Origin of the sequence: Streptomyces sp. NPDC015171 (genome assembly GCF_043079545.1) — a bacterium.
Classification (GTDB): Bacteria; Actinomycetota; Actinomycetes; order Streptomycetales; family Streptomycetaceae; genus Streptomyces.
Genome location: NZ_JBIBUO010000003.1, coordinates 385,855 through 443,525 on the forward strand (window position 1 = coordinate 385,855; position 57,671 = coordinate 443,525).

Annotated in this window: 49 protein-coding genes (1 of these 49 running past the window's edge); 25 read left to right on the plus strand and 24 right to left on the minus strand. The window is 73.2% G+C overall.

The features are described 5' to 3' along the window. Positions 1-304: 304 nt before the first annotated feature. On the minus strand, positions 305-721 hold the full coding sequence (locus ACF073_RS09935) for a Zn-ribbon domain-containing OB-fold protein (RefSeq protein WP_392068911.1): 417 nt from the start codon (positions 719-721) through the stop codon (positions 305-307). A 236-nt stretch (positions 722-957) separates the two neighbouring features. After that, complete coding sequence (locus ACF073_RS09940; protein ID WP_392068142.1) at positions 958-1,764, minus strand: TetR family transcriptional regulator; 807 nt, start codon at positions 1,762-1,764, stop codon at positions 958-960. 198 nt (positions 1,765-1,962) lie between these two features. On the opposite strand from ACF073_RS09940, the gene ACF073_RS09945 reads away from it, so the two are divergent. The 6 genes from ACF073_RS09945 (at position 1,963) to ACF073_RS09970 (ending at position 9,627) form a co-directional block, all read left to right on the plus strand. Continuing rightward, positions 1,963-3,078, plus strand: a complete 1,116-nt coding sequence (locus tag ACF073_RS09945; protein ID WP_392068145.1) for a substrate-binding domain-containing protein — start codon at positions 1,963-1,965, stop codon at positions 3,076-3,078. Positions 3,079-3,224: 146 nt separating this feature from the next. Continuing rightward, entirely contained in the window at positions 3,225-4,532 is a 1,308-nt protein-coding gene (locus tag ACF073_RS09950; RefSeq protein ID WP_392068147.1) for an ABC transporter substrate-binding protein, read from the plus strand. Positions 4,533-5,231: 699 nt separating this feature from the next. Then, positions 5,232-6,053, plus strand: a complete 822-nt coding sequence (locus ACF073_RS09955) for a carbohydrate ABC transporter permease (RefSeq protein WP_392068913.1) — start codon at positions 5,232-5,234, stop codon at positions 6,051-6,053. Further along, entirely contained in the window at positions 6,050-7,000 is a 951-nt protein-coding gene (locus tag ACF073_RS09960; RefSeq protein ID WP_392068148.1) for a carbohydrate ABC transporter permease, read from the plus strand. The genes ACF073_RS09955 and ACF073_RS09960 overlap by 4 nt, the downstream gene beginning before the upstream one ends. 107 nt (positions 7,001-7,107) lie before the next feature. Next, the gene (locus ACF073_RS09965; protein ID WP_392068915.1) at positions 7,108-8,193 is read left to right on the plus strand and encodes a hydroxyacid dehydrogenase; all 1,086 of its coding nucleotides are present in this window, start codon (positions 7,108-7,110) and stop codon (positions 8,191-8,193) included. Between the two features lie 591 nt (positions 8,194-8,784). Beyond that, complete coding sequence (locus ACF073_RS09970; RefSeq protein ID WP_392068151.1) at positions 8,785-9,627, plus strand: hypothetical protein; 843 nt, start codon at positions 8,785-8,787, stop codon at positions 9,625-9,627. On the opposite strand, the gene ACF073_RS09975 is transcribed toward ACF073_RS09970, so the two are convergent. Beyond that, positions 9,614-12,046: a polysaccharide lyase 8 family protein gene (locus ACF073_RS09975; RefSeq protein ID WP_392068153.1), complete on the minus strand. Its 2,433-nt coding sequence runs from the start codon at positions 12,044-12,046 to the stop codon at positions 9,614-9,616. The genes ACF073_RS09970 and ACF073_RS09975 overlap by 14 nt on opposite strands. A 225-nt stretch (positions 12,047-12,271) precedes the next feature. Between ACF073_RS09975 and ACF073_RS09980 the strand changes: the two genes are divergently transcribed. Then, a complete protein-coding gene (locus tag ACF073_RS09980; protein ID WP_392068155.1) occupies positions 12,272-13,033 on the plus strand; it encodes a peptidoglycan-binding protein in 762 nt (253 codons plus the stop codon). A gap of 117 nt (positions 13,034-13,150) precedes the next feature. Then, complete coding sequence (locus ACF073_RS09985) at positions 13,151-13,651, plus strand: flavin reductase family protein (protein WP_392068156.1); 501 nt, start codon at positions 13,151-13,153, stop codon at positions 13,649-13,651. Positions 13,652-13,786: 135 nt separating this feature from the next. Here the strand turns inward: ACF073_RS09985 and ACF073_RS09990 are convergent, their stop codons facing one another. The 5 genes from ACF073_RS09990 to ACF073_RS10010 form a co-directional block, all read right to left on the minus strand. Further along, positions 13,787-16,255, minus strand: a complete 2,469-nt coding sequence (locus ACF073_RS09990; protein ID WP_392068160.1) for a SpoIIE family protein phosphatase — start codon at positions 16,253-16,255, stop codon at positions 13,787-13,789. A 258-nt stretch (positions 16,256-16,513) separates the two neighbouring features. After that, positions 16,514-16,897 (minus strand): hypothetical protein, encoded by a 384-nt coding sequence (locus ACF073_RS09995; protein WP_392068161.1) that lies wholly within the window; start codon positions 16,895-16,897, stop codon positions 16,514-16,516. 532 nt (positions 16,898-17,429) lie between these two features. After that, positions 17,430-18,347: a MurR/RpiR family transcriptional regulator gene (locus tag ACF073_RS10000; protein ID WP_392068164.1), complete on the minus strand. Its 918-nt coding sequence runs from the start codon at positions 18,345-18,347 to the stop codon at positions 17,430-17,432. Positions 18,348-18,424: 77 nt separating this feature from the next. After that, a complete protein-coding gene (locus ACF073_RS10005) occupies positions 18,425-20,191 on the minus strand; it encodes an ArnT family glycosyltransferase (RefSeq protein WP_392068917.1) in 1,767 nt (588 codons plus the stop codon). Positions 20,192-20,522: 331 nt separating this feature from the next. After that, positions 20,523-21,185 (minus strand): nucleoside/nucleotide kinase family protein, encoded by a 663-nt coding sequence (locus ACF073_RS10010; protein ID WP_392068166.1) that lies wholly within the window; start codon positions 21,183-21,185, stop codon positions 20,523-20,525. Positions 21,186-21,270: 85 nt separating this feature from the next. Between ACF073_RS10010 and ACF073_RS10015 the strand changes: the two genes are divergently transcribed. Together ACF073_RS10015 and ACF073_RS10020 are read left to right on the plus strand one after the other, a co-directional pair. Next, on the plus strand, positions 21,271-22,011 hold the full coding sequence (locus ACF073_RS10015; protein WP_392068167.1) for a beta-phosphoglucomutase family hydrolase: 741 nt from the start codon (positions 21,271-21,273) through the stop codon (positions 22,009-22,011). Further along, entirely contained in the window at positions 22,008-24,362 is a 2,355-nt protein-coding gene (locus ACF073_RS10020; protein WP_392068170.1) for a glycoside hydrolase family 65 protein, read from the plus strand. The genes ACF073_RS10015 and ACF073_RS10020 overlap by 4 nt, the downstream gene beginning before the upstream one ends. Before the next feature lie 108 nt (positions 24,363-24,470). Here ACF073_RS10020 and ACF073_RS10025 read toward each other — a convergent pair whose 3' ends face one another. Continuing rightward, positions 24,471-24,854, minus strand: a complete 384-nt coding sequence (locus ACF073_RS10025) for a BlaI/MecI/CopY family transcriptional regulator (protein ID WP_392068171.1) — start codon at positions 24,852-24,854, stop codon at positions 24,471-24,473. A gap of 614 nt (positions 24,855-25,468) precedes the next feature. Between ACF073_RS10025 and ACF073_RS10030 the strand changes: the two genes are divergently transcribed. The 3 genes from ACF073_RS10030 to coaD all read left to right on the plus strand — a co-directional run bounded on the left by ACF073_RS10030 (position 25,469) and on the right by coaD (position 28,208). After that, positions 25,469-26,416: a lysylphosphatidylglycerol synthase domain-containing protein gene (locus tag ACF073_RS10030; protein WP_392068173.1), complete on the plus strand. Its 948-nt coding sequence runs from the start codon at positions 25,469-25,471 to the stop codon at positions 26,414-26,416. Between the two features lie 421 nt (positions 26,417-26,837). Further along, positions 26,838-27,683: an alpha/beta fold hydrolase gene (locus ACF073_RS10035; protein WP_392068176.1), complete on the plus strand. Its 846-nt coding sequence runs from the start codon at positions 26,838-26,840 to the stop codon at positions 27,681-27,683. 48 nt (positions 27,684-27,731) lie between these two features. Beyond that, a complete protein-coding gene (gene coaD / locus ACF073_RS10040; protein ID WP_392068178.1) occupies positions 27,732-28,208 on the plus strand; it encodes a pantetheine-phosphate adenylyltransferase in 477 nt (158 codons plus the stop codon). Positions 28,209-28,484: 276 nt separating this feature from the next. On the opposite strand, the gene ACF073_RS10045 is transcribed toward coaD, so the two are convergent. Then, on the minus strand, positions 28,485-28,937 hold the full coding sequence (locus ACF073_RS10045) for a phospholipase (RefSeq protein WP_392068180.1): 453 nt from the start codon (positions 28,935-28,937) through the stop codon (positions 28,485-28,487). A 422-nt stretch (positions 28,938-29,359) separates the two neighbouring features. On the opposite strand from ACF073_RS10045, the gene ACF073_RS10050 reads away from it, so the two are divergent. Further along, on the plus strand, positions 29,360-29,602 hold the full coding sequence (locus ACF073_RS10050) for a hypothetical protein (protein WP_392068182.1): 243 nt from the start codon (positions 29,360-29,362) through the stop codon (positions 29,600-29,602). Continuing rightward, the gene (locus ACF073_RS10055; RefSeq protein ID WP_392068919.1) at positions 29,595-30,689 is read left to right on the plus strand and encodes a response regulator; all 1,095 of its coding nucleotides are present in this window, start codon (positions 29,595-29,597) and stop codon (positions 30,687-30,689) included. Before ACF073_RS10050 ends, ACF073_RS10055 begins: the two co-directional genes overlap by 8 nt. 25 nt (positions 30,690-30,714) lie before the next feature. Here ACF073_RS10055 and ACF073_RS10060 read toward each other — a convergent pair whose 3' ends face one another. Next, the gene (locus tag ACF073_RS10060) at positions 30,715-31,101 is read right to left on the minus strand and encodes a barstar family protein (RefSeq protein ID WP_392068184.1); all 387 of its coding nucleotides are present in this window, start codon (positions 31,099-31,101) and stop codon (positions 30,715-30,717) included. Between the two features lie 255 nt (positions 31,102-31,356). Between ACF073_RS10060 and ACF073_RS10065 the strand changes: the two genes are divergently transcribed. Together ACF073_RS10065 and ACF073_RS10070 are read left to right on the plus strand one after the other, a co-directional pair. Continuing rightward, complete coding sequence (locus ACF073_RS10065) at positions 31,357-32,142, plus strand: VOC family protein (RefSeq protein ID WP_392068185.1); 786 nt, start codon at positions 31,357-31,359, stop codon at positions 32,140-32,142. Positions 32,143-32,303: 161 nt separating this feature from the next. After that, positions 32,304-32,753 (plus strand): hypothetical protein, encoded by a 450-nt coding sequence (locus tag ACF073_RS10070; RefSeq protein ID WP_392068187.1) that lies wholly within the window; start codon positions 32,304-32,306, stop codon positions 32,751-32,753. Between the two features lie 42 nt (positions 32,754-32,795). On the opposite strand, the gene sigJ is transcribed toward ACF073_RS10070, so the two are convergent. Continuing rightward, complete coding sequence (gene sigJ / locus ACF073_RS10075) at positions 32,796-33,725, minus strand: RNA polymerase sigma factor SigJ (protein WP_392068189.1); 930 nt, start codon at positions 33,723-33,725, stop codon at positions 32,796-32,798. 172 nt (positions 33,726-33,897) lie between these two features. Between sigJ and ACF073_RS10080 the strand changes: the two genes are divergently transcribed. Further along, positions 33,898-34,302, plus strand: a complete 405-nt coding sequence (locus ACF073_RS10080) for a hypothetical protein (protein ID WP_392068191.1) — start codon at positions 33,898-33,900, stop codon at positions 34,300-34,302. A 16-nt stretch (positions 34,303-34,318) separates the two neighbouring features. Here the strand turns inward: ACF073_RS10080 and ACF073_RS10085 are convergent, their stop codons facing one another. Further along, positions 34,319-36,076, minus strand: coding sequence for an MOSC domain-containing protein (locus ACF073_RS10085; RefSeq protein ID WP_392068193.1), 1,758 nt, complete (start codon positions 36,074-36,076; stop codon positions 34,319-34,321). 288 nt (positions 36,077-36,364) lie between these two features. On the opposite strand from ACF073_RS10085, the gene ACF073_RS10090 reads away from it, so the two are divergent. Continuing rightward, entirely contained in the window at positions 36,365-37,234 is an 870-nt protein-coding gene (locus ACF073_RS10090; protein ID WP_392068195.1) for an alpha/beta fold hydrolase, read from the plus strand. Between the two features lie 126 nt (positions 37,235-37,360). Here ACF073_RS10090 and ACF073_RS10095 read toward each other — a convergent pair whose 3' ends face one another. The 7 genes from ACF073_RS10095 to ACF073_RS10125 all read right to left on the minus strand — a co-directional run bounded on the left by ACF073_RS10095 (position 37,361) and on the right by ACF073_RS10125 (position 42,514). Continuing rightward, positions 37,361-37,933 carry a dihydrofolate reductase family protein gene (locus tag ACF073_RS10095; protein ID WP_392068196.1) on the minus strand — a complete coding sequence of 191 codons (573 nt, stop codon included), beginning with the start codon at positions 37,931-37,933 and terminating at the stop codon, positions 37,361-37,363. Between the two features lie 69 nt (positions 37,934-38,002). Next, positions 38,003-38,746 (minus strand): SRPBCC domain-containing protein, encoded by a 744-nt coding sequence (locus ACF073_RS10100; protein WP_392068198.1) that lies wholly within the window; start codon positions 38,744-38,746, stop codon positions 38,003-38,005. Next, entirely contained in the window at positions 38,743-39,459 is a 717-nt protein-coding gene (locus ACF073_RS10105; protein WP_392068200.1) for an ArsR/SmtB family transcription factor, read from the minus strand. The genes ACF073_RS10100 and ACF073_RS10105 overlap by 4 nt, the downstream gene beginning before the upstream one ends. 133 nt (positions 39,460-39,592) lie before the next feature. Next, on the minus strand, positions 39,593-40,465 hold the full coding sequence (locus tag ACF073_RS10110; RefSeq protein ID WP_392068202.1) for a GyrI-like domain-containing protein: 873 nt from the start codon (positions 40,463-40,465) through the stop codon (positions 39,593-39,595). A gap of 154 nt (positions 40,466-40,619) precedes the next feature. Continuing rightward, the gene (locus tag ACF073_RS10115) at positions 40,620-41,156 is read right to left on the minus strand and encodes a nuclear transport factor 2 family protein (protein WP_392068203.1); all 537 of its coding nucleotides are present in this window, start codon (positions 41,154-41,156) and stop codon (positions 40,620-40,622) included. A 274-nt stretch (positions 41,157-41,430) separates the two neighbouring features. Next, positions 41,431-41,925, minus strand: a complete 495-nt coding sequence (locus tag ACF073_RS10120) for a DUF6233 domain-containing protein (RefSeq protein WP_392068205.1) — start codon at positions 41,923-41,925, stop codon at positions 41,431-41,433. 145 nt (positions 41,926-42,070) lie between these two features. Further along, positions 42,071-42,514, minus strand: a complete 444-nt coding sequence (locus ACF073_RS10125) for a MarR family winged helix-turn-helix transcriptional regulator (protein ID WP_392068207.1) — start codon at positions 42,512-42,514, stop codon at positions 42,071-42,073. Positions 42,515-42,814: 300 nt separating this feature from the next. Between ACF073_RS10125 and ACF073_RS10130 the strand changes: the two genes are divergently transcribed. The 3 genes from ACF073_RS10130 (at position 42,815) to ACF073_RS10140 (ending at position 46,176) form a co-directional block, all read left to right on the plus strand. Then, entirely contained in the window at positions 42,815-43,549 is a 735-nt protein-coding gene (locus tag ACF073_RS10130) for an acetoacetate decarboxylase (RefSeq protein WP_392068209.1), read from the plus strand. Between the two features lie 55 nt (positions 43,550-43,604). Continuing rightward, positions 43,605-44,558, plus strand: coding sequence for a 3-hydroxyacyl-CoA dehydrogenase family protein (locus ACF073_RS10135; protein ID WP_392068211.1), 954 nt, complete (start codon positions 43,605-43,607; stop codon positions 44,556-44,558). A gap of 88 nt (positions 44,559-44,646) precedes the next feature. Next, the gene (locus ACF073_RS10140; protein WP_392068213.1) at positions 44,647-46,176 is read left to right on the plus strand and encodes a CoA transferase; all 1,530 of its coding nucleotides are present in this window, start codon (positions 44,647-44,649) and stop codon (positions 46,174-46,176) included. 118 nt (positions 46,177-46,294) lie between these two features. On the opposite strand, the gene ACF073_RS10145 is transcribed toward ACF073_RS10140, so the two are convergent. Beyond that, positions 46,295-46,501, minus strand: coding sequence for a hypothetical protein (locus ACF073_RS10145; protein ID WP_392068215.1), 207 nt, complete (start codon positions 46,499-46,501; stop codon positions 46,295-46,297). Positions 46,502-46,749: 248 nt separating this feature from the next. On the opposite strand from ACF073_RS10145, the gene ACF073_RS10150 reads away from it, so the two are divergent. Beyond that, positions 46,750-48,588: a glycoside hydrolase family 15 protein gene (locus tag ACF073_RS10150; protein WP_392068217.1), complete on the plus strand. Its 1,839-nt coding sequence runs from the start codon at positions 46,750-46,752 to the stop codon at positions 48,586-48,588. A gap of 154 nt (positions 48,589-48,742) precedes the next feature. Further along, complete coding sequence (locus ACF073_RS10155) at positions 48,743-50,248, plus strand: FG-GAP repeat protein (RefSeq protein ID WP_392068219.1); 1,506 nt, start codon at positions 48,743-48,745, stop codon at positions 50,246-50,248. 54 nt (positions 50,249-50,302) lie between these two features. Here the strand turns inward: ACF073_RS10155 and ACF073_RS10160 are convergent, their stop codons facing one another. The 3 genes from ACF073_RS10160 to ACF073_RS10170 form a co-directional block, all read right to left on the minus strand. Next, positions 50,303-51,640: a tetratricopeptide repeat protein gene (locus tag ACF073_RS10160; RefSeq protein ID WP_392068221.1), complete on the minus strand. Its 1,338-nt coding sequence runs from the start codon at positions 51,638-51,640 to the stop codon at positions 50,303-50,305. Positions 51,641-51,697: 57 nt separating this feature from the next. Further along, complete coding sequence (locus tag ACF073_RS10165; RefSeq protein ID WP_392068223.1) at positions 51,698-54,436, minus strand: SpoIIE family protein phosphatase; 2,739 nt, start codon at positions 54,434-54,436, stop codon at positions 51,698-51,700. Between the two features lie 113 nt (positions 54,437-54,549). Beyond that, on the minus strand, positions 54,550-57,099 hold the full coding sequence (locus tag ACF073_RS10170; protein WP_392068224.1) for a SpoIIE family protein phosphatase: 2,550 nt from the start codon (positions 57,097-57,099) through the stop codon (positions 54,550-54,552). Between the two features lie 309 nt (positions 57,100-57,408). Here ACF073_RS10170 and ACF073_RS10175 point away from each other — a divergent pair, with 309 nt between their 5' ends. Then, positions 57,409-57,671: the beginning of a hypothetical protein gene (locus ACF073_RS10175; RefSeq protein WP_392068225.1), read on the plus strand. 1,117 nt of this gene lie beyond the right edge of the window; 263 of the gene's 1,380 nt are visible here — the first part of the coding sequence; the start codon lies at positions 57,409-57,411; its stop codon lies beyond the right edge, outside the window.

Genomic DNA, 57,671 nt, shown 5'->3' on the forward strand with positions numbered 1-57,671 from the left:
GATGGATCACATCGGGGAGGAGGGGGAGAGGGGAGGGGAAGCGAGTGGGGAGGAGGTGGCAGAGGCTGGGGTGAAGGGAGGGAGGGAGGAGAGGTGGCTGAGGAGAAGGAGGGGACGAAGGAGGGGGCGGCTGGCGGAGGCTCTGTGCGGTGGGGTTCGCCCATGTCCGCTCAGGACAGGGGGAGTTGAGCCCTGGCGGGCTCGGGGCGAGGGAACCGAGGCGCCTCCGTGTCCCGCAGTGTCCTGCTGTGTCCCGCCGCGTCCCTCCGTCTCCGTGTCCCGCCGTCTCCGTGGCCCACCGCAGTCAGGTCCAGGCGCCGTACGACTCCTCCACCAGCTGGAAGACCGGTTCGCTGCGCACCGGATCCTTGGCGGTGGACAGCCGGACCCGGTCACCGCTGTGGATCCCGACCGGCGGGCCCATGACCCGACCCCGGACGACGAACCCCTCGGCCATCTCGATCAGCGACACGTTCCTCGCCGCGGGGGTGTTGCGGTGCACCACGGAGGAGTGGCGGACCGTGCCGATGCCCTCGCTGCGCTCGGTGCTCAGCTCGCTGCCCTGGCACACCGGACACAGCAGCCGGTGGTACGTCGCGGTGCCGCACCAGGTGCAGCGCTGGAAGTGGATGGCGTCCTTGGAGTCCGCGACGACGGGATCGAGGACACCCGTCGCGGAACCGGCCGCCGAATGCGAGGTGCTTGCTGAGTGGTGGTACACGCTGGTCAACTCCCTGCGCTCGGCCGGAATCCCGCGTGCCCGGCGCAGACCGCGCACGCGTGCGCACGGTCGCGGTGCCACCGTGCACGCCGACAGGCTATGGCACTCAGTGTCACTCGTAAAGGCACTCCGTACCCGATATTGGTGCCGATCTGGTGTCTGCCGGGTCAGGCGGCGGTGTCACAGGTGCGGCGGTGCCGGGTGCGGTGGTGTGCGGGGTGCGGGGTGCGGCGGTGTCATGTGCGACCGAGCGTGGTCTCCAGTTCCTGCACCACCCGCCACAGCGGGGCGTCCCGGTGGGCCACCAGCACCACCACGTCCTCGGGCCGCCCCGGCCCCGACCCGCTGCCGGCCGTGCCCGCCCACGCGGACGCCGCAGACATCGCGGACACCGTGGACACGGCGGACGCCACCGGGACATCCGCCGACCGGCCGTACGTCGTCTGCACATATCCCAGCGCATGGTCGACGGCCGTGCCCGCGTCGCCGTCGCCGTCCGACCGCAGCCAGGAGCGCAGGGCGTTGTTGTGCGCGGCGACGACCGCCGCCGCGATCACATCGGCACGCAGCGTGCCGTCCGGCCGCCCCGCGTACCGCCCGCGCAGATACTCGGCGAGCGCGCGCTCGTAGCGCCACACCACCGACAGCTCATAGGCGCGCAGCCCCGGCACCTGCCGGGTGAGCCGATAGCGCTGCACGGAGAAGGTCGGGTTCTCGGCGTACATCCGCAGCACCAGCCGGGCCGCGTCGCACACCCGCCGCACCGGCTCGTGCTCCGGCCCGTCCTCCGTCTCGTGCTCCGCGCCGCCCGCGGCGAGAAAGGCGGTCATGTCGGCCAGGCAGCGCTCGTGGTCGGGGAAGACCACGTCCTCCTTGGAGGGGAAGTAGCGGAAGAACGAACGCCGGCCGACCCCGGCCAGGGCCACGATGTCGTCGACGGTGGTCTGCTCGTATCCGCGGTCCAGGAAGAGCCGGAAGGCCGCCGCCACCAGGGCGTCGCGGATCGGCGGCTTCGCGGCCGGTACCGCGCTGCTGGAGCTCATGGACGGGAACGTAGCATCCGGACCGAATTCCTGACACTCAGTGCAGCGAGAGCGCACTTCTGGGGGAACTGAGTGCTGTCGAGATCGCCATCCGAACATCGGAGCGATCGAATTGATTGGAACCGATCGATACGATGGTGCGCGTAGAGTAAGCGACTCGGGACCACCGTGCCCGGACCACTGCGCCAGGGGAGCCCCATGCGTCTGCACGTCGACCAGCGCCACGAGCGGGTGCTCGAACTCGTCCGGGAGCGCGGCAGCCTCCGCGTGGCCGAACTCGCGGCCGAACTCGGCGTCTCCGCAGTCACCCTGCGACGCGACGTGGAGACCCTCGCGGCCCAGGGCCGGGTACGGCGGCTGCACGGAGCGGTGGTCTGGCCGGGCGACCACACCCGGGCCACCGTCCCGGGCGCCGCCGGCCACGAGCGCACCGGGACCGCCGAAGGCGCCGTGATCGGCATGATCGTGCCGAGCACCGTGTCCATCTTCGCCGACATCGTGCGCGGCGCCCGCGAGGCCGTCGCCGCGCACGGCGGACGCCTCGTCCTCGGTGTCTCCGGCTATGTCGACACCGAGGACTCCGTGCAGGCGGAACACCTGATCGCGGGCGGTGCGCAGGGCCTGCTCGCGGCGCCCAGCTGGTTCGGCGGCGTGCCGGCCGACGGGCAGGAGAAGTGGCTCGTGGAGTGCGGTGTGCCCAGCGTCCTGGTCGAACGCTCGGCCCCGCCCGGCAACCCCGCGGCCGAGCTCGACCGGGTCCGCACCGACCGCGCGCACGGTGCCGCCGCGGCCGTCGGCCACTTCGCCGCCCTCGGCCACCGCCGCATCACCGCCGTCCTCCAGGAAGGCCCGCACGCCGCCCGGATCAGCGCCGGGTTCGAGGCCGCCGTCGGCGCCCGCGGCATCGACGTCGACCGCGGCGCCCCGAGCGTCCGCGAGCACGGCGACTACGAGGCGTCCGTCGACTACCTGGTCGAGGCCGTCCGCGAACGCGGCGTCACAGCCGCCCTCGTGCACAGCGACGAGGACGCCATCGTGCTCGTGCCCCGCCTCCAGGCGCGCGGCGTCCGAGTCCCCGACGACCTCGCCCTCATCGCCTACGACGACCAGGTCGCCGGACTCGCCGACGTCCCCCTCACCGCCGTCGCCCCGCCGACGCACGCGGTCGGCGAACTCGCAGCCAGACTGCTGCTGCGCCGCCTCGCCGAGCAGAGCGGTGACCGGCCCGCCGTGCCCCGCCAACACCTCGACCTCCTCCCGGAGTTGCGCATCCGCTCCTCCTGCGGCGGACGCGCCCCCGCCGGCCACTCCTGAACCAGTCCGCACGAACCGCTCATGAGGCGACCATAGAAGCGATCGTATTGATTATGTTGGTCGAACGCTCTTGACGCTGATCGGCTGCGCCCAAAAGATGTCCTCCGACCGCCTCTTCCCGTACGAGGTATCAGAGGAGCCGTGCCATGACGCGTTCGTCACGATCGTTCCGCACAGTCACCGCCGTCACCGTCGCCGCCCTGGGTCTGCTCGCCACCTCCTGCGGCAGCGGTGACGGTTCGACAGACACCGCGTCCGACGGCAAGCCGGTGACCATCGACTACTGGACCTGGACTCTCGGTGCCAAGTCGACCGTCGACGCGTTCAACAAGACCCACCGGGACATCAAGGTCAGATTCACCGAGATCCCCAGCGGCACCGAGGGCTACAGCAAACTGGCCAACGCGGTCAGGGCGGGCAACGCGCCCGACGTCGCCACGATCGAGTACCAGATGGTCCCCGAGTTCGCCAGCCAGGGCAATCTGATCGATCTGACCAAGTACGCCGGTGACACAGTCGAGACGAAATTCCCGAAGCCCGTGCAGTCCCTGGTGATCTTCGGCGGCCGCACCTGGACCGTCCCCTACGACGTCGCCCCCCAGCTCCTCTACTACCGCACCGACCTGTTCAAGAAGTACGGCATCACCGTCCCCAAGACCTGGGCCGAGTTCCGGCGGGCCGCCGAGAAGGTCGAGCAGCGGGACACGAGCGTCCGCCTCGCCTCCATCCCGAAGAACGACCCCGCCCTGCTGGCCGCTCTCGCCTGGCAGGCGGGCGGCAAGTGGTTCGGCACCCAGGGCGACGCCTGGCGGACCGGCGTGGACGACGCCGCCACCCGCAAGGTGACCGCGTACTGGGACGGTCTCGTCGAGGACGGCCTCGTGCAGACCTTCACCGGCTACAGCCCCGAGGAGACCAAGGCCCGTGCCCAGGGCAAGACGCTGGCCTTCCTCGGCGCCTCCTGGTCGGCCGGCGGCATGAAGACCGCCCTGCCCGACCTCAAGGGCAAGTGGGCCGCCGCCCCCATGCCGGACTGGGGCACCCCCGCCGCCGGCAACTACGGCGGCACCTCCTACGGCGTCCTCAAGGGCAGCGACCACGCCGAGGCCGCCACCGAGTTCATCACCTGGCTCACCACGGACAAGGCCGGCGTCGAAGCCCGGCTCGCCGACCTCCGGTCCCCGAGCAGCGCCCTGCCCGCCGCCCCCGGGATGCGCGCGGTCGCGGCGGCGAAGTTCGACACCGCCTACTTCAACGGCCAGGACCTCTACGCCCTCGCCTCACGACAGGCCGACACCATCCTCCCCGGCTGGACCTGGGGCCCCGACCAGATGGACGTCTACACCGCCATCCAGGACACCACCGCCAAGTCGGGTTTCACCGCAGGCGTCGAAGCCGGCCAGGACAAGGCACGGAGCGGCATCACCGACCGGGGCCTGAAGCTCGCACAGTGACTCCGGGCCGCGGGACGCCCCGGAGATCCCGGACCGCGTAGCCCGGCCTTGCTCGGAAGATCCCGCCCGTCACACCACGGGCCCAACCCCCGTCACCGGCCTCGGCATCCCACCACCTGCCGAGCGAATCCGCGACGGCTCCGTCCCGGTGCCCGTGCCCAACGCCATCACCTCACCCCGGGCAAGCGAACGGCCCGATCGGCCGGCATGGTCAGAACGGCCGGCATGGCCGGAACGGCCTGCATTGGCCGAACGATCCGCATGGGCGGAGCGATCCGCACGGTCCGCACGGACACACGTCACTTCCGGCCCGCCCCGCCTCTCGCCCTGCCCCACACCACAGGCCCCCACAGCACCCCGCCCTGCCGTCGCCCCGCCCCCGACCCCCGAGGAGCCGCCGTGTCAGCCCCCTCGGCCAGCCCCGCCGGCCCGCCGACCGGCCGTCACACCCCACGCCCCACCCCGGACCAGCCGGCCCCGGACCGCCCCGCACCGACCACCCCATCGACCTCGCCCGAACCGCCCCCGGACCAAGCTCCAAGCCCCCCAAGGCTCACCCGCATCCTCACCCACAAGCACAACCGTTCCCGTAGCCGTGCCCGTAGCCGTGGCCGCATCCGCGCCGGTAGCCGCAGTCGCAGCCAGGGCGGAGCCGTAGTTGTCCTCATCGCCCCGTTCTTCGTGCTGTTCGCCGTCGTCATGGTCGCGCCGATCGGATACGCGCTGTGGATGAGCCTGTTCCGGGAACGGTCCTCCGGGCTCGGCTTCGGCGGCACCCAGCGGGTGTTCGCCGGACTCGCCAACTACACCACCGCTCTCTCCGACGCCGGATTCCGCGCTTCCTTCGCGCACATCGCGCTCTACTGCGCCCTCTACATCCCGGTGATGATCGGCGGTTCGCTCGCGCTAGCACTGCTCGTCGATTCCGCACTCGCCCGAGCGCAACGGTTCTTCCAGCTGGCGCTCTTCCTGCCGCACGCGGTCCCCGGCCTGATCGCCTCGATCCTCTGGATCTACCTCTATACCCCGGGCCTGAGCCCCGTGCTCGACTCCCTCCAAACGGTCGGCCTCAGCTGGGACTTCTACGCGAACGATCACGTCCTGCTCTCGATGGTCAACCTGTCCGCCTGGCAGTGGACCGGCTACAACATGGTCATCTTCTACGCCGCCCTCCAGGCCGTACCGCGTGAAGTGATCGAAGCGGCCGTCATGGACGGCGCCGGTGCCCTGCGCACGGCCCTGCGCATCAAGATCCCCATGATCGCCTCGGCGATCGTCATGACCGTGCTGTTCACCTGCGTCGGCGCGATCCAGATCTTCACCGAGCCGAAGCTGCTCAACCAGCGCGGCGCCCCCTCGATCGACACCGCGTGGTCGCCGACCCTGTTCATCTGGAAAGCCGGCTTCGTCCAGCACGACTACGGCGTCGCCGCGGCCGGCTCCCTCCTGCTCGCCGCGCTCGGCATCGTCCTCTCCCTCATCGTGACCCGCCTCGGAAACCGCTGGAAGGCGGCGGCATGACCACCTTCACCCACCCCAGCCCCCACCCCGACCCCGCCCTCACTCCCGCCCCTGCGCGGAAGCCGTCCGCCGGCCGCCGCGCCCAGCCCGGCGCGCGCCGCCGCACCCCCGTGCCCACCCTGCTGTCCAAGGGCGTCGTCAACGGCCTGCTGGTCCTCGCCGCCTGCTACACCCTCATGCCGGTCAGCTGGCTGCTGATCGCCGCCACCAAGAACCACCGCGACCTCTTCGCCACCTCCGGCTTCGCGTTCGGCGACCTGAACCTGCTCGCCAACCTGCGGCACCTGGTCACTTTCGACGACGGCATCTACCTGCGCTGGTTCGGCAACAGCGTCCTCTACTCCGTCGTCGGCTCCGCCGCGTCCAGCCTCATCTGCGTCGCCACCGGATACGCCTTCGACAAATACGACTTCCTGGGCAAGGAGAAGCTGTTCGGGCTGGTCCTGGGAGGCGTCCTCGTCCCCGGCACCGTCATCCAGCTGCCCATGTACCTGCTCGCCACCAAGGCCGGCATCGTCAACACCTACGCGGCCCTGCTGCTGCCCGCCTTGGTCAACCCGTTCGGCGTCTACCTCGCCCGGGTCTTCTCCGAGGGCTACGTGCCGGACGAGGTGCTGGAGGCCGCCCGGGTCGACGGAGCCGGTGAACTGCGCACCTTCGCCCGGATAGGACTGCCCATGCTGGCCCCCGGCTTCATGACGATCTTCCTGTTCTCCTTCACCGCCAGCTGGAACAACTTCTTCGGCGCGCTCGTCATGCTCAACGACGATCACCTCTACCCGGTCAACCTGGGCCTGTTCATGTGGAACAGCGTCACCCAGCAGCAGCCGGAGTACTACGCGCTCGTGATCACCGGCTCGCTCGTGGCCGTCCTCCCCCTGCTCGCCGCGTTCGTCTGCCTCCAGCGCTTCTGGCGCTCCGGACTGACCGCCGGCGCGGTGAAGTGAAGGTGACCGACTCTGTGACCCCCACCGGCCCCCACTATCACTCCCACCCCCACCCCGGCTCTCACTCCCACCCCAACTCCCACTCCCGCCCCCGCACCGTCCTCGCCATGGGCACCGACATCCACCGCACCCTGCTCACCGACGGCCACCTCGATCGGCTCCACACCGTCGCCCAGGTCGACACGACCACGACGATCAGCACGATCACCCCGCTCACCCACTCCGCCCCGACGCTCACCGGCACCGATACCGCCGCGACGCTCACCGATACCGCCCTGACGCTCACCGGCACCGCCCCGTCCCTCACCGACTCCGACCCGGCGCTCACCGTCCGCCTCGCCCATGCCGAAGTGCTCTTCACCCACTGGGGAGCGCCCCCGCTCACCGAGGACGTTCTGCACCGCATGCCCCGGCTGCGCGCAGTCGTCCACGCGGCCGGCTCCGTCAAGCACCATGTCACCGAAGCCGTCTGGAAGCGCGGCATCACCGTGTCCTCGGCGGCCGAGGCCAACGCCGTGCCGGTCGCCGAATTCACCCTCGCCGCCATCCTGTTCGCGGGCAAACGGGTCGTCGACGTCGCCCGCGCCTACGGCCGCACCCGCACCCCGCCCGCCCTCCTGCCGTACTACCGCGGACACGGCAACTACCGGCGCACCATCGGCGTCGTCGGCGCCTCCCGGGTCGGCCGCCGCGTCCTCGGCCTGCTCCGCCCGTTCGACCTGCACGTCCTGCTGCACGACCCCTACGTCGACCCCGCCGAGGCCCGCGCCCTGGGAGCCGAACCCGCCGGCCTGGACGAACTCGCCGCCCGCAGTGACGTGGTGACCATCCACGCGCCCCAACTCCCCGAGACCCGGCACATGTTCGACGCCCGCCGCCTGGCCCTCCTCAAGGACGGCGCGACCCTCGTCAACACCGCCCGCGGCTCCCTGGTCGACACCGACGCCCTCACCCCGCACCTGATCACCGGCCGCCTCGGCGCCGTACTCGATGTCACCGAACCCGACACACCACCCCCCGGCTCCCCCCTCTACACACTCCCCAACGTCCTGCTCACCCCCCACATCGCCGGCTCGCTCGGCAACGAACTGGGCCGCATGACCGACTGGGCCATCGACGAGGTCGCCCGCTACGCCCACGGACTGCCCTTCGCCCACGGCGTCGGCCCCGAGGAACTGACCCGATCTGCATAGGACGCCCCGCGAGCCCCTCCTCGCACGGTGTGCGTCACCCCGCGTGCCGACACACCCTAAGCCTGTGAGGAGTGCGACGCACACGTCACCGGGGCCGCCGCGCGCGTCCTCGCCGAGGACGACGCGGACGCCTCCTGCGTCGACCCCGGCGCACCCGACAAGACCGCGCACGTCCACGGCCGCGCCGACGCCTACGAGACATCCGTGCGCCGCGCGGACACCCGCCTCGGCCGGCCGCTCCGCCGCGCCGACACCCGCCTCGGCCGGCCGCTCGCCGCCGTACGCTCCCGGCCCGCCCGCGCCGAGGGGGAGCGGACGTTCCTGGTCGTCACCGACCACGGGCATGCAGCGGCTGGCGGCGGGGCCGCCGGGCGGCCCCGGCGGCCGGTCCGCCGCCCAGCGCACCGCCTGGCTGGCCGCCGGGGAGCGGACGGGGCGTTGCCGGGGGTGGCCGAAGGCCCCCGTACCCTGCGGCGTAACCTTTCTGCACCGCCGCCGACGCCGGCTCCGCACCGCCGCCGACGCCGGCCCCGCACCACCGCCGACATCGGCCCCGCACCGCCGCCGCGCCGTACCCCGAGGAGACCCTCCATGGCCGCCGCCCGCCCCCGCCTGCTCTACGTCACCGACCTGGCGTACCAGGCCCGCGGGCGCCGCTACTGCGACGAGGACATCCACCTCACCTCCCGGCTGCGCGCCCACTTCGACCTGGCCCTGTGCCATCCGCTGGACGCGGCGGCCCTGATGGACGGCTTCGACGCCGTCGTCGTCCGCAACAGCGGCCCCGTCCTCGGCTACCAGCGCGCCTACGACGACTTCCGCGCCCACGCGCTCGCCACCGGAGCCCGGGTGTACAACCCGCTCACCGGGAAGGCGGACATGGCCGGCAAGCAGTACCTGCTCGATCTGACCGCCGCCGGCTTCCCGGTGATCGAGACGGTGGACCGTGTCGAGGACCTGCACCTGCTGCCGGCCGCCGAGCGGTACGTGGTCAAGCCGAAGCTGGGCGCCGACTCCCTCGGCCTGCGGATCGTCCCCGGCGCCCGGCTCGCCGGACTCACCGGCGGCGACGTCCTGATCCAGCCCTGCGTCGACTTCGCCTACGAGGTGTCCTTCTACTTCGTCGACGACGACTTCCAGTACGCCCTGTACGCCCCCGACCCCGAGCGCCGCTGGGAGCTGAGCCCCTACCGGGCCACCGCCGCCGACCTGGAGTTCGCCCGCCGCTTCATCGACTGGAACGACCTCGGTTGCGGCATCCAGCGCGTCGACGCCTGCCGCGTCCCCGACGGCGGCCTGCTGCTGGTCGAACTGGAGGACCTCAACCCCTACCTGTCCCTGCACGCGCTGCCCGAGGACGCCCGGGACGCCTTCGTCACCGCGTTCACCGCCTCCCTGAACCGCTTCGCGCAGGGAGCGCTCAGCCCAGCCTGACCATGATCCGCTGGGTGGCCCCCGCCGTACCCGTCAGATCGCCGAACACCAGGGTCAGCGCGGCACCGGTGGCGGCCGAGGCGACGGTGGCCGGGGCGGACACCACGGCCGTGACCGCCCGGCGCCAGATCAGGGTCAGACTCGTGCGCATACGCGTAGGATCGCTCACCGCGATCACAGCGGTCCCGTCGCCCTTCTCGCTGATCATCACGGAGCATGGACCACTCGAGGTGAGCGTTCCGACCGTTCCGCCGGACCAGAAGTTCACCCCGGTGAAGCCGAGCGATGTGACCGTCACCCCTTGCTGGTCGTCCGTGTTGGCGAGCACGGTCACCCACCCGGTGTCGTCGGCGCGCGCCCGGGTGCGGTCGGCCGTCGCTCCCGGCAGCAGCAGATAGGCATAGGCCGCGCCCACGGGGTCGGTGCCGTGATCGACGTACAGGGTCAGGTACTTGCGGGTCAGTACGGTGCTCGCCCCGCCCTTGTTGACGGCGCTCCAGCTGCCGTCGCGGGCCTCGCGCAGCGCCCGCACGGTCGCTCCGCCCGGGAAGACATAGCCGCCGTGGCCGCCGAGGTGCGCCCAGCGGGCTCCGGCGAGCGTCCGTGACCAGGGGGAGGCGGTGGGCTCGGCCGTGCCGTCCACCGTGAACGGAGCGCCACCGGTGGGACCGAGGTTGCGGTTCTCCACCGTCGTCTCCACGGCCGTGCCGTCCGCGCAGGAGATGCCCGCGCCGAGGCAGGCGACGGTGTCGTCCAGGAAGAACCACGACTTCTTCGCGAGGAGCGTCGACCGCAGGCCCTTCAGATACTGCCCGACGGCGGCCCGCTGCCCGTCGCTCGCCCCGCCCACCCAGTTCACGTCCGGCCTCGCCGCCCCCCAGTCACCGCCCGCCGCGTCCGCGAGGACCAGGCGGGAGACGGTCGTGCCCGGCAGCCGGTACGGGTCGACGGTGGGCCAGAACGCGTCGCTGTACTGGCCGTTGGCGAACGTGTCGCCCCACCAGTAGAGCATCCCCGCACCCGTGTGCCAGCCGCGCAGGTTCTCGCCGTTGCCCGTCTCGTAGTAGGTGATCCGGCGGTCCGCCATGCTCAGCGCGGCCGACCAGCCGGGCCCGCGGTGGGTGGCCCGCGCCATGCACGGGAACAGCCGGTGCCCGGCCGGCTCGGCGAGCGCCGGCACCGACCCGTCGCCCCGCACGCCCATGAGCCGGGCCAGATGCGGCAGGCCCAGCACCGGGTCGGCTAGCGGCGGGCTGTAGTAGTCACGCAGCATCCAGCCCTTCACCAGGCCTCGCCAGCGCGCGTTCTCCGCCGCGCTCGCGCCCTGCCCGAGCAGCACGATCGACGCGAGGATCGGATGGCCGCGCAGATGGTCGTCCTGCTGGACCTGCTGCGGATCGGCGGCGGCGAGCCCCCGGCTGACCGCCCGGCCCGCCACCCCGTCCATGACCAGCCCGTTGTAGAGGAACGGCGCCCAGGCGCGCTCCACCGCGTCGAACACGAGCTGCCGCCGCGGATCCGTCACCTCCCACCCGGAGCCCGCCAGCAGCGCGAACAGCAGACCCAGCCCGCCGAGCAGCACCGACCCGTACGAACCGGTGTACGGCACCGACGTGTGCTGCACGAAGGAACCGTCGGCGTACAGGCCGTCCCCGGACGTGACGTACGGGAAGACGGGCGAGAGGGCGTCACGGGCCAGCGCCACCTTGGCCGCGCTCGCCCCGACGACCCCGCGCAGCGCCAGCACCCGGCACAGGTCCACCCGGTTCGCACCCGTACTGGTCCCGCTGTAGCTCGACACCGCCGAGTCGGGGACGAAGTGGTCCACCGCGGCGAGGTATCCCGCCAGCTGCCCGGCCGACAGCGCGTCGTAGAGCAGTACGCACACGTCGAGCAGCGCCTGCGGCGCACCGATCTGCCAGCTGTACCAGTTGCCGTACCGGGCCTGGCCCGCGTGGTAGACGTCGTCGTGCAGATGGTCGAGCCCGGCCACGATCGCGTCCCGCAGGCCCGGATCGCCGGTCAGGCCGGTACCGGGCTGGCAGTAGGCCTGCGCGAGCGTGCTCAGCCGGGTGTAACTGGTGTTCATGTTGCCCGAGTAGCCGTACGACTCCTGGTCCGTGTCCGGCTCCGGGTCGGCGTACACCAGGTCCGGCCACAGGGAGCCCGGCGCCGGGGCCATGGCGGCGAGGTACCCGCTCGCCGTGCCGCCCAGGTCGGCCAGCCGGGACCGGAACGGCTCGACGGCGGGAACGAAGCCCTCGCCGAGGATCAGGGTGCGCCACTTCGCCCGGAGCGAGGCGAACGCGTCCGGCACGGCGGACGCCTGGGAAGTGCCGAGTCCCAGGGCGACGGCGCCGCCGGAACCGGCGGCCAGAAACGCACGACGTGACCAAGTACGTGACCGGGGAGTCGTCATGACGGCGGTTTCTAGCATGCACTCGCTCAAACGCTCAATAGTTCCTGCCGAGTTGAGCGTATCGATCGTTCGGTGGGGTGGATGGGGGCGTGGGGTGGTGGTCCGTTGGCGGTCGGGGTGGTGGTCCGGGTGATGGTGAGGTGCCTGAACGGGGGTGTGGCGGGCGCCGTATCTCAGCGCGGGGCCGCCCAGGCCCCCGTATCCGCGGCACGGAAGGAGAGCCCGGTGCCGATACCGCCCGACCCAGAACAGCCGCCGCCAGAACCGGACCTGGAGCCGATCCGGGTCCAGCGCCCCCGCCGCTTCGACGCCCTGGCGGAGCTGATGCGCGAGATCCGGCCGGACCCGGTGACCTATCAGCCCCTCAACACGTCACCCGGCACACCACCCGGCACAGTGCCTGGTACGCCGTCCGGTTCGCGGCCCGGTTCGCAGCCCGGCACGGGCCACGCCGCGCCGGGTGCCGCCGAGGAGGACACCCAGGAGCTCTGGCCCGTACGCCCCGCCCGGGGCCCGGACGCCCGTCCCGCGTCTCCGTCCCCCCGCGCCGCGGGCCGCATCCGTCCCCGTCCCGGACCGCGTCGGGCCGCCGTCGCCCTGACCGTCCTGGGGGCGGCACTCGTCGGCTTCGGCTGCGCCCTGCTGCTCCCCGGCCGCCAGCAGGCCGCCGCGACCGACCGGCCCTCCCCGCCCGCCGCCACGAAACCCTCCGCTCCCACACCCTCCGCCGCCACCGACCCCGACGGCCCCGGCACCCTCCGCCAGGGCGACACCGGCCCCTACGTCGTCGACCTGCAGCAACGCCTGCTGCACATCCCGGACGTCTACCACGGCGGCTCCACCACCGGCGCCTACGACGCCACGCTCACCGCGGCTGTGGCCCGTTTCCAGCTCTGGTACGGCATCAGCGGCGACGAGAGGGGTGTCTACGGCGACGACACGCGCCGCGCGCTGGAGTCCCGCACCCGCGTCGGCGACGATGCGTGACCGGTGAGGATTCACGAACGGCACACCGGGGAAGCCGGGGCAGCGGACGGCCCGCGGCGGGACCGCCCGGGCGGACCGCCACGGTGGACGGGTGGCGGAGGACAGGAGCGGAGCGGCATGGCGGACGGGAACGGTACGCAGCGGATGGCCGGGTTCTTCGAGCGGCTCGACCCCGACATGTGCGTGGTCACGGCGGTGGCGGGCGGCGAGCGCGCCGGCTGTCTGGTCGGCTTCGCCTCCCAGTGCTCCATTGAGCCGCCCCGGTTCGCCGTGTGGCTCTCCAAGGCCAACCGCACCTACCGCGTCGCCCGGGCCGCGCGCTACCTGGCCGTCCATCTGCTCACCCGTGAACAGCGGGACCTGGCGGAACTGTTCGGCGGCGAGACCGGCGACCAGGTCGACAAGTTCGCGCGGGCCGACTGGCGGGAGGGACCCGGCGGCACCGCCGTCCTCGCGGGCACGGCGGCCTGGTTCGTCGGCACCGTCCTGCACCGCATCGACGGAGGCGATCACGTCGGCCACGTCCTCGACCCCGTCCACTGGGGCGAGGGCCCGGACGGGCCGCTGCTGCGGCTCTCCGACGCCACCACCATCGAGGCCGGCCACCCCGCTGACTGACCCGGCCGGCAGGAACGACCGCGACCGTCCCCGGACCGCGACCGTCCCCGGACCGCGACCATCCCCGGACCGCGACCGTCCCCGGAGCGCGACCGTCCCCGGACCGGACCGGACCGGGCGGGGCAGGCGCAGGCGCTAGGCGTCCGCCGCCGCCCCGTCGTCCCCCGCGTCCGCGCCAGCGTCCGCATCCGCGCCAGCGTCCGCGTACGCATCGGCGTCCGCGTCGCCGAGCGGCATACGGATGTCCACCACGCACACATCGTCGCGCCGCTCGTCCGACAGCAGCGTGGCGAGCAGTGCGTCCAGGGACCCCGACTCGCCGCGGCCGTGCGTGCGGGCCGCGTCCGCGAGCCGGGTGAGGCCCGTGTCGACGTCCTCACCCAGGCGTTCGACCAGGCCGTCGGTGTAGAGCAGCAGCCGGTCGCCGGGTTCCAGTAGCAGCTCCATCTCCTCGTACACGGGCGTGTGCGTCGCGCCGAGCAGGATGCCGGCGGGACGGTCGAGGAAGCGCGCCCGGCCCCGGCGCACCAGCAGCGGAGGCAGGTGCCCGGCCTGTGCCCAGGACAGGACGTGCCGGCCGGGGTCGTAGCGGGCCAGGACCATGGTGGCGGTGGTCTGGCCGTCGCGGGGGTGCAGCAGCAGCCGGTTCAGCCGTGCCAGCGCACCGGTGAGCGAGGAACCGGTGCTGACCATGCCCTTCGCGGTGAATCTGAGCTGGGCCATGGTCGCCACGGCGTCGATGCCGTGGCCCGCCACGTCGCCGACCACGAACAGTGCCTCGCTGTCGGGCAGTTCGATGGCGCTGAACCAGTCGCCGCCGACATGGATGCCGGACTGCGCGGGCAGATAGGCGACCTCGACCCGCAGCCCCGCGAGCAGCACCGGCTTGCTGGGCAGCGGCAGCAGGGCGTGCTGCAGACGGGCCGCCAGGGCCCGTTCCGCCTGGAGGATGCCGCGCTGGAGCAGCATCGCGCGCTCGCTCTCCACCAGCGCGAGCTCGGCGCTCCGCTGCGCGGTGAGGTCCTGGACGAAGCCGTGCACCTCGACGGTGGTGCCGTCGGACGCCTTGACGGCCTCCGCGACCATCCGCAGATGCCGGACACCCTCGGGCGTCCCGATCCGGAAGGGCACGTCGAACGGGCGGCCCTCGCCGACCAGTTCGGCGATCGCGTGGGCCAGCGGCCCCGAGTCCTCGGGCAGCGCGAGGTCGGGCAGCCGTTCGAGGCTGTCCGGTCCCTCGCCGGGGTGCCGGCCCAGCACGGCGTACGTCTGCTCGGCCCAGGAGATCTCCTGGGTGAGCAGGTTCCAGTTCGCCCAGCCCAGGTTGCCGAGGCGCTGCACATCCGCCAGCCGCTGCTCCTGCCGGTCCACCGAGTCGTGCCGCAGCCAGGACACCAGCAGCCCCTCGCCCAGCGGGGCCGCCCGGACCGTGTAGGTGCCGGTCACGGGCAGGTCGCCGATCACGTCCCGATAGGCGAAGGGCTCGCCCTCGAACGGCACTCCGGTGTCGAGCGCCCGCAGATAGCCCTGCCACAGCGGCTCGCCCGCCACCGACGGGTAGCTCTCCAGGATGTGCTTGCCGACCATGTCCCGGCCGGTCCGGCCGAACACGTCCACCGCCTCCGGGGTCGCGGCGTCGATGCGGTAGTCCGTCACCTCGCCGGAGGCGGCCCGCAGCGGGGTGAGCAGGGTCACCGCACCCGGCAGCGCGTCGAACACCGCCTGCACGGTCCGGGCGACGTCACCGGGATCGCCGTTCTGCGGGGTGTCGAAGGCCTGCAGCCGGCCCGCGCACAGCCGGGCCACGGCCCGCAGCAGCTCGCGCTCACGCGGCTCGAACGGTCCGGCGCACCGGCGCAGCACCCCGAGGGCGACCCGCGCGGTCTCGCCGGCCGGCACCGGCAGCCAGGCCCGGGAGGACCACCGCTCCGGCGGGTTCCCGATGAGCAGGTAGCGGTCGCGGTCCTTGGCGACGTCCTCCAGCCAGCGCGGCTCCCCGGACGTCACGGTCTCGAGCGCGGGGACGCCGGTCACCGGCGGTACCTGGCGCCACTGGGCGGCGAGGGTCGGGTCCACACCGGCGTAACCGATCAGGCCGAGCCCGCCCTCGGGCAGCTGCTCGTACAGCATCACCGCGTCGGCGCCGGCCTCGGGCGCCAGCTCGTCCAGCAGGCATCCGGCCAGCTCGTGCGGCGAGCCGACCCGGACCAGGGCGCGGCCGATGTGCCCCAGTGTGTCCGCCAGGTCCCCGGCGCCGGTGGGGGCGCTCGCCCAGGGGCCGGCGGGGCCGTCCGCCGCCGTGGGCGGTGCCGCCGCGGCGGCGGGCTGCTCCTTGGGGGGCAGGGCGCCCAGGGTGAGCCAGCACTGTTCGAGGAGGGTGCGGTTGCCGTCCTCGGCGCGCTGGACCAGCTCGTCCTGCGCGGCGTCCGGCGCACAGCCGGTCACGGCCATGAGTACACCCTTGGCCCGCTCCAGGACCACGGAGGTCGCGGCCAGGTCTCGCAGGCGTTCGATCTCGGCCCGCTGTCGGGCCACGACCTGGGCCAGGGCCGCCAGATCCGCGCCGGTGCCGCGGACAGGCGGAGGCAGAGGATCGCTTGTCACGCGACGAGCATGGCACAGCCGGACCCGTTCGATCACTGGTCCGCCGGATACGCATACATACGACCTTCATACGTCCCCCCTGAAAGTGCAGGCGAAGTGGTACGAGAAGGGCGATCGGGGCCGGACGGAGGGGCAGGAGGGGAGGGGAAGGGAGGGGAGGCGAGCCGGGCGAACGGAGCGGGTGCCGGGGGCGGCGGGGGAGCGGCCGGGGGCAGGGTGATGCCGTCGTGGCGGCCGGGACGGGGAGAGGGGGAGGGGTCAGCGGGGCGTCGTGGTTCGGCCCGCCAGGGCCTCGCTGACCGCGCGGACGCTGCGCGCGATGTGCTGCAGCTGCATGACCTCGGCGGCGTAGAGCTTGATCGTGTGCTCGATCACCGACTCGGGCAGTCCCAGGACCGGCAGTTCGGCCCGCGCGGTCTGCAGGGCGGTACGGGCGACCCGGATCTCCTGGTGGACCTGGATCTGCGCGTGCCGGGCGAGCAGGACCGGGTGCCGGATGAGTGCCGGATAGCTGGCGTACCGCGCGGGGATCAGCTCGCGCAACCACTTGGCGGCCGAGCGCTCCCAGTCGTAACTGCCCGGCGTCTTGACCTGGCAGGGCCAGTCGGGGCTGATGCGCGTGCTGGTCAGGGGCATGATCATCGCTTCCGGTGTGCGGCGTCGGGAGGGTGCCGACGGGTTCGGGGCGGCCCCGGCCTAGGGGAGGGCCGGGGCCGCCACGGGCGCGTCGCGCAGACGACGCGCCCCGGTACACCCCGGATGCCGTCGTGGGTAGGGGACGGCGGACCGGGGTGTCCGTGCGGGTGCCCCGGGTGCGGGGAGCCGGCGCGGTGAGCGGTGGTGCGTGCGCATGGGCGGTCCGTCGGCTTTCTCGGGGCGGTGTGCGCGGGGGTCCGCGGGGTGCGGGCCGGTGCCCGGGGTGAGCCGGTCGCCGAGCCGTGAGCAGAGTATTTATATATACCGACTGGTTTGCAAGACGTATGAAAACATTCATGCGCGATATGCGGTGAATGATCCCCGTCCAGGGGGTGGGGGACCGCAAGATCTTCACGAACGCCCGGTGCGGGCGGAAGGATCGGCACCGCGATCGGGCCCGGGGAACGCCCGGTGCGAGCCGGGCCGGCCGGCACCGGCTCCGCCCGGTCCGAGCGGGGCCGCCCGGCACCGGGGCCGGTCAGTCGCGGAGGAAGAACTGGTGCTGCTCGGAGAGCTGCTCGTACTTCTCCAGCCGGGCCTGGGTGCGCTCCGGATCCGCGTCGGTCATCGCCTGCAGCAGCGCGGCGGCCAGCACACCGGGCGCGGCGTAGGAGTCGAACACCAGCCGCGAACCGGTGCCGGTGGCGAAGACGACGTCCGCCTCGTCGGCCAGCGGCCCGAGCGCCAGGTCGGTCACCAGGGCGACCTTCAGACCCGCGCCGCGCGCCACCCGGACGGCCTGCAGCGTCTCCTGGGAGTGCCGGGGCATGGCGAAGGCCAGCACCCAGCTGCCCCCGGCCTCACGGGACTGCAGCAGCGCGTCGTAGGCCACGCTGCCGCCCCGCGTGACCAGCCGTACGTCCGGGTGGATACGGCGGGCGGCATAGCCGAAGTACTCGGCGAGCGACACCGAGATACGCAGCCCCAGCACGGTCAGCGGGGTGGAGTGGGACAGCTCCCGGCCGATCTGGATGACCCGGTTCGGGTCGGCGAAGTCACGCCGCAGGTTCTCCAGGTTCTGGATCTCGCCGTCGATGGCCGCCTGCAGCTCGTTGGCCAGGTTCTCCTCGCCGGGCCCGCCGGCGAGGGTGCTCAGCGCGATCGACTGGAGCGTCTCGCGCAGCGCCGGATAGCCGCTGAAGCCGACGGCGGCGGCGAAGCGGGTCACGGAGGGCTGGCTGACCCCGACCCGGTCGGCCAGCTCGGTGATCGACAGGAACGCGGCCTCGGTGATGTGCTCGATCAGGTACTGGGCGATCCGCCGCTGACCGGGCGAAAGACGAGGGCCGTCGAAGAGTTCCCGCAGCCGGGAGGTCGGGGCGGCCTCGGCCGCTGGCACCGTCTTTCCCGACCTGATCGCTGATGCCTGTGCGCGTGCCTGCTGCGGCGAGGGCACCGGTCGGCCTCCTTTGTCTGCCACGAGCACTCAACATAGCTCACGGACCGCCGTGACCAGGGGGTTGAGGCGCCCGCTCACCGGCGGTACAGGCTGATCGAACGCCCCACGTCGCCGGCCGGCCGACTGCTCGCGATCAGCTCCGCGAGCCGCCCGCGCGCCTTGGCGACGGCGGAGTCCGACACCACCAGCAGCCCGTGCACCCGGTCCGGCGGCACCGTACGCGGATCGGCGGCCCGGATCCCGTAGTACGACGGCACCCCGCTGCCCTTGTACACCAGCCACACCCGCTCACCGGGGTGGCGCTCGCGGAGCAGGTCGGCGAGCCGGCCCAGGTCCTGCCCCCAGTCCACGTTCGAGTCGTGCAGCAGCCGGTGCGTGCGCGCGGGACCGCCGAACGCCTCGTTCGCGTACGGCAGGTAGTACGGGAACGTACGCAGCGAACTCACCGCCACGAACAGCACGAGCGCGGCGGCCGGCAGCCCGCACCACCTGCGGCGGAGCGGGCCCGCACAGGCCGCCGCCACCGCGAGGAACACCGGCACGAACAGCGCGTACCGGGTGCCGAAGTCCCGCGACCCGGCCATCGCCGCCGCCAGCAGCACCGCGGGGAGCAGCAGCAGATACGGCGCCGCGGACCGCCGGCGCCGCCGCGCGAGCACCGCCGCGGCGCCGGCGGCGCCCAGCACCGACAGGCCGAGCGGGAGTTTCACCAGCAGGGCGGCCGGCAGGTAGTACCAGCGTGAACCGGTGTACAGACGGCCGAACAGATAGCCCTGCCACCGGTAGTGCTCCAGGCCGAACTGCACCCGCATCCCGGCCCCGTACGCCGGGGGCAGCGGCAGCAGCTCCGTCAGCCGCCCGCGCAGGCCGGCCGGTCCGGGCACCGCCTCCGCGGGCGCGAACCGCAGCCGCGGGTCGACGGCCAGATAGGCGGCCCACACGACGGCTACCGCCACCACCGCCACCACGGCCGCGCCCCCCAGCGCCGCCAGCACCCGCCGCCCCCGGCCGCCCAAGAGCCGGCCGGCGCGGCCGGACCCCCAGGGGACGGACCCCCAGGGGACGGACCACGAGGGGCCGGGCCCCGACCGCCGCGCCGCCAGGACCGACAGCGCCGCCAGAGCCATCAGTACCGGCACCGCGGGCAGCGCGCTCATCCTGGTCGCCACGGCCGCCCCCAGAGCCGCGCCGGCCGCCGGCAGGTACGGCACGGGCCGGCGCCGGGCCCGCCACACCAGCCAGGCCGAGGTCAGCACGAACCCGGTCGCCGGCATGTCCAGCGTGGCCAGCGAACCGTGCGCGATCACATCCGGCGAGAACGTGTACAGGGCGAGCGCGACGAGACCGCCCGCCGTACCCGCCAGGTCCCGGGCGAACGCGAACACGACGAGCCCGCACAGCAGCGTCAGCGCGATCACCGGCAGCCGCGCCCACAGCATCAGCCGCCAGGGGTCGTTGCCCGACTCGTACAGCAGATGCCGGCCCACCTCCCCCTGGGTGCCGGTGTACGCCGGGTCGTAGTGCGGGTCCGCCACCGCCACCCCGGCCGCGATCAGCAGCTTCCCGAGCGGCGGATGCTCGGGGTTGTAGCGCAGCCGGTGCTCGCGCAGAGAGTCGGTGGCCGTCGCGACGTACACCGGCTCGTCGATGGTGGGGGTCTGCTGGACGGCCGTGGTGACCATCACCGCCGCCATCTGCGCCAGCAGCAGGGCGACCAGGAGCGGCGGCAGCCACCGCCGGTGCCGGCGCGGCCGGGTGTACCGGCCGCCTGCCGCCTGCCGTTCCGGCATCGCGACGGGAGCCTCGGGGGTGAGTACCGGGTGCGGTTCGCGCGCCATCATCCGCCCTGCGGCGACACCGGAAGGGCGGTGGCGGGAGGGCGCGTCGGCCGGATCATGGCCCCACTGTCGCACCGCCCCGCCACCGCGGGTGTCACCGCCGCACGAGTCGTACCGGCAGACCTTCTGCCGTGTCCACGGGTACGGCCGGCGGCCGGCCGGAGTTCACCTCGGTCCACGCGAACCGCCCGGCACACCGGAGGTGTCCGGCGGCGCCGAGCAGGACCCGGCCGTGCGCGCGGAGACGTTCACCGCCGTCCCGGGGGGCACGGCGGGCGACGCGCACCGCGGATCCGGGCGGGCGCCGAGCGTCGGGACGCCGAGCGTCGGGACGTCAGCCCTCGGGAAGGGGCACGGCGGGCAGCGCGGTGGCCGGCACGACCAGGTCCGCCCGCTGCCGCGTCGCCGCGACCAGGTCGGCGTTGCGCTGGTCCGGGCCCAGCACCCAGGCCACGGCCGCCGGCCGCTCCTTGCCGAACTCCTCGTGCCGGGCGACCAGTCGGCGGACCCGCTCGTCCTCGGCGACCTCGCAGAACCACACCTCGTCAAGGCACGGCCGCACCCGCGCCCAGGGGCCGTCCGCCAGCAGCAGGTAGTTCCCCTCGGTCACCACGAGCCGGGCCTCCGGCGGCACCGGGACCGCCCCGGCCAGCGGCTGCTCCAGCACCCGCTCGAACCCCGGCGCGTACACCACCTCGCCGGTCTCCTCGCGCAGCCGCCGCAGCAGCGCCGCGTACCCGGCCGCGTCGAAGGTGTCCGGCGCCCCCTTGCGGGACCGGCGGCCCAGCCGGTCCAGTTCGGCGTCGGCGAGATGGAAGCCGTCCATGGGCACGTGCGCCGCCCACGCCGGGGCGCCGGCGTTCAGGGCCCGCACCAGGTGTCCGGCCAGCGTCGTCTTGCCCGCACCCGGGCTGCCCGCGATGCCGAGCAGAGCGCGCCGGCCGTCCCGGGGCAGGGCGCGGGCACGGATGAGGAGGTCGTCGAAGGTCAGCGGCACACAGCAGAGTGTCGCACCACCCGCCCGCCCGGGGTGTGGCGTGCGCCACCCACTTGACGGCCGTCCGGCGGGGAACAGTCCGGGTATGACACAGCTCGGACTGCCCGACACCATCCAGGCCTGCCTGTTCGACCTCGACGGGGTCGTCACCAAGACGGCCGTCGTGCACGCGGCGGCCTGGAAGGAGACGTTCGACGCGTTCCTGCGCGACTACCAGGGGGAACAGGGACGGCCGTTCGACGCCGTCGCCGACTACGACGAGTACGTCGACGGCCGCCCCCGCGCCGACGGCGTCCGGGCCTTCCTCGACTCACGGGGCATCCGGCTCCCCGAGGGCGAACCGGGCGACCCGCCGGACGCCCGCACCGTGCACGGCCTCGGCAACCGCAAGAACGACCTGCTGCTGGAGAAGATCCGCACCGGCGGGGTCGAGGCGTACGAGGGCACCCTGCGCTATCTGGAGGCGGTCCGCGCCAAGGGGCTGCGCACCGCGATCGTCTCCTCCAGCGCCAACTGCCGTGACGTACTGCGCGCCGTCCAGGCCGAGGACTTCTTCGACGTCCGCATCGACGGCGTGGTCGCCGCCGAGCGGAAGCTGCCGGGCAAGCCGCACCCCGACACCTTCCTGGCCGCCGCCCGCGACCTGGGCGTCGAGGCGTCCCGGGCGGCCGTCTTCGAGGACGCGCTGGCCGGCATGGACGCGGGCCGCGCGGGCGGCTTCGGCTACGTCGTCGGCGTGGACCGGGTCGGCCAGGCCGACGCCCTGTACGCACACGGCGCCGACACCGTCGTCCGGGACCTCGCCGAACTGGGAGCCGAGCAGTGATCACCGACCGCGCCTACGCCGTCGAGCCGTGGGCCGTCCGCGAGACCGCACTCGACCTCGACGTCCTCGCCCAGAGCGAGTCCGTGTTCGCCCTGTCCAACGGGCACGTCGGCTGGCGCGGCAACCTGGACGAGGGCGAACCGCACGGGCTGCCCGGCAGCTATCTCAACGGCGTCCACGAGGTGCACCCGCTGCCGTACGCGGAGGCCGGCTACGGCTATCCGGAGTCCGGGCAGACCGTCATCAACGTCACCAACGGCAAGGTCCTCCGGCTGCTGGTGGACGACGAGCCGTTCGACCTGCGCTACGGCCGCCTCGTCGCCCATGAGCGCGTCCTCGACCTGCGTCGCGGGGTGCTGGAGCGGACCTGCGAGTGGACCTCCCCGGCCGGCTCCACGGTCCGGGTGCGCAGCACCCGGCTGGTGTCGCTGACCCAGCGCGCGGTGGCCGCGGTGGCCTACGAGGTGGAGGCCGTCGACAGCCGCAGCCGGGTGGTGATCCAGTCGGAGCTGGTCGCCAACGAGAGCCTGCCGGACTCCGACGGCGACCCCCGGGCGGCGAAGGCGCTGACATCGCCCCTGGAGCAGGAGGACGGCTTCGCCACCGGCAACCGGCTGCGGCTGGTGCACCGCACCCGGCGCAGCGGCCTGCGGGTCGCCGTGGCCGCCGACCATGTGATCACCGGCCCCGAACGCACCACCAGCCGCAGCGAGAGCGACATCGACGTGGCCCGGCTGACGGTCACCTCCGTGCTGGAGCCCGGACAGACCCTGCGGGTGGAGAAGCTGGTCGCCCACGGCTGGTCCGGCGTCCGCTCGCTGCCCGCGATGGCCGACCAGGTCGACGCCGCGCTCGCCGCCGCCGGGCACGACGGCTGGCAGGGCCTGCTCGCCGACCAGCGGGCCTGCCTGGACGACTTCTGGGCCCGCGCCGACGTCGAGGTGGAGGGCGACGAGGAGATCCAGCAGGCCGTCAGGTTCGCCCTGTTCCACGTCCTGCAGGCCGGGACCCGGGCCGAGCGGCGTGCCATCCCCGCGAAGGGCCTGACCGGCTCCGGCTACGACGGGCACGCCTTCTGGGACACCGAGATGTTCGTGCTGCCCGTGCTCACCCACACCGCGCCCCAGGCCGTCGCCGAAGCGCTGCGCTGGCGGTACAGCACCCTGGACGAGGCCCGCGAACGCGCCGCCCAGCTGGGGCTCGCCGGAGCCGCGTTCCCCTGGCGGACCATCGCGGGCCCCGAGGGCTCGGCCTACTGGCCGGCCGGCACCGCCGCCTTCCATGTGAACGCCGGCATAGCCGACGCCGTCGTCCGGTACGTCGAGGCCACCGGCGACACCGACTTCGACCGCGACACCGGTGTGGAACTGCTGGTGGAGACGGCCCGGCTGTGGCGGTCGCTGGGCCACCACGACTCCCACGGCGTCTTCCACCTCGACGGCGTCACCGGACCCGACGAGTACAGCGCGGTCGCCGACGACAACACCTACACCAATCTCATGGCCCGCCAGAACCTGCGCGCGGCGGCCGACGCCGTCGAACGCCACCCGCGCGAGGCGCGGCGGCTCGCGGTGGACGAGGAGGAGAGCGCCGCCTGGCGGGACGCCGCCGACGCCATGCACATCCCCTACAACACCGAACTCGGCGTCCACGAACAGCATGCCGGGTTCACCCGCTACCAGCGCTGGGACTTCGCCGGCACCCGAGCCGACCAGTACCCGCTGCTGCTCCACTTCCCCTACTTCGACCTCTACCGCAAACAGGTCGTCAAACAGGCCGACCTGGTGCTCGCCATGTACACCTGCGGCGACTACTTCGAGCAGGAGCACGACGAGGAACAGCTCGCCCGGAACTTCGCCTACTACGAGCCGCTGACCGTCCGCGACTCCTCCCTGTCCGCCTGCGTCCAGGCCGTCATGGCGGCCCGCACCGGCCATCTGGACCTCGCCTACGCCTACACCTGCGAGGCCGCGCTGATGGACCTCCACGACCTGGAGCACAACACCCGCGACGGACTGCACATCGCCTCGCTCGCGGGCACCTGGATGGCGCTGGTCGCCGGGTTCGGCGGCATGCGCCGCGAAGGCGAGCGGCTGCGGTTCGCGCCCCGCCTGCCCGAGCGGCTGAGCCGCCTCGCCTTCAACGTTCAGTTCCGCGGACGCCGGCTGCGCGTGGACATCGGCGCGGACAAGGTGACGTACGCGCTGCTGGACGGGGAGCCGCTGGCGCTGCGCCACCACGGGGAGCCGCTGACGGTCAGTACCGACGGGCCGGCCGTCCGGGCCGTACCGCCGGCTGCCCCCCGTTCCGCCCCCGGACAGCCGCCGCACCGCGCGCCGAACGGCGGCTGAGCCCCGCCGGCCCGGCCGTTCACCCCGGCCGGGCCGGCGGCCGGCAGGGCGGCGGATGTGCCGGGGCCGGCACGCGCGCGGCCAGCCGTCGGACCGGACGCGCCGCACTCACCGGCCGCCCGCGTCGAGCAGCTCGCGCAGCGCCCGCTCCTCCTCGGCGCTCAGCCCGGTCACGAACTGCCGGAGCGCGGCGATCGGGTCCGGCCCCCGGTCCAGGGCCTCGTGCATCGCCTGGGCGGTCAGCTCGGCCGCGTCCTTGGCCGGGCGGTACGCGCCGCGCCGCCCGTCGGCGTCCCGCAGCACCAGCCCTTTGTCGTACAGGCGTTTGAGGATCGTGTGGACCGTGTTGTAGGCGAGCCCGCCACCCAGACCCTGCTGGATCTCCGCCGGAGTCAGTGGCCGCTCGGTGGCCCAGAGGGCGGCCAGTACCTCGGTCTCCAGCTCCCCGGCGCTGCGTCGCTCCGCCCTGCCGCGGGACCCTGTGCCAGCCATGCCCCAACCTTACAGCGCGTAGGGCCATCGGCCGGATGGCCCTGCCTGCCCGCTCGGAGGGTCGATTCGCGGTACTTTTGCCGTGTTTTTCCCTGCTCTGGCCATACCCCTACAGCTCGTAGGGTGACAGTGGACCCTACGAGCTGTAGGGACGGAGGGGTGGCCATGGCCGACGGTGCGCACGCGACACTCGACCCGGTGAGCCGCGGGAGCGCGCACCGCGCGCCCGCCGCCACCGCGACCGTCGCACGGGCCCGACCACGCCCCGTCCGGTCCCGCACTGCCCTCGGCGGGGAGCGGACGGAGTGCGCCGGCCGTCCCGGCCCACCCACTCGCGCGGCCGTCTTCGGCGCCGGCACCACCGGGGACGGCGTCGGGGTCTTGGCGTCCGCCGGGGCCAGTGGCGGGGCCTTGGCGTCGGCCGGGGCTGGAGTCCGGGTATCGGCGCCCTCATGGGGTGGAGTCCGGGTCTCGACGCCCACCGAGGGCGGCGGCGGGGTCTTCGTGCCCGCCAGGGGCAGCGGCGGGGCCTTGGTGTCCGCCGAGGACTGGATCCGGGCCCTGGCACCCGCCTCCCCAGGCCGCCCGCCCCACCGCGTACCGGGCGGCGGTTCATGACCTCGCCGGCCGGCCTCACCGCGTCCTTCGGCCGCCGGCGTGTCTATTGGCAGGCCGGAGTCTGCCTCGCCGTCCTGCTCGGCGCGCTGTATCTGGCCCGCAGGCACTGGCCGGCGGTCGAGAGCGGCGCCGGGCGGCTGGCGGTCGCCGACCAGGGCTGGCTGCTGGTCGGCGCCGCCGCGGCCGTGGGCACCTGGGCCGCGTCCGCGCTCGCCCAGCAGGGCGCCGTCGTACGGCGGCTGCCCGGACCCCGGCTGATCGCCGCCCAGTTCGCCGCGTCCGCCGCCAACCACCTGCTGCCCGCCGGGCTCGGCGCGGGCGCGGTGAACCTGCGGTTCCTGATGCGCTGCGGGCTGCCGGCCGGACGCTCGGCCGGTGCGCTCGCCGTCAAGGCGACCGCGGGCGCCACCGTCCGCCTCGCGCTGCTCGCCCTGCTCGCCCCGGCCTGCCCGGGACTGCTGCGCCTGCCGCGCATCCCCCCGGCCGTGCTCGCGGTCGCTCTCGGCGTGGCCGTACTCGTGGCGGTCCTGCTGGCCACCCCCTTGTGGTCGCGCTGCCGGCGGGCGCTCGGCGCCGTACTGGCCGACATCCGCGCGCTGCACGCCTGCCCGGCCCGCGCGGCGGCCCTGTGGGGCGGTTCCCTGGCCTTCGCGGCGCTGCACGCGCTGGTCCTCATCGCCGTCACCCGGGCCGTCGGTCTCCCGCTCGCCCCGCTCCAGGTGGCCCTGCTCTACCTCGCCGCCAGCAGCGCCGCCGCCCTGCTGCCCACCCCGGGCGGCCTCGGCTCGCTGGACGCCGCGCTCGCCTTCGCCCTCACCGCCGCCGGCACCCCCGGTGCCGCCGCCGCGTCCGCGGTGCTCGGCTACCGGCTGCTGACCGTGTGGCTGCCCCTGCTGCCCGGTCTGCTGGTGCTCGGGGTGCTGGTGCGGCGCAAAGCCCTGTGAGCGAAGAGGAGTTGCCCGCCGCCCCGGCGGATCCCGCGCACCGCCCCGGCCGGCGTACCGGGGCCTTTCCCTCCCCATGGGGAAGGCCTGCCGCACCCTTTACTGCACATGAGTTGCAGGTACGGAGTCAGGGCACAAGGCTGGGGGCGCGGTCGCACCCGTCCACCGAAGGAAGCGCCTCCCGGCCGGCCGCCCCTGACTCCGCTCCGTCCCTCCCCGCACAGGCCGGGCGCGCGCCCGGACTTGCACCGCGTCCGCGGCTCCATGACGCGGCTGGAGTGGATCAGGGCCGGCGCGACGCCCTCCCCGGACCGGAAGGCCGCGGCCAGATCCCGCAGATGGTATGGGGGAACGGCGACCGGTAGGTTCGTGCCGCCGAGGTGTGTGTGACCGGGGATGTCCAGGCGTCAGGAGTGGCGGCGTGACCGAGACCGATCTTGAGCTGAGCGATGGTCGCAGACTGCACGTCTACGACACCGGCGCGGATGACCCGAACGGCCGCCTCGCCGTCTTCTGGCACCACGGCACGCCGAACATCGGCGCCCCGCCCCGGCCCCTCTTCCCGGCCGCGGACCGGCTCGGCATCCGCTGGGTGTCGTACGACCGCCCCGGATACGGCGGATCAACTCCTCGACCGGGTCGGAACGTGGCGTCGGCCGCCGCCGACGTCTCCGCCGTCGCCGATGCCCTGGGCATCGACCGGTTCGCCGTCATGGGCCATTCCGGTGGCGGTTCGCACGCCTTGGCCTGCGGTGCGCTGCTGCCGGGACGTGTGCTCGGCGTCGTCAGCGTGGCGGGGCTGGCCCCGTTCGGCGCCGACGGGCTCGACTGGTTCGCGGGCATGACGGACTCCGGCGCGAGGTCGCTGCGTGCTGCCGCCGAGGGACGGGCGGCGAAGGAGGATCACGAGGCGGGTGCCGAGTACGACCCGGCCATGTTCACCCCCGCCGATCACGCCGCACTCGCTGACGAGTGGTCCTGGTTCGGCGACGTCGTCGGTCCCGCCGTCGAGGCCGGCCCGGGCGGGCTGATCGACGACGACCTGGCCTACGTCGCCCCCTGGGGATGCGACCCCGCGCGGATCGTCGCGCCGGTGCTCTTCGTGCACGGCGGCCAGGACCGGGTCGTGCCCGGCTCGCACAGCCGGTGGCTCGCGGGCCGCTGCCCCGCGGCAGAACTGCGGCTGATCCCCGAGGCCGGACACATCTCCGTCCTCAACGCCGGCGGGGCCGCCATGGAATGGCTCGCGGACCGCGCCGGCCGCTGATGTCCGCCGGCGCGGGACAGCCGGGTCCGCTTGTTACGCTTTCCGATCATGCGAGCCCTCTTCCCAGGATCCTTCGACCCCGTCACTCAAGGGCACCTGGACGTACTCCGGCGCGCTGCCCTCCTGTTCGACGAGGTCGTCGTGTGCGTGATGTTCAATCCGGACAAGACCGGCCGCCTCCCCGTCACGGAACGGCTGGACCGGCTCCGCGCGGCAGCAGCCGACCTGGGCAACGTCACGGTCGACTCCCACACGGGCGGCCTGCTGGTCGACTACTGCGGCCGAGCCGGAATCGACGTCGTCATCCGCGGAGTACGCGGCGTCCGCGACCTGGACCACGAAATGCCGATGGCCCGCATGAACCACGAGCTGGCCGGAGTCGAGACGTTCTTCGTCGCCGCGGATCCCGCCCTGGCCCACATCTCCTCCACCCTCGTCACCGCGATGAGCCGACACGACCTTGTCCCGAAGGATGGTTCGGGCCAGCTCCTTCCAGCGGGCGGGGGCGGCGGCGAGGGCTCCTGAGACGTTTCCCGCGTGGTTCAGCGGCGGCCGCGGCCGGGGGCGCTTCTCCCGTGGTGACCCGTGATCACGGGCTTCGGGGGCGAGGCCGTCGTGGGTGTGCCGGCCGACTCTGACACCCGCGGGTGCGAAGCGGCGGTGTCAGCCCCGGCCGGTCAGGGGTGAAGGGGGCCCGGCGCGCGCGGAGACCGGACAAAGGACGCGGCCCCCGGCGCGGGCGCCCGCCGCCGTCTCCGTCGTGCGCGCCGCGCCCCGGGTCCCCGGCGGGACGGCCGCGGCTCAGCCGAACGCCTTGACCGCCTGGTAGTACGTCCAGGCGGTGCCGTCGCAGGTGGTCTTCGTGGCGCCGCCGTAGGCGGCGCAGACGCGCTTGAGGTCCTCGTACAGGGCGCTGTCCAGGCGTGCCTTGTTGGCGGTGAAGGTGCCGGCGGCCTTGTAGTTGCGGTAGCCGAAGTCGTGGCGGGCGCAGGACGTGGCGAAGGGGAAGCCGAGCGGGTTGTCGGGCGAGGAGGAGCAGTAGTCGGTCGACCAGTCGAACCCGTACGCGGACCAGCCGGCCTGGTTGGCCCGGGCGGCGGTCCACTGGTTGTAGCTGGACGCGCTGGTCTGGGTCCAACTCGCCAGGACCTGCGGCTTGTCGGCGGGAGCGGCACCGGCCGCGGTCGCGGTGGCGACGGTGGTGATCACGGCGAGGGCCGAGGCGGACAGGCCAAGGAAGAGTCTTCTGCGCATCCCACACCTCCATAGACCGCGGCCCGCTCGTCGGACCGCAGGTGCATGACAAGTAGGTTGACGCCTCAACAAGGCTTGTACAACGCGGAGTTCGTAATGGGCCGTTAATATTTGGCGCCGCCGGGCGTACGCCACGTGAACCCGGCCCGCGTGTCGCCGGCACACGCGCCGGGTGTCGTCGGCACACGCGCCGGGTGTTGCCGCAACACCCGCCGGTGGAACCGGCGCTGACGTGCCGCTGGAGTGTTGCCGGAGGCCGCGCGGCAGGCGGCAACGGACGCAAAATGTTGCCGATTCGCCGGTTGCCCGGCGCAACGGATTCAACTGGCGTCATTGTGTGGCTCGGACGACGCGGGCCCATCCGGGGCGCGCTTGAACCCCGGCCGGTGCGATCGGCGGGGGCCGAGGAGGGTCAGGTTTCGATGGATCGTTCCCTGGTGTCGGTGCGGGCCGCGCTGGTGCTGTTACTCGCGGCGCTCGCCGGTGTGGGCGCCGGGCTGCTGACGGTGCTGGCCGGTGACGGGGCGGCGGGCGGCGTGCTCGCCGGACTCACCGCGGCGGGCGCGGCCGTGCCGGTGTTCAACCAGGCGATCGCCCCGGACACCGTCACCGGCGGGCCGGCCGGGGTGCGTACGGGAGCGAAGGGCGGTGGCGACCGTGCGTGAGCTGCGTCCTCTCGCCCAGGGCCTGACACCGGAATCGCGGGCACTGGCCATGGCACTGCGCGAACTGTTCGAGGGCCTGGGAGTCTCCATCCGCCGCTACGCGGCCCGGCGCGTGCGGGACGCCGGCACTTTCTCCCGCTACCTCGGCGGAACGCGCGTACCGCCCTGGGAAGTGGTGATGGACCTGTTCACCGACGTCGCCGAACACCGCGGCATGGCCGCCACCCCGGACGCCATCGAGCTGGTGCGCCGACTGCACCGGGCGGCCGTCGAGACCACGGCGACACCCCGGCACGCGGTCGAGGTACTGGAGCAGCAGCTCGCCGAGGCCGACCGGGTCTCCCGCCGCTCCACCGCCCGCGGGGACGCGCTGGGCGACGCGCTGCTGGACCGCAAGCATCGCATCGCCGACCTGGAAGTGCGCCTGAACCAGCTCGAAGCGGAATGGAGCGCGGAACGCGAACGCGCCGAACGGCTGGCCGCCGCCAGCCCCGGCGTCACCGAACTGCTCCAGGAACGCGACCAGTTGCAGGACGAGGTCACCCGGCTCTCCGCCGAGCTGAACGAGGCGTGCAAGCGGCGCGACGAGGCCGAACAGCGCTGCACGCTGCTGGAACGCCAGCTGGAGGCCGTCGAACAGGTCCCGGCGGTCGCCGCCGCGGCACCGGTGGTGCCGCGGAGCATGCCCAAGGTCCTCATCGTCGACGACCAGCCCGACAACCTGCTGGCCATGACCGCTGTCCTCGCCACCCTGGACCAGGAACTGGTCGCCGTCCCGTCCGGGCGTGAGGCCCTGAAGGCCCTGCTCGACCACGACGACTTCGCCGTCATCATCATGGACGTCCAGATGCCCGACATGGACGGCTACGAGACGGCCGCCCACATCAAGCGGCGCCCCCGGACCCACGACGTGCCCATCATCTTCCTCACCGCCATGGGCACCGACCCCGAACACTCGGCCCGAGGCTATGCCGCGGGCGCGGTCGACTACATCAGCAAACCCTTCGATCCCTGGGTGCTGCGGGCCAAGGTCGCGGTGTTCACCGGTATCTACCTCGAACAGCGGCGCCTCGCCGGAGACCAGTGACCGGCGGTTCGCCCGGGGCCGCCGCTCACCGGAGCCGGAGGACTCCGGGGGCGCGGTCCTCGAAGATCCCGACCAGCCAGTCGAAGACGGTCGTGCCCCGCCGGGCACGTGCCGCGGCCAGCTCGGCGGCGACCGCCGGACGGTTCGCGGGGTGGCAGCGCGACAGGCGGATCTCCAGCTGGCGCGCTGTCTCCTGATGGCCCAGGTGCTCGCGCGACAGCCGGTGCTCCCGCCACTCGATTACGTAGTCATCGTCGTCGGGGGTGCCGAAACCACCGCTGAGACAGTCGGCGAAGGCATCCAGGTTTCCGCCGAAGTAGCCGCCGGGACCGTTGACGGCCTCCCCGATGACGCGCCAGAAGTCCTCCAGCGTCCTGATCCGGGCGCCGTCCAGCACGTATGTCGCGGTCACAGGCGGCAGGATATGCGGCGGCGCCCGGCGCCGGACGATCGGGGGCCCGCCGCGACCGCCGTCGAGGTCCCCGCTCCTTCGCCGTCCGCTGGACCTCGCTCGCGGGGGATGCCCTCACTCGCCCGGGTGATTGCCCCGCGCCGGGGTGTGGCACGGACGAGCGGTGGGGGAGGTTGGGGACGTCCAGGGGCCGGGGCGGGCGGCAGGCCGAGCATCCCCCGCGCACCTACGACCACCGCAACGGAGGACACCGCCATGCTCTCGACCGACTTCGTCCCGGGCGCACCGAACTGGCTCGACCTGGGAACCCCCGACGTCGACAGGACCGTCGCCTTCTACTCCGAGGTGCTGGGCTGGACCTACCAGTCGGCCGGCCCCGACGGCGGAGGCTATGGATTCTTCGTGCTCGACGGCAAGACGGTCGGCGGCGTCGGCCCGTTGACCGAGGAAGGTGCCGCCTCCGCCTGGAGCGTCTACTTCCACACGGCGGACGCCGACGCCACCGCCAAGGCCGTGGAGCAGGCGGGCGGCCGGGTCCGGGTCGCCCCGGTGGACGTCTTCACCTTCGGGCGCATGGCGCACTTCACCGATCCCGCCGGAGCCGACTTCAGCGTCTGGCAGCCGATCGGCACCGGCGGCTTCGAGACGACCGGGGTGCCGGGCGCCCTGTGCTGGACCGAGCTGTACACCACCGACGCCGCCTCCGCACGGGCCTTCTACGGCGCGGTGTTCTCCTGGGAGTTCCAGGACAGCCCGCTCAGCCCGGAAGTGACGTACGTGGTGGTCGCCCCGGCCGGCGGCGGACGGCAGGAGAGCCACGGCGGCATCATGCAGCTGCCCCAGGAGAACCTGGACGCCGGTTCGACCCCGGAGTGGCACCCCTACTTCGCGGTCGACGACTGCGACGCCGCCGCCGCCCGGGCCGGAGAGGCGGGCGCCACGGTCATCATCGCGGCGGCGGACATCGAGGGCGTGGGCCGCCTACCCATGCTCCTCGACCCGGCCGGCGCCCCCTTCGCCCTGCTCGAACCGGCGCCCTAGACCGCCCGGACCGAGCCCGCCCGCGCGGCGGGGCCGTGCCCCGGAACTCCGGACCGGAGCCGTGGCCGCGTCACGTACAACCCTGGAGCCGTCCGGCTGGTCTTCCTCACCGTACGGACCGATCCGACCTTCGGGTACAACTCGTTCCATCGGGGGCGCACATGAGCTTCGTCCGTCATCACCGCCGCAGCCTCGCCGTCGCGGGCTGCTCCCTTCTCACCGCCGCCGTCCTCGGGACGGCCGCCGCAGGATCGTCCAGCGCCGGGACCGCGGCACCGCGGACCCGGACGATCGCCTCCTCCGTCCTCGGCACCGACTACAAGATCACGCTGACCGCGGTGCGGTCCACGGCGGACCCGACGGCCGCCTCCGTGCGGCTGCAGGTGTACACGCACACCGGCGGTGCCTGGACGGAGTCCGACCGGGTCACCGTGGGCGAGGTCGACGGGTGGTTCTGGTACCCGCTCACGGGCAGCGGCGCCGTCTGCGACTTCTCCACCGCGAGCACGGAGCCGGCCCCGCTCACCGTGAGCCTGCTCATCACCCCGTCCATCGGCTGTTCCGAGCCGACGCACTACGTCGTCAAGCAGGGAAGGGTCTTCGCCGGCTGACGACACCGCGTGCGCCGGCCGGCGGGCCCGCCGGGCCCCCGGTCAGCGTGCGGCCCACGAGCGGAGCTTCTCCGGGTTGCGGACCACCCAGATGCGGTCGACGCGGCCATGGGCCACGCCGAACGCCGCCACGGTCACGGTGACGCCAGCGTGCTGGGCGACCAGGCCGGGCCGGCCGTTGACCGTCCGTTCCAGGAGTGTGAGCTCCCGGGTCCGGCCGGCCATGTGGATCAGGTACTGGGCGATGCGCTCGCCGCCCTCGACCGGACGGCGGACGGCTCCGGCCAGCCCGCCGCCGTCGGCGATCATCGTGGCGTCCGGATCGAGCAGGCCGACCAGGGCCTTGATGTCCCCGGCCTGCCACGCTTCCTTGAAGTCCCGCACCAGACCGGCCTGTCCGGCTGTCGGAACCGGCGGAGCCTGCGCGGCGCGCAGACGCCGGCGGGCCGACGACGCCAGCTGCCGGCAGGCCGCCGGCGTCCGGCCGACGATCTCGGCGACCTCCGCGAAGGGGTACCGGAACACGTCGTGCAGGATGAACGTCACCCGCTCGGCCGGCGTCATCGCCTCCAGTACGACGAGGAAGGCCATGTTCACCGACTCGTCGAGGGTGACCCAGTCGGCCGGGTCTGCGCCGCCCGCGAGGCCGCCGGCCCACTCCGTACGGTCGGGCAGCGGCTCGGGTATCCACGTGCCGACGTAGCGCTCGCGCCGGGCCCGCGCCGAGCCGAGCAGGTCCAGGCAGATACGGGTGGCCACCGTCGTCAGCCAGGCAGCGGGCGACGCGATGGCCTCCTGCTGCGGCCGTGGCATCGCGTACCAGCGGGTGTAGGACTCCTGTACGGCGTCCTCGGCCTCGGCCAGTGAACCGAGCATCCGGTAGCCGAGGTTGATCAGCCGGCGGCGTTCGCCGACGATCTCGATCAGCCCCGGCTCGGACGGGCCGCTCTCCGGCTCGGACGGTGTGCTCATTTCGGCGGCCGCTCCCTGGTTCTCGTCCTTCGTCTCCGCTCTCGTCCCGCTGACGGGACCGCACGCCGGAAAGGGAAGTCACCGCCTCACCTCACATATCGCGCGCCCGCGTCGTCGTACAGGCGAGACCGTACCGACCCACCGCCGCAAGGCAGAAGAGGGGATCATCGCCATGGCCGTACAGACGACGGCACACCAGCGCGGCTTCACGTTCGAGCGGGTCGCGATCGCCCTGCAGACCATGGCGATCTTCTTCCAGGCGGTCACCGCCGGACTGCTGCTCTCCTCGGCCCACGGCGAGGTGCCGCACAGTGTCGGGGCGCGCGTGATGTACGGCGCGTCGATGCTGTACGTGCTCGCCGCGATCCTGGCGTGGCGGCCGGGCGGCGGGTCGCCGCGTCCCGTCGCCTACGCGTCCGGATTCCTCGTCCTGGCTTCGGTGCAGGTGGTGCTGGGCATCGCGCACCGGCCGTCGCTCCATGTCCCGCTGGGCGTCCTCATGTTCGGCCTCAGCGTGCTCGTCCTGGGCCGGACCCTGTCCGCCCGCAGCCCGGAGCGCTCCGGCACCCGGCCGTGACCGCCGCACGGCCGCCTCAGAGGTCGAGCACGACCTCGGTGGCCGGGCGGCTGCAGCAGACGAGGACCGTGCCGGGCTCGGGGAGTTCGAGCGGCGGGGTGGTGTAGCTGATGTCGCCCGCCACGAGGTGGGTGACGCAGGTGTGGCAGACGCCGGTGCGGCAGGACCAGCGGGTGGGGACGTCGCAGGCTTCGGCGAGGTCGAGGAGGGAGGCGTGGGCGGATGACCACGGTGTGGTGACGCCGCTGCGGGCGAACGTGATCAGGGGACCGGTGCCGGTGGGGCCGGGGGGCTGGTGCGGCCGGACGGTGGCGGCGGGTGTGACGCCGGGGTTGATGGCGGGCAGGGCGCTGAACCGTTCCGTGTGGATCCGTTCGGGAGGCAGGCCGAGTGCGCGCAGGAGGCCGCCGAGGTCGTCCATGAAGGCGTCCGGTCCGCAGAGGTAGGCGTCGGCGTCGGCGGGGATACCGAGGGCCCTGAGGGAATCGGCGGTCGGGCGGCCCCGGGTGATGTGGGCAGTGTCGGGCCGGGGGGCTTCTGCGGTGAGATAGATGTGCTCGTGGGCGTGGGGGAGCCGTGCCAGGAGTGCGTGGCTCTCTTCGGCGAACGCGTGGTGGACGCGGTCACGGGCGACGTGGATCCACCAGACGGGACGCGGGTCGCGTACGGCGGCCAGCCGGTGCAGCATGGCGAGCACCGGTGTGGCGCCGATCCCCGCGGAGACGAGGGCGACCGGGCGGGTGCCCTCGTCGAGCACGAACGTGCCGCGGGGGCTCGCGATGTCCACCAGGTCACCGGGGTGGAGCGCGGTATGGATGTAGCCGCTGACCTGCCCGTGGGGCTCGTGCTTGACGCTGATGCGGTAGGTGCCGCCGGCGGGTGCGGCGGACAGGGAGTAGCTCCGTACCGCGGGGGCGCCGCCGATGGCGAGGCGGACGGAAAGGTACTGGCCGGGGTGGGCCTCGGGGAGGGGGGTGCCGTCGGTGGTGCCGAGGTAGACGGAGGACACGGTGGGGGTCTCGGGGACGATACGGGACACGCGCAGGGCCTTGAAGCCGGGCCATCCCGGCTGTTCCCCGGGCTGCCGGGTGCCGGTGCGCCCGTCCGGCCATCCCGGCTCCTGCTCGGGCTGCTGCGCGGCGGCGAGTTCCCGGAAGGACTGCTGCCATCCGGGGCTGAGGGCGGGGATGTCCAGTGCTTTGCGCAGCTTCGCGGGGTCGCGGTCGGGCAGGTAGAGCAGCGCGTCGGTGTCGGCGACGCTCAGCTCTTCCGGGCCCTTGCGGATGAGGGTGATCTCGTCGCCGGCCTGTACATGTCCTTCGGTGAGGACGCGCAGGTAGAAGCCGGGGCGGTGGTGGGCGACGAGGAGGGCGGCCATGGTGGGTTCGCCCAGCCGCATACCGACGCGATAGCAGGTGACTCGGGGCTGCGTGACCTCGAACTCGGCCTCGCCGACGCGGTAGCGGTCGCCGATGCAGACCTCGTCGTCGGGCAGGCCGTCGACCGTGAGGTTCTCCCCGAACATGCCGAACGCCAGGTCGTCCCGGCCGAGTTGCTTCTGCCAGTACTCGTAGGACTGCCACTGGTAGACCAGGACGGCGCGGATGTCGCCGCCATGTCCGGCCAGGTCTCCCTGGCCGTCTCCGTCGACGTTCAGCCGCCGGACCATGCGGGGGCCGTGCACGGGGGTCTTCCAGGCTCCGGTGCGGACGGTCCGTCCCTGCCAGGAGACGTCCTGGGGCATGCCTACGTTCACGGACAGCAGCCTCGCCATCGCAGACCTCCTGCGGGGTGACCGGCCGGGGGCAGCCCCTCGTGGCGCTGTGTTCGGTGCCCTGGAATCGATCCTAATTCGCGTTCCGGGGCCGCCGCGATTCCGTGATCATGGATATCCGGGCGGAAATGTCCGCGGATATCCGGGCGTGAAGGGACGAGCCGCCGTGGACTGGCCCGGTGCACGAGTGCCGTCCACAACCTAACCCTCATGAGTTCCTTGACAGGTTAGATCAAGCGTGCTCGACTGGAGCTGTAACCGGTGAAGTCGAATGGAAGGGTTAGAAAGATGGCCTCCGCAGTCCACCACCGCACCGCCACCGTCAACGGCCTCGAGGTCTTCTACCGGGAGGCAGGCGACCCCCAGGCACCCGCCGTCGTCCTGCTGCACGGTTTCCCGACCAGCTCACACATGTTCCGCAGGCTGATCCCGGCGCTCGCCGACCGCTACCACGTGATCGCCCCCGACCACATCGGCTTCGGCCAGTCCTCGATGCCCGCGCCGGGGGACTTCCCGTACACCTTCGACGCCCTCGCCGAGGTCACCTCGGGGCTGCTCCAGCAGCTCGGCGTCGACCGGTTCGCGATGTACGTGCAGGACTACGGCGCCCCCATCGGCTGGCGGCTCGCCCTCCAGGCCCCGGACCGCGTCACGGCGATCATCACCCAGAACGGCAACGCCTACGAAGAGGGATTCGTGAAGCCCTTCTGGGACGGTGTCTTCGCCTATGCCGAGAACCCGGGACCGGACACCGAAGCCCCCATGCGCGGCGCCCTCACCCCCGAGATCACCCGCTGGCAGTACGTGAACGGCGTCGCCGACCCCACCCTGGTCAGCCCCGACAACTGGGTCCACGACCAGGCCCTGCTGGACCGTCCGGGCAACGACGAGATCCAGCTCGCGCTCTTCCGCGACTACCCCGCCAACGTGGACCTCTACCCGCGGGTCCACCGGTACTTCCGCGACTCCGGGGTGCCGCTGCTCGCGGTCTGGGGAGCCAACGACGAGATCTTCGGCCCCGCCGGCGCCGAGGCGTTCCGCCAGGACCTGCCCGACGCCGAGATCCATCTGGTCGACTCCGGGCACTTCGCCCTGGAGAGCCACTTCGACACCATCACCGACCACATCCGCGACTTCCTCGCCCGCGTTCTCGTCTGACGCGTGTCCTCGCCCGGCGCACGGGCGGTCACCCGCCCGCCCCGCGGCCGGGCGGACAGGCGGTCGTCGCGCACGGCGTCGACCGCGGCCTGGACGCCGGTGAGCCCAGGGCCCGCTGACCGCTCGTCAGCGGACGACGTCGAACACCTGCTTCTGCAGACCGTTGGCATAGACCTCGTGCTCGACCGGCTTCAGCTTCTGGGTGTCCTTGTCCGTAGTGCTGAACAGGCGCTTGCCGGCGCCGAGCAGCAGCGGGAACACGAGCAGGTGGTAACGGTCGATCAGGCCGGCGTCCGACAGGGCGCGGTTCAGCGAGGCGCTGCCGTGGACGATGATCGGACCTCCCTCGGTCCGCTTCAGCTCGGCGACCTCGTCGAGCGAGCGCAGAATCGTGGTCTCGCCCCAGTCGGAGACCAGTTGATCCGCACCGAGGGTGGTGGAGACGACGTACTTGGGCATCGTGCGGTAGCGGGCGAATTCCTCCATACCGGGCCAGACCGGGCTGAACGCCTCGTAGCTGACCCGGCCCAGCAGGATCGCGGTGGACTCCTGCTGCTCCCGCTCCTTGATCGCGAAGGCTTCGGGGACGAACTCGACCTCCTTGAAGGTCCATCCGGAGTTCCGGTAGCCGGGTTCGCCGCCCGGGGCCTCCACGACCCCGTCGAGCGAGATGAAGGCGGTGCTGATCAACGTACGCATGGATGATTCCTCAGGATCTCGGATGTGGCCGGCGCGGACGCCGGCGGTTGATGCGGCGGCGACGGGGGGTCAGGCGAGGATCCCGGTCAGCCACTGCTGCCAGGCGGCCTCGGGTCCGGCCCCGCCCGCGTCCGGGCCGAAGAGGTGGTGGAACATCAGCACCACACCGGGGAAGTGGTGGAAGGTGTAGATGCCGTCGCCGGTGCGGACCTCGATGCGTTCGTCGTCCGCCCAGACCACCTGGCCGTCCAGCGGGGGCAGCCCGGCCGGCTCGGCGTGTGCCCGCGCGCCCACGGCGACCTGTGCCGGCAGGGAAAGCCCGCGCGCGAGTGCCGCCCGGATCTCCCGCGCCGGGGTCCCGCCCGAGGGTGCCATGGCGAAGACGGGTGTCCCGGTACGTCCCGGGAAGTGCGTCAGGTACTCGCGCAGGGTGTGCAGATGGAAGGGCCAGCCGCGGCGCAGCGCGTCGTACTCGTCCTGCCAGTCGTCACCGAGCATGCCGCTGTGGACGACACGGAGCACGGTGCTCGCCCGGTCGCGTCCCTCGATGAGGTACTCGAAGGCCATGAAGCGGCCGTCCTCGGCGGTGGCGGTGCGGCTGGCGAAGCGCTTGCCGGGCTCGTAGGCGGTGATCACCGCTTCCTCCCGGCGGCCGCCGACGTCCATGGCGGCCGCCCCGCCCTCGCGCGGCTCCACCTCGTTGCGCCCCATGAACCAGGAGTCGATCCCCGGTCCGGTGGCGATCGCCTCCCAGACCTGTTCGGGTCCGGCCGGCAGGGTCGTCTCCAGTTCGATCTCGAACGGGTTCGTCATGGTCGGTCTTCCTGTCGTTCCTGTCCCGCGTGAGATGCGGTCCCGGGGGCTGCCTCGCTCTGCTGCCGCTGTTCGGCCTGCTGCCGCTGTTCGGCGGAGTCGGCCGGGGTACCGGGCTGTGCCGTGGGGATCTGTGCCGTGGGGATCTGGTGGATTCCGACGAGCACCCGGTGACCTCGGCCGCCCGGGGCGGATTCGTCGTGGTAGCGGCTGACGAGCGCCGCCACGGCCTGGGTCAGTTCGTCGGCGAAGGCCGCCCGGTCGGCGGCGGAGGCGAACCGCACCTCCGTGTCGATGGCGAAGGTCGCCACCCGCCGCTTCGCGCGGGCCGCGCCCGTCAGCAGCGTCCCGACCTCCTGCACCAGCCGGGCCCCCAGGGCCAGCAGCCAGCGGGCGGAGAGCTGGTCGGGCGATCGGGAGGGATCCGGGCTGACTGCGGCCAGCGCGCTGGGGGAGATCACGTAGGAGGCGGCGGTGGCGCGGTAGATCCGTTCGGTCACATTGCCCTTGCGGCGCTCCTCGGCAAGCTCGACCAGGCCGTGCCGCTCCAGCTCCTTCAGGTGGTAGTTGACCTTCTGCCGGGGCAGGCCGAGGCGGGCGGCCAGCATGGCGGCCGAGCCGGGCTCGGCCAGGGCGGCGAGGATCCGGGACCGTATCGGGTCCAGGGAGGCCTCGGCGGCGGCGGGTTCTTCGATCACGGCGACGTCCAGCACCGCTCCAGGATCCAGCCGACGAGGAAACTTGTCAAGAAAAGAAAAGTTGTCGGTCGGGAGGTCGAGGGTGGAGGTGGAGGGTGGAGGTGGGGGGCGGGGTGCCGAGGCGCCGGCTGTCGGGGTGCTCACGTGCTCACGTGCGGATCTGTTCCCGTTCCACCGGAAGCCACAGTTCGGCGTCGGCCTCGGTGTGGTCCGGTGACATGCGCATGCGCAGGATCTCGGGGCCGGGGCGGCCGCGGTACGGGTTGGACGGGAACCACTGGGTGAACACGTCCCGCCACAACTCCTGGACGGCCTGCGGTGCCGGTCCGGACGCGGTGAAGACCGCCCAGGCGCCGGCCGGGACAGGGAGGACCGCGGTGCCGTCGGGGGACGGCGCCGATGTGATCACGCCGTGGTAGTAGTCGAGCTCGGTGCCCTCGGCGCGGCTCGGGTCCAGGTCGTCGCAGACCGCGACGATGCCCCGCGGCTCCTGGTCCGACAGCTTCTCCAGGTGTGCCAGGGCCCGCGAGTCGATCCCGCGGACGAAGTCGATGATGGCCTGGTTCGGCCCCGAGTGCACCAGGGGCACCCGGGCCTTGAAGCCGACCACGGTGAAGTCCGGCCGGTCCGTGACGCGATAGCGCATGCTGCTGCTTCCTTCGACGGTGAGGCGGAAGGACAACCGGGGCTGGGAGACGAGCGTGGCACCGGTACGCCGGGCCTCGCCCGGCCCGATCCCGTGCACGGCCCGGAACGCCCGGGCGAACGCCTCGCCCGAGCCGTAGCCGTAGCGCACCGCGATCTCCAGCAGCGGCTCGCGCCCGGCGAGCACCTCGGCACCCGCGACGGTGAGCCGGCGGCGCCTGATGTACTCCGACAGCGGCATTCCCGCGAGCGCGGAGAACATCCGGCGCAGGTGGTATTCCGAGGTGGCCGCGGTACGCGCCAGCTCGGCCGGGTCAATATGGTCATCGAGACGGCCCTCGATGTGCTCCAGGGCCTGGTTGAGGCGGTCCAGCACGCCCGGTCCCCTTCCTCTTTCGTGATCACCACGCTAGAGGGGAGGCATCCCGCCGGACCCGACATCCTGTGCCCGATCCGGTCGGGTGGGCATGGGCGCCCAGCCGCCTCGCGGGGGCCGTGGGGGCGGCCTGGCGCCAGTGCCGCGACGGTGCTCAGTCGGGAGCAGCCATGACCTTGTCCCGCAGGAATCGGGCGACCTCGGTGTGGTCGGCCATGGGGAGGTCCGCGGCCGTGATCAGGCCGAGCTGGGCGAGCACGGCGGCCTGGTCCCAGTAGAGCCGCTCGCTGCGCATCAGCTGGTCGCGGAATTCCACGATCACCAGCAGTGGTACTTCCAGGTTCCGTCCGGTCGGGGCCAGTCCGGGCAGCAGGAACGGGATCTCCTGGTCGTGAGGCATCCGCATGATGAGTTCCTCGACGAGGAAGTCGCCGCCCACCGAACGATGCACGGTCTCGGTGGCGGTGTTCCGCGGAATGCCGGGAATGAAGACGTCGCGGTAGTACTCCCGCAAGGATTCCTTGCCGAGACCGCCGCTCATCGTCGGCAGATGCATCACGCTGGCGTCGTCCGTCATGGTGGACACCGTCAGGTCGGCGTCCCTGATGTCGAACTCGTACGCCGTGTGCCGCTCCCACAGCGCGAGCATTTCCTCGTGGTTCACGATGTCTGCCTCGGAGATCCGTCGCATCGAAGGGGCTCCTCACCGGTCGGCCCCAGCCGGTCAACGAGCACCGTCACGAAAAGGTGTGACCGTGCGTCACTCGAACGCACCAGAGGCCCTGGCCCTGGCCCCGGCCCGGGATCCGCCCCGACCGCGTCCATCGACCTGCTCGCCTCGGCGCCCGGTGGGCACCCCGGAGGCGTTGTCCGGGCCGGCTTGACGCCCCGAGCGCCTTGCTGTCGATCACCGTTCGTGACGGCACCCGCCTCGAAAGCGCACCGACGCGCGCTGACGGGACGACTCACGCCAGGTCGATGCCCAGCTCGGTGTCGGGCCGGCAGAACGGGCAGGGCGCGATGGCCGGGTCGGTGAGAGCGGCCCGCGCCTCGTCCGACCGGATCCGGTGCGGAGTTCCCTCGATCATGGTGCAGTCGGCGAGGTGGATGAGCGCGGGCTCGGGCGCCGTCGGCGTCCTCTTCTGCTGGACGACGAAGCCGGTCCGCGCCGGCGGCGGTCCGAGGCCCGGCGGCGCCCCGCTGCCCTTCGCCCCGCCGCCCTTCACCCGATCGCCCGCCGCCCGCCCGGTCTCCGCCCGCCCGCTCTCCGCCCGGCCGTCCTCCGTCCGGCTCGTCGGCCGCCGCGGCCCAGGAGGCCGCTCGGCCCGGGTGAGGGCCTGCTGGACGGTGTCGCGCTGGAGGCGCAGATAGATGCCGATCGTGGCGTTCTCCGCGATCTGCCGGTCGAGGTGCGTCAGGATCGCCCGCAGCCGGGGCGGGTCAGGCGGCAGCTGAGGCATGGCGCGCATCCCCGTACGGGATGGGGCCGCTCACCGGCGGGCGGGGTCGTCAGGGGTCGGGCTCATACTTGGATTCAATCACGTGTTCGATTTTGGTCGCCATCTCGCGCCCCATGCGGTGCTCGCGCGCCGCGCCCGCCTCCCGTCAGCTCTCCCCGGTGACGGCGGAGGGGGCGGCGTTGTAGCGGGCGAGCAGGGCGCGCAGGGTGCTGACCTCGTCCGGTGACCAGTCCTCGGTGCGGGCGTCGACCTCGCGGCGCATCCTGCCGTCGGCCAGCGCGAGCAGCTCGCGTCCCCGGTCGCTGGGGCGCAGCAGCTGGCCGCGGGGGTTGTCCGGATCGGCCTCGCGCACCACCAGGCCGGCCTGCTGGAGGGCGGCGACCTGCCGGCTGATCGTGGACTTGTTGAGGTTGTAGAGACCGACCAGGTCCCCCGCGCGGGCCCCGTTCCGTTCGGCCATCTCGGACAGCAGCGAGTAGTCGACGAAGCTCAGGTCCGGGTGGAGCCGGTCCGCGTGGGACCGGAAGCGCCGGGAGAGGGTCACCAGCTCGCGTACGAGCCCCGGCAGTTCCCTGTCGTCGTCCCTCACCTGCGTGTCCTCTCCCTGGCGTCCGCGCCCCCGGGCGGAGCGCGGTCCCTGCATGATCACACGCGTGCCGAGGCGTGATGAGTTGCACTTTGCAACACGTGCTGCCCGGATCTACAGTGGGTGTGTTGCATAGTGCAACCACGGGATCGCGGACCGGTCTCGCCGGCCTCCGCCGAGGCGGCCCGCCGCGATCTGTGCAACGTTTTATGCCGTTATCAACCCTTTGGTCGTGCCGGTGAGGAACGTCGCGCCGTGAGGAGCGCCCTCCGGGGCGCGGCGCAGGAGAGGCAGGCGAGATTCATGCGAGCCGAGGACGTCGTCCGCGCACCGACGACACCACTGGATGCACCGGCCTTCCCGGTGGGCCCGTACCGGTTCACCGACCGCGAGTACCTGAACATCACCTACCGGACGGATCCCGAGGCACTGGAGCGCGTCGTGCCGGAGCCGCTGCGCGTCGTGGAGCCGCTCGTCCGCTTCGAGGTCATGCGGATGCCGGACGTCACTGGTCTGGGCGACTACACGGAATCGGGCCAGCTGGCCGCCGTCGAGTACGAGGGCGAGGCGGGGGAGTACTGCCTGTCGATGTACGTGGACAACTTCCCCGCCATCGCCAGCGGGCGGGAGATCGGCGCCTTCCCGAAGAAGGCCGGCCGGCCCCGGCTGTACGTCGACCAGGACACCCTCGTCGGCACGCTCGATCACGGTTCGCTCTCCGTCGCCCGCGCCACCATGGGCTACAAGCACCGCCCGCTGGGCACCGAGCAGGCCCGCGAGGAGCTGACCCGGCCGGCGTTCATGCTCAAGAAGCTGCCGCACTACGACGGCTCCCCGCGCATCTGCGAACTCGTCCGCACGCGGATCAGCGATCTCACGGTCAAGGGCGCCTGGAGCGGCCCCGCGCGGCTGCAGCTCTTCGCCCACGCGCTGGCCCCGCTCGCCGACCTGCCGGTGCGGGAGGTCGTCTCCGCCTCCCACATCCTCACCGACCTCACCCTGGGCCGCGCCAGGGTCGTCCACGACTACCTGGCCTGATCGCCCCCTGTACGGGAGCCGGCCCCACCCGCGCCGAGAAGAGAAGTGATCCCGCATGTCAGAGAACGGCAGCATCGCCGGCATCCGCCACGCCACCGTCGTAGGGGGAGGGGTGATCGGCGCGTCCTGGGCGGCCCTGTTCCTCGCCCGCGGCCTGTCCGTCACCCTCAGCGATCCGCAGCCCGGCATCGACGAGGCCGTGCTCGGGCACATCGCCGAGGCGGCGCCCTCGCTGGCGGCGCTCGGCCTCGACACCTCGCGGCTCACCGCACACCTCGCCTTCGAACCGGACCTGGCCACCGCCGTCCGCTCGGCCGACCTGGTGCAGGAGAACGGCCCGGAACGGCTGGAGGTCAAGCACGCGATGTGGCGCACCATCGAGGAGAACGCCCCCGCAGGCGCCCTCTTCGCCACCTCCACCTCCGGCATCCCCGCGACCGAGATCGCCACCGCCCTCACGGACCCCGGCCGGCTCGTCGTGGGGCATCCGTTCAACCCGCCGCACCTGGTGCCGCTGGTGGAGGTCGTACCGGGCGAGCGGACCTCGCGGGAGACGGTCGAACGTGCCCGCGCGTTCTACCGCGCGCTCGGCAAGCGCCCGCAGGTGCTGCGCAAGGAAGTGCCGGGGTTCGTCGCCAACCGGCTCCAGTCGGCGATCTTCCGCGAGTGCGTGTACCTGGTGAGCGAAGGCGTCGTCACCATGCAGGAGCTGGACGACATCGTCACCTCGTCCATCGGGCAGCGCTGGGCCGTCGCCGGTCCCTTCCGCTCCTTCCACCTCGGCGGCGGCGAGGGCGGACTGCCGCACTTCATGAGCCACCTGGGCGTCGGCATGGAGAGCCGCTGGGCCGCCATGGCCGAGGAGCAGGTCGCCTTCGACGAGCCGACCCGGCGGCTGCTGACCGAGCAGACGGCGGACTTCGGCGGCACCGTCGGCGAACTGGCCGCCGAACGCGACCGCAAGCAGATCGCCCTCATGCGCGCCCTCGGCGAGACCTTCGACAGCTGATCCGGAAGCCCTCCGAGCCGCCCCTCCGGCCGCCCCGCCTGTACCCCCACCGGAAATCCCGACACCACCGCAAAGGCTCCCCCCACCCATGAGCGCTGACGAACTCACCGGCCGCATCCGGCAGGCCATCGCCGAACCGATCACCGGCGACGACGGCTTCGACATCCACGAGGCCCTGCGGGAAGTGCTCGCCCCGGCCGGTCTGCACCCCGCCGACAGCGGCGGAAAGATCACCTTCATCGGCAGTGACCCGATCGTCCCGAGCATCATGCGCCTGGGCGCCGTCCCCGCCCTCGGCATGACCGCCAAGTCCGTCGCCCTGGCCGCGCTCTGGCGGCACCGCGGCGGCGAGGGCCAGGACATCACGATGGACCTGCGCAAGGCCCCGCACCGGCTGTGCCCGTTCTACGACAAGAAGTGGGAACTGCTCAACGGCTACCCCGGCGGCACGCCCGCCGATCCGGCCAACCCCCTCGGCTTCGACTTCTACCAGGCGGGCGACGGCCGCTGGGTCATGCCGCTCAATCCGTACCCCAAGATCAAGAACGGCGTCTACAAGCTGCTGCGGACCTGGCCCGAGAAGCAGGCCGTCGCGGACGCCGTCGCCCGGTGGGACGCCGCCGACCTGGAGCGGGCCGGCGAGGAGATCGGCGTGGTCATGCCGATGCTGCGCACCACCGAGGAGTTCCTCGGGGAACCGGCGTACCGGTACATCGCCCGGGAACCGCTGATCAAGATCGAGAAGATCGGCGACAGCGCCCCCGAACCCCTGTCCAGCGCCGCCGCCCAGCCGCTGTCGGGCGTACGGGCCCTCGGCATGGGCCACATCATCGCCGGCGCCGGAGTCGGCCGGGACCTCGCCCAGCACGGCGCCGACGCGCTGAACATCTGGCGGCCGGGCGAGCTGGAGCACGACTCCACGTACAACACCGCCAACGTCGGCGTCCGCTCCACCACCATCGACCCCTACGGCTCCGAGGGCCGGGCGAGGATCCGCGCGCTGCTGCGCGACGCCGACATCTTCTACGCCAACCGACGCCCCGGCTACCTGGACCAGATCGGCCTGAGCGCCGAGGAGGCGGCGGCCGTCCGCCCCGGCATCATCCACCTCAGCATCTCGCTGGCCGGCGAGACCGGCCCGTGGGCCCACCGCGTCGGCTTCGACCAGACCGCGGGCGCGCTCAGCGGCATCATGCTGATGGAGGGCGTCGACGGCGTCGCGGCCCGGCCGACCAGCACACCGGCCCTGCCGTACATCAGCGTCGTCAACGACTACGTCCTGTCCTGGCTGGCCACCACCGGAGCGCTCGCCGCGCTGATGCGCCGCGCCACCGAGGGCGGCAGCTACCGGGTCACCCTCAACCTCACCCGCATCGCCACCTGGATCCTCAGCCTCGGCGTCTTCGACCGCGACTACGCCCACGCGACCGCCCTCGACCCGGACCCCGGGTCCCCGCACGCCTACCTCGACCCGGACACCTTCACGGCCCAGACCCCCTGCGGCACCTACCAGGGCGTGACCGACCAGGTCATCATGTCCAGGACCCCGGGCCGCTTCCGTGACGTGCTGCTCCCGCGCGGCAGCGGCGCCCCCGTCTGGCTCCCGCGCCAGGGCTGACCCCCGGACCCGCCGGAGGGCATGGCGCCGGCCGGGCGTGGCGCCGGCCGGGCGTGGCGCCGCCCGGCCGGTCTCCCCGTTCTGTCGTGCCTGGCTCGTGCCGGTTCCCCGGACCGCCCTAGGGCAGCAGCTTCTCGATGGCTGCCGTGCCCTCCGACTCCAGCTTGCGCCGTGCCCAGTCGAGGGTCTTCGGTGTGACGTCCCTGCCCGCCGCCATCACCAGGTCCTCAGGGGTGACGTCCCCGAGGGGCGCGGTGTGGAGCAGGGCGTCCGGGGTGCAGACGTCGTCCGATACACGGGACTCTTCAGGTGTGGATGCCGACATGATGCCTCCTCATCGGTCCGGATGACCGCATCCGTGCCGGTGCCTCCGAACGGGGCACCCTCTCACCATTGCCCTCTCCGGCGCACCCTGCATCCGGAAGCGCCGCGGGAGCGGGTGAGGACCGTCTTCCCACGGCACAGGAAACCACGCGCTCTAAGCTGGGAAACCCCCGCATACCGGGACACAACGCAGCACAATGGAGAGAAGCCGGCAAACGGGGAAAGCACTGCTGACCGGGAGGCCCGCCGATGACCGAGACGTCGTTTCCCGAGGGCGCCGCGCTCGGCCAACGCTACCTGCCCATCGCCGAGCACGGACTCATCGGCGACCTGCGCAGCGTCGCCCTGGTCGGCACGAACGGCACCATCGACTGGTACTGCTGCCCCTCCTTCGACTCGCCCAGCGTCTTCGCGTCGATCCTCGACGCCGAGCGGGGCGGTCGCTTCGAGCTGGCCGCCGCCGTACCGGCGCGTACCAAGCAGTTCTACTTCCCGGACACCAACGTGCTGATCACCCGCTTCTTCACGGAGGAGGGGGTCGGCGAGGTGCAGGACTTCATGCCCGTCTGCTGCGACCAGTCGGGCGAGGTGCGCCGGCACCGGCTGATCCGGCGCGTGGTGTGCGTCCGCGGCACCGTGCCGTTCCGGGCCCTGATCGCCCCGCGCTTCAACTACGGCACCGACCCGCACGTCCTGCGCACTCTGGACGGCATGGTCCTCTTCGAGTCCGCGGAGCGGTCCCTCGCGCTCACCTCCACCGTCACGATGGAGAACGACGGCCGCGACTCGCGGGCCGAGTTCAAGCTGAGCGAGGGCGAGACGGCGGTGTTCGCCCTCGACCAGCTCGGCGACGAGGTGATGCCGCGCGGCTGCGCCCACGCCGAGGCCGAGGCCGAGTTCAACACCACGGTCAGCTACTGGCGGAAATGGCTGCACCAGTCCCGCTACCGGGGCCGCTGGCGCGAGATGGTGCACCGCTCGGCCCTCACCCTGAAGCTGCTCACCTACGCCCCCACCGGCGCCATCGTCGCCGCGCCCACCACCAGCCTGCCCGAGCAGATCGGCGGCGAGCGCAACTGGGACTACCGCTACGTCTGGGTCCGCGACGCCGCCTTCGCCGTGTACGCGCTGCTCAGGCTCGGCTTCAGCGGCGAGGCGGCGGCCTTCATGAACTTCCTGACCACGCACGTCGGCGCGGGGGACGGCGCGGCCTCCGGCCCGCTGCAGATCATGTACGGCATCGACGGCCGCCTCGACCTGCCGGAACGCGTGGTGCCCCACCTGGAGGGGCATCTCGGCTCCGCGCCGGTCCGGGTCGGCAACGCGGCGGCCGAACAGCTCCAGCTGGACATCTACGGCGCCCTGATCGACTCCATCTACCTCTACGACAAGTGGGCCCAGCCCATCTCCAGCGCCCAGTGGGACAATGTGTGCCAATTGGTCGACTGGGTGTGCGACCACTGGGACCAGCCCGACGAGGGCGTGTGGGAGACCCGGGGCGGCCGCAAGAACTTCCTGTACTCGCGGCTGATGTGCTGGGTCGCCATCGAGCGGGCCATCCGCCTCGCCAACCACCGCGGACTCCCCGCCGACCACCGCCGCTGGCGCCAGGCCCGGGACGCCGTCTACCGGCGGATCATGGACCACGGCTGGTCGGAGCGGCGCGGCGCCTTCGTGCAGTACGAGGACGCCGACGTCCTCGACGCCTCGGTCCTGATGATGCCGCTCGCCAAGTTCATCGCGCCCACCGACCCCAAGTGGCTGTCCACCCTGGACGCCCTCACCGAGGACCTGGTCTCCGACTCCCTGGTCTACCGCTACGACCCGCAGGCCAGCCCCGACGGCCTCCGCGGCGACGAGGGCACCTTCTCGATCTGCTCCTTCTGGTACGTGGAGGCACTCGTCCGGGCCGGCCGGATCGACGAGGCCCGGCTGGCCTTCGAGAAGATGCTCACCTACGCCAACCATCTCGGCCTGTACGCCGAGGAGATCGGCCGCACCGGCGAACAACAGGGCAACTTCCCCCAGGCGTTCACGCACCTGGCCCTCATCAGCGCCGCGTTCAACCTGGACCGCGCCCTCGGCTGAGCCGCCCCGCGCGCCCGGCCCGGCGGCCGACTGTCACCGCCATGTCACAGCCGGCCGGCACGGCACAACCACCCCCACCCCGTCCGGGTCGAACCATGCGCCGGCCCGGACCGGCCGGCTGACGGAACATCAACCACCCACGGGGGTAAGGGACATGGCCAGAAACACCCGACGCACCGCAGGCTCCGCCGCCGTCGCGGCAGCCTCCTTCCTGCTGCTGGCCTCGGCGGGCATCCTCGCCGCCCCGGCCGCGTTCGCGGGCATACCCGGCGGCACCGCGGCCGCCGACCGCAACAGCGACTTCGACGGCGACGGCTACACCGACCTGCTCACCGGTGTCCCCGAGGGCACCGTCGACGGCAAGGAGGGCGCCGGCTACGTCACCGTGCAGTACGGCGCCCCGAACGGCATCGGCACCCGCACCACCGTCCCCACGGGACGCACCGCGGTCATCAGCCAGTCCACGAAGGGCGTGCCCGGCACCTCCGAGGCCTGGGACGACTTCGGGCAGACCGTCGCCACCGGCGACCTGGACGGCGACGGTTACGACGACGCCGTGATCGGGGCGCCCGGCGAGGACGAGGGCACCGTCGCCGACGCGGGCCGGGTCACCGTCCTGTACGGGTCGAAGAAGGGACTCGGCGCCGAGCGGACCGCCTCGGTCACCGCCGCGCGGCCCGCCGCCGGCGCCCGGTTCGGACTCGCGGCGGCCACCGCCCGGTTCACCGGCGACGTGGACTCCGACCAGCTCGTGGTCGTCGACCAGCAGGTGGGCCTGACCGCCTTCACCTGGCACGCGGGCGTCCTGCGGCGGGTCGGCGCCCCGCACTCCACCGGCCACCGGCTCCAGCCCAGCTATGTCACCACCGGCGACTACGACCGCGACGGCTACGCCGACCTGGTCGTCTCCGGCTACAGCCCCGACGACGACTACACCAAGGGCTGGTCGGCGTACTACGCGGGCGGCCCCGAGGGCCTCGCCTACCGGCAGGACCTGCACGGCGGCCTCGGCTCGGCCTCCGGCGACATCGACGGCGACGACTACGACGACCTCGTGCTCGGCCAGCTCAGCGCCGCCGACGAGGCCTCCGGCGACGCCAACGCACCCGGCGGCCTGGTCGCCGTCTACTACGGCGGCGAGGACGGACCGGCCGGCACCCAGGGCCCCGGCAGCGCCCCGCAGTGGTGGTCGCAGAACTCCCCGGGCGTGCCCGGCACCGCCGAGGACGGCGACGCGTGGGGCTCCGACCTCTCCGTGGCCGACGTGAACGGCGACGGCTACGCGGACGTCGCGGTCGGCGCACCCGGCGAGGACGTGGGCACCGTCGCCGACGCGGGCGCGGTCTGGCTGCTCCGCGGCTCCGGCACCGGTCTCACCGGCAGCCGCGCCCAGTCCTTCGACCAGAACACCGCCGGCGTTCCCGGCACGGCCGAGGCCGACGACTCCTGGGGCGCCCAGGTGCGCCTCGCGGACACCGACGGCGACGGCCGCGCCGAACTGGTCGCCGCCGCACCCGGCGAGAACGCGGGCGACGGCGCGGTGTGGCTGCTCCCCGCGAGCGGCGGCGGACTCCTCGCGGACGGCTCCTGGTCCTACGGCGCCGCAGCCCTCGGCGGCACCGCGCACGCGGCCCGCTTCGGCGCGGTGATCGACGAGTAGCACCGGCCCGACCGCGGCCCGCGCGGATCCCGGGGCGTCCGGGCGCCGTCCCGCTCAGGCGAAGCGGGAACTGGGCACGGGTCCGGTGGACCGTACCCGTGCCCGGTCGCCGTGCAGCCATGTGCCGGCGACGGCGGTGGCGAAGGCGGTGAACTCCGCGTCGCCGTCCGCCGGGCCCGCGCCGTCCCCGGGGTCCGCCGACGGGTCCGCCGCGGTGATCCCGGCGGCGATCTCCGCCTCCGGACGGTCGTCCGCCGGGCCCCGTTCGACACCGCCGTCCGCCCCCTGGCGCAGCTGCTCGCCCCACGGCGCCACCACCGACTGGTGCAGCAGGGCGGTGCTGTCCGGGGTGACGGCGGGCGGGTCCGTCCAGCAGCTCGCGTGTGCGTGCAGCACCTGTCCCGGGGCGCGCTCGAACAGCTCCCCGGTCAGCTCGGGGCCGCCCTCGTGCGCAGCGAGCCCGTCGAGGTCGTACGCCACGACCACCGTGTCCGCCCGGCCCGGCGCGAACGGCTCGGCCGGCAGGCCGAGCACCTCCGCCGCCGCCAGACCGAGGATCCGCGAGTCACGGTCCGGCAGCAGCGACACCGACCGCGGCCGCACCCCGGTGGCCGACAGCAGGGCACGCAGCCGCAACAGGCCGCGCAGACACAGCTCCGGGGTGTCCTGCAGCCAGGCGTAACGGCCGTTCATGCCCGCGTCGAAGCCGTGCGGGGACAGCGTGCCGAGGACCGTACCGCCCAGCACGAACTGCCAGCCACGCAGGTCGGACAGGTCCAGCGGGCCCGCCCGTTCGGCGTCGGCGGCACGGGCGAGCATCCGGTTCTGCCGCTCCCGCGCCGGCTGCCACCGGGCGTCCGCCGGCTCGGACAGCAGCGCGTGCTGGCGCCTCGCCAGGTCCAGATCGCCGGCCAGTACGGCGTTGAACACCAGCAGATAGCGGTCCGGCCAGTCCTGGAGGCGGTTCTCGTGGCGGGCGAGTTCGGTCATCGCCTCGCGGTGCCTGCTCTCGTCCTCGTACGCGGACACCAGCTCCCGGAGCACGGGCAGCGCCCCGTCGCTGCGGCGCAGCGCCTCCCGCAGCGCGGGGATCGCGAGAGCGGGCACCCCGCGTTCGACGCAGGCGTACCCGAAGTCGTAGAGCGCCCGGGGCTCCTCGGGGGCGGCGGTCAGCGCGGCCGACGCGGCGGCGAGGTCGTCGAAGCCGGCGGAGCCGGCCGCGCGCCCCACCACCAGGGCCACCTCGCCGAGCGGCTGGTCCTCCCCGGCCGCCCGCACCTGCCGCAGCGCACCGGGTACGTCACCGGCGTCCAGGGCTTCCCAGGCGGTACGGAGGGCGGGGGACCCGGGGCGGCGACTCCGGCCGGTCCTGTCATTCCTGCGCGAGAACATGCCGGAGATCATCACCCGCCGGCCGAGCCCTCCACAACGGAATTCCGCGCCCGGCGCTCAGGGCAGCGGCTGCTCGGCCCAGATCACCTTGCCGTGCGGGGTGTACCGGGTGCCCCAGCGCTCGGAGAGCTGGGCCACCAGGAACAGGCCCCGCCCGCCCTCGTCGGTGCTCGCCGCGTACCGCAGATGCGGTGAGGTCGTGCTGCGGTCGGACACCTCGCAGATCAGCGTGCGCTCGCGCAGCAGCCGCACCCCGATCGGACCGCGCCCGTAGCGGATGGCGTTGGTGACCAGCTCGCTCAGGATCAGCTCGGTCGTGAACGACAGCTCGTCCAGCCCCCAGCCGGCCAGCGCCCGGTCCACCCAGGCCCGTACCTCCGCCACCGCGGCCGGGTCGGCCTCCACCTGCCACTGGGCGACCCGGTCGGCGCCCAGCACCCGGGTGCGGGCCACGATCAGCGCCACGTCGTCGCGCGGCCGGGCCGGGAGCCGGTCGAGCACCGTACGGCAGGTGTCCTCGGGGGAGGCGCCCGCCGTCCGCAGCAGGGCGCCGCGCAGCAGATCGAGCCCCTCGTCGATGTCCCGCTCCCGGTCCTCCACCAGACCGTCGGTGTACAGCACGAGCCGGCTGCCCTCCGCCAGCTCCACCTCCGCCGTCTCGAACGGCAGACCGCCGAGGCCCAGCGGCGGGCCCGCGGGCACGTCGACGAACTCCACACCGCCGTCCGGGCGCACCAGCGCGGGCGGCGGATGGCCGGCCCGGGCCAGGGTGCACAGCCGGGACACCGGGTCGTAGACCGCGTACAGGCAGGTCGCGCCCGTCACCACGGCCGAGCCGCCCGCCGGGGCCTCGTCCTGGTCGATCCGGCCGACCAGCTCGTCCAGCAGGACGAGGAGTTCGTCCGGCGGCAGATCGAGCGCGGAGAAGTTGTGCACCGCCGTACGCAGCCGGCCCATGGTCGCCGCCGCGAGCAGCCCGTGCCCCACGACGTCCCCGACGACGAGCGCCACCCGGGCACCGGACAGCGGCAGCACGTCGAACCAGTCGCCGCCCACTCCGGACTGGGCCGGCAGATAGCGGTAGGCGATGTCCAGGGAGTCCTGCTCGGGCAGGGAGCGCGGCAGCAGGCTGCGCTGCAGGGTGACCGCCATGTTGTGCTCGCGGGTGTACCTGCGGGCGTTGTCGATGGACACCGCGGCCCGCGCCACCAGCTCCTCCGCCAGGGCCAGCTCCTCGGAGTCGAACGGCTGCGGCCGCTGCGCGCGCCAGAAGCTCGCCACGCCCAGCACCAGACTGCCCGCCCGCAACGGCACGGTGATCATCGAGTGGATGCCGTACGCCAGCACCTGGTCGGTGCGCTCCAGGTCCTGCGCCCGCCAGCCGGGCTCCGCGCGCAGCCGGGGCGCCACGACCGCCTGCCCGGTCGTCAGCGAGCGGGCCTGCGGCGAGGTGGCCACGAACCGGATCCGCTCGCCGACCGGGTACAGCGGCGCGTCCCTGCGCAGACCCGCCCCGGCCACACGGCGCAGCGCCGTCCCCGGCCGCGGCTCCTCGCCGTTCAGCACCGCGTCGAACAGGTCCACCACCGCGAAGTCCGCGAACCGGGGCACCGCGAGCCGGGCCAGCTCCTCGGCGGTGCGGGTCACGTCCAGGCTGGTGCCGATGCCCGCCCCGGCGTCGTACAGCATGTTCAGCCGCTCCCGGGTCACCTCGGCGCGGCCCCACAGCGCCCGCAGCTCGGTGGAGTCGCGCAGCGTGGTGACGCTGCCCGCCGGGCCGCCGCGCAGATCCGTGGGCCGCTGGTTGATCGCCAGCAGACGGTCCTTGACCAGGTGCACCTCGTCCGTGGCGACCCGCCCGGAGGCCAGCAGCTCCGCCGTCTCGTCGTCCAGGCCCAGCTCCCGCACACGCAGTTGCTCGGCGTCCGCCGGCAGGTCGAGCAGCCGCTGCGCCTCGTCGTTGGCGAGCAGCAGCCGGCCGTCGCCGCCGACGATCAGCACGCCCTCCCGGACCGCGTGCAGCACCGCGTCGTGATGCTCGTACATCCGGGTCATCTCGGACGGTCCGAGGCCGCGGGTCTGGCGCAGCAGCCGTCTGCTGACCAGGGCCGTCCCTCCGGTGGCCAGTACGAGCGCGGCGGCCGCCGCGGCGAGCAGCAACGGCAGCTGCTGGTCGACGGCCCCGCCCACGTGCGCCGTGGTGATCCCGGCCGACACCAGACCCACCACCTGGCCCGCCGCGTCCTTCACCGGCACCACGACCTGCACCAGCGGGCCGAGGGTGCCGTTGACGTGCTCGGTGACCGTGTGCCCCTCCAGCGCCGGGCCGATCGTGCCGACGAACTTCTTGCCGATGCGGTCGGACTTGGGGTGCGTGTACCGGATGCCTTCGGTGTTCATGACGGTGATGAAGTCGACGCCGGTCGCCTTGCGGACGGCCTCGGCGCTCGGCTGGAGTACGGCCGACGGATCGGGCGAGCGCAGGGCCTCGGCCGTGCCCGGCGCGTTCGCGAAGGTCTCCGCCACGGCGAGGGAACGATTCGTCGCCTCGACGTCGCTGTCGTGCCGTACCTGGAGGACCTGGGCCACGACGGCCGAGACGACCAGCAGCAGCACGATCACCACTTGGAGGAGGAAGACCTGACCGGCCACGCTGCGTCCGGTCACCGCCGACCTGAGCACCCCGGGCCGGCTGCCGCCCGCGCCGCGCTCCTGCCCGGACGGGCTGTGCGGTGCGCGCGAGTGCCCGAAAGGTCGGGACGGCCGAGTGGTCGCCCGGCCGGACAGTCGCACCATGTGCCCATGTCTACACTGCCCGGCGCCCGCAGGCGAGGCCGCCGCCCGAGGTGTCGACCGCCCGACGGGAGGCTCGGACCATGTGCCGGCACCGGTCCGGCGGGAGGGCCTGGTCACCGGTCGCACGGCGGTGTCGGGCGGCGGGCCGGACGGCTCGGCCACCCGTCGCGCGGGGGTGCCGGGCGCCGGGCGGCCAGCAGGAGGGCCACGTCGTCGGGACGGTCGACGGCATGCCGGGCGGCGGCCGTGAGCCGGTCGGCGACCCCGGCCAGGGAGCGCCCGCCGCGCCGCCCGGCGACACCCCCGGCCTTGGCGAGCGCGAGACGCAGCGCCGTGATGCCGTCGTCGATGTCGGCGCCGGGCCGCTCCACCAGGCCGTCGGTGTAGAGGGCGAGGATCGCGTCCGGCTCCAGCAGCAGCTCGGTCACCGGGTACCGGGCGTGCGGATCCACCCCGAGGACGACACCGCCGGGCACGTGCAGCACCCGGGTACGGCCGTCGGCGTTGCGCAGCAGCGGCGGGGGATGACCCGCGCGCGCGATCCGGACGCGGCCGGTGGCGGGGTCCAGGCGCAGATAGCAGCAGCTGGCGAACTGGCCCGGGTCCAGGTCGATCAGCAGGTGGTTGGTGCCGCGCAGCACCTCGTCCGGCGGCCGGTCGCCGAGCGCGAACGCCCGGACCGCGCTGCGCAGCTGCCCCATGGTGGCCGCCGCCTGCACCCCGTGCCCCTGCACATCGCCGATGACCAGCGCGAGACCGTCCCCGGCCTCCACCACGTCGTACCAGTCCCCGCCCACGTCCATGCCCTGGGTGCCCGGCAGATAGCGGCCCGCAGTCTCCACCTGCGGATGTGTCGACAGCCGGCGCGGCAGCAGGGCCTGCTGAAGCCCGCGGGCCAGGGCCGCCTCGCTGTCGTAGCGCCGCGCCCGCTCCATCGCGTGCGCGATCAGCCCGGCGAGCGCCGTGAGGACCGTACGCTCCTCCGTGCTGAAGCTGCGCAGGCGGTCGAAGCCGAGGATGCAGGAGCCGACCGGCCGGCCGGAGGCGATCAGCGGCAGGAAGGCACGGGAGCCCACGTCGGCGTCGAGCGGTATGCCGGGATAGGACGCCGCGATCTGCTCCATGGTCTCGAAGAACAGCGCCCGGCCGGTGGTCAGGGTCTCCACGCCCGGCAGGTGCGCGTCGAGGCCGACGCCGTCGAACGAGGAGAGGAAGCCCTGCGGGAACCCCGTCTCCCAGGCGAGGTAGAGATGCCGGTCCTGCAGCAGGTAGATGGCCAGCCGCCGGCCGCCGAACGCGGGCAGCAGCTCCTGCATGACCACCGCCGACACCTGCTGGGCGGTCACCGCGTCCGTCAGCGCGATGGCCAGCGCGATCGGCCGGTACAGCGAGGTCATCGTGTGGTCGGCGCCCACCGCGTCCTGAGGTATGGGCGCCGCCGGGACCGCCTCGGCGGCCGGGGCCATGCGGCTGGCCGGGACGAGCGTGCAGGTCAGCACGTCGGTGCCGGGATGCACCGACACGGCGAGCCAGTCGCCGGCGCCGGGTTCGGCCCCGGCGCGGGCGGGCAGCACGGCGTGGAAGTGCACCGGTCCGGGCGTGAGCAGCGCGCTCCGCAGATGGTCGTCGTACGGCGGCCCGGCCAGCCAGGGCATCGCGTCCCACAGCGAGCAGCCGAGCAGCCCCTTCCGCTCCCGGCCGGTGAGCCGGGCGGCGGCGGGGTTGGCGTACACGATCCGGCCGAGCCGGTCCATGCAGAACACGCCCTGGGGCAGCAGGTCGGCCGCGCCCTCGGCGGCGGCCGAACCGGGGTCGAGCACCATTCCGCCGGCCGCCGTCTCGATGCCGTCGGCGCCCGCCGGCCACAGGTGGAGCAGCCGCGGCGTGCCGTCCCGCGCCCGCACGATCAGCGGGGCGCTCGGCGGATGCCCGGCGGCGGCGTCGCGCAGCGCGGCCAGGATCCGGTGTGCTTCGTCCGGGGACACGGCGTCCGCGAGCGCGGTCTCGGTCCCCGCGAACTCGCCGGGGCGCAGACCGAGGAGGGCGTGCAGCCGGTCGTCCGCGTGGACCGCTGAGGTCACCGGGTCCCAGCTGAACCGTCCGGCGGCGGCCCGCGGGGACCGGCGGTCGGGCGGCCGTACGCAGGTCGGCGCCTCCTCCCAGCGGACCGCGCTCTCGTCCCCGTCGGCCAGGCCGAGCAGCTCGGCGCCGAGGCCCTCGGCCAGCCGGGCGAGCAGTTCCCGGTCGGGCAGGTCGTCCGAGGTGTCCGTCACGGTCGGGCGCAGCACCGTGAGTACGCCCAGCGGCCCGGCCCCGCCCGGCACCGGCACGTGCACCGACCCGAAGGGGAACGGCAGACCGGCGGCGAACTGCGGATAGCGGCGCATGGTCTCCGTGGCGTTCGGCAGGACCACCTGGACGCCGAGCCGGTAGGCGTCGGCGACGGGGAAGGGCCGGTCCACATGCAGCCGCCACCAGGGCCGGAACAGGGGGGCCGGCAGCCCCGCGAGCACCGACAGGCGCAGCAGTCCCGGCGTGCCGGACCGCAGATACACGCCCGACACCCGCCCGCCGGCCGCTCCGAGGGCGGCGGTCGAGGCGTCTGCCAGCAGCGCGGCCAGCCGGCCCCGCACGCGGACCGCCCGCTCGTCGCTCCCAGCCATCGGCTTACCTCGTCCCGTGCGCCTCCGCTGGATGACACAGCAAGAATGCGCCACAAGACGCGCCCGACGCACCTGGGCGGGTCGGGGAGAGGGGCGGGGGCGGGTGGGGGAGGGGGACGGGGCCCGCGCTCCGCCCAGGGGCGGTGCTTGCCCGCCGGTGCCGTGGCCGGGCTGGCCGGGCTGGTCGGGCTCACACCAGTGCCGCTCCCGAGTGGCGGCTCCCCTGGCCCGCTCCTAGTAATGAACTGCGTGATGCCGCGCCCGCAGACGGGGGCGCAGGTGCGGTCGCATTCCTCCCCAGGAGCCCAGATGACCCGCTCTTCGACCCCCGGTCCCGAGGACTCGCCCATACCTCCGGCACCGGTCGCCCCCGGTCACCCCGCCTCGTCCCCGCGGCTCCTGACCTGGCTCGCAGGGCCTTCCGAGAAGTCCGCGGGCCCCGGCCGGGCGGACGGTCCCGGGCGCGGAGACCCTCTGCACGCCCTGGTCCAGGCCGCCGTGGCCGACCGCCCCCTGGAGGACGTCGTCCGGCTCATCAGCCTCCTGGAACGGTCGCCCGAGCACGCCCGGAC

Coding starts and splice junctions, on each gene's coding strand:
- ACF073_RS09940 (WP_392068142.1), bottom strand. CDS start 1,764: ATGAGCTCCAGCAGCGCGGTACCGGCCGCGAAGCCGCCGATCCGCGAC.
- ACF073_RS09945 (WP_392068145.1), top strand. CDS start 1,963: ATGCGTCTGCACGTCGACCAGCGCCACGAGCGGGTGCTCGAACTCGTC.
- ACF073_RS09950 (WP_392068147.1), top strand. CDS start 3,225: ATGACGCGTTCGTCACGATCGTTCCGCACAGTCACCGCCGTCACCGTC.
- ACF073_RS09955 (WP_392068913.1), top strand. CDS start 5,232: ATGGTCGCGCCGATCGGATACGCGCTGTGGATGAGCCTGTTCCGGGAA.
- ACF073_RS09960 (WP_392068148.1), top strand. CDS start 6,050: ATGACCACCTTCACCCACCCCAGCCCCCACCCCGACCCCGCCCTCACT.
- ACF073_RS09965 (WP_392068915.1), top strand. CDS start 7,108: ATGGGCACCGACATCCACCGCACCCTGCTCACCGACGGCCACCTCGAT.
- ACF073_RS09970 (WP_392068151.1), top strand. CDS start 8,785: ATGGCCGCCGCCCGCCCCCGCCTGCTCTACGTCACCGACCTGGCGTAC.
- ACF073_RS09975 (WP_392068153.1), bottom strand. CDS start 12,046: ATGACGACTCCCCGGTCACGTACTTGGTCACGTCGTGCGTTTCTGGCC.
- ACF073_RS09985 (WP_392068156.1), top strand. CDS start 13,151: ATGGCGGACGGGAACGGTACGCAGCGGATGGCCGGGTTCTTCGAGCGG.
- ACF073_RS09995 (WP_392068161.1), bottom strand. CDS start 16,897: ATGATCATGCCCCTGACCAGCACGCGCATCAGCCCCGACTGGCCCTGC.
- ACF073_RS10005 (WP_392068917.1), bottom strand. CDS start 20,191: ATGATGGCGCGCGAACCGCACCCGGTACTCACCCCCGAGGCTCCCGTC.
- ACF073_RS10015 (WP_392068167.1), top strand. CDS start 21,271: ATGACACAGCTCGGACTGCCCGACACCATCCAGGCCTGCCTGTTCGAC.
- ACF073_RS10025 (WP_392068171.1), bottom strand. CDS start 24,854: ATGGCTGGCACAGGGTCCCGCGGCAGGGCGGAGCGACGCAGCGCCGGG.
- ACF073_RS10030 (WP_392068173.1), top strand. CDS start 25,469: ATGACCTCGCCGGCCGGCCTCACCGCGTCCTTCGGCCGCCGGCGTGTC.
- coaD (WP_392068178.1), top strand. CDS start 27,732: ATGCGAGCCCTCTTCCCAGGATCCTTCGACCCCGTCACTCAAGGGCAC.
- ACF073_RS10045 (WP_392068180.1), bottom strand. CDS start 28,937: ATGCGCAGAAGACTCTTCCTTGGCCTGTCCGCCTCGGCCCTCGCCGTG.
- ACF073_RS10050 (WP_392068182.1), top strand. CDS start 29,360: ATGGATCGTTCCCTGGTGTCGGTGCGGGCCGCGCTGGTGCTGTTACTC.
- ACF073_RS10065 (WP_392068185.1), top strand. CDS start 31,357: ATGCTCTCGACCGACTTCGTCCCGGGCGCACCGAACTGGCTCGACCTG.
- ACF073_RS10070 (WP_392068187.1), top strand. CDS start 32,304: ATGAGCTTCGTCCGTCATCACCGCCGCAGCCTCGCCGTCGCGGGCTGC.
- sigJ (WP_392068189.1), bottom strand. CDS start 33,725: ATGAGCACACCGTCCGAGCCGGAGAGCGGCCCGTCCGAGCCGGGGCTG.
- ACF073_RS10080 (WP_392068191.1), top strand. CDS start 33,898: ATGGCCGTACAGACGACGGCACACCAGCGCGGCTTCACGTTCGAGCGG.
- ACF073_RS10085 (WP_392068193.1), bottom strand. CDS start 36,076: ATGGCGAGGCTGCTGTCCGTGAACGTAGGCATGCCCCAGGACGTCTCC.
- ACF073_RS10090 (WP_392068195.1), top strand. CDS start 36,365: ATGGCCTCCGCAGTCCACCACCGCACCGCCACCGTCAACGGCCTCGAG.
- ACF073_RS10095 (WP_392068196.1), bottom strand. CDS start 37,933: ATGCGTACGTTGATCAGCACCGCCTTCATCTCGCTCGACGGGGTCGTG.
- ACF073_RS10100 (WP_392068198.1), bottom strand. CDS start 38,746: ATGACGAACCCGTTCGAGATCGAACTGGAGACGACCCTGCCGGCCGGA.
- ACF073_RS10115 (WP_392068203.1), bottom strand. CDS start 41,156: ATGCGACGGATCTCCGAGGCAGACATCGTGAACCACGAGGAAATGCTC.
- ACF073_RS10120 (WP_392068205.1), bottom strand. CDS start 41,925: ATGCCTCAGCTGCCGCCTGACCCGCCCCGGCTGCGGGCGATCCTGACG.
- ACF073_RS10130 (WP_392068209.1), top strand. CDS start 42,815: ATGCGAGCCGAGGACGTCGTCCGCGCACCGACGACACCACTGGATGCA.
- ACF073_RS10135 (WP_392068211.1), top strand. CDS start 43,605: ATGTCAGAGAACGGCAGCATCGCCGGCATCCGCCACGCCACCGTCGTA.
- ACF073_RS10140 (WP_392068213.1), top strand. CDS start 44,647: ATGAGCGCTGACGAACTCACCGGCCGCATCCGGCAGGCCATCGCCGAA.
- ACF073_RS10145 (WP_392068215.1), bottom strand. CDS start 46,501: ATGTCGGCATCCACACCTGAAGAGTCCCGTGTATCGGACGACGTCTGC.
- ACF073_RS10150 (WP_392068217.1), top strand. CDS start 46,750: ATGACCGAGACGTCGTTTCCCGAGGGCGCCGCGCTCGGCCAACGCTAC.
- ACF073_RS10155 (WP_392068219.1), top strand. CDS start 48,743: ATGGCCAGAAACACCCGACGCACCGCAGGCTCCGCCGCCGTCGCGGCA.
- ACF073_RS10160 (WP_392068221.1), bottom strand. CDS start 51,640: ATGTTCTCGCGCAGGAATGACAGGACCGGCCGGAGTCGCCGCCCCGGG.
- ACF073_RS10165 (WP_392068223.1), bottom strand. CDS start 54,436: ATGGTGCGACTGTCCGGCCGGGCGACCACTCGGCCGTCCCGACCTTTC.
- ACF073_RS10170 (WP_392068224.1), bottom strand. CDS start 57,099: ATGGCTGGGAGCGACGAGCGGGCGGTCCGCGTGCGGGGCCGGCTGGCC.